Raw genomic sequence first — 56,124 nt, forward strand, 5'->3', positions numbered from 1 at the left:
CACGCTCGCCGACCGCCTCGGCGCCCTCGGCGGCGGCCTCACCGTGGACAGCGAACCGGGAAAGGGGACTCGGATGGACGCATGGGTGCCGGTCGATGGCTGAGCGAGGACGGATCCGCACGGTGGTGGCCGACGACCACTACCTCGTACGTGAGGGCACCAGGCGGCTGCTCGAACTGTCGGGCGACGTGAGCGTCGTCGGCGCCGTCGGCAACGCCGACGAGCTGCTCGACGCCGTACGCAGGCTCGCCCCCGACGTCGTCGTCACCGACATCAGGATGCCGGGAGGGGAGTGGCGGCAGGGCTTCGAGGGCATCGACGCCGCCCACCGCATCCGCACCGCCCATCCCCATGTGGGCGTGGTGGTGCTGTCGCAGTTCTCCGACGCGCTGTTCGCCTTCGAGCTGTTCAAGCACGGCACCGAGGGATACGCGTACCTGCTCAAGGACCGCGTCGGCGACCTGGACGAGCTGCTCGGCGCGATCAAGGCGGTGGCCGCCGGCGGCTCGGTCATCGACCCCAAGGTGGTGGAGGGCCTGCTGGCCAGGCGCGACGTGCGCGGCCAGCAGGAGGCGCTGACCGCCCGGGAACGCGACGTGCTGCGGGAGATGGCGCGCGGCCGGACGAACGCCGCCATCGCCCGCACTCTGCACCTGTCGATCTCCTCGGTCGAGAAGAACGTCAACTCGATCTTCACCAAGCTCGGCCTGGAGAACAGCGGCGACGTCCACAGGAGGGTGGCCGCGGTCCTCGCCTACCTCGGACCGCGGCCGTGACGGGCGCTCAGCGGTAGGCCAGGCGGCGCAGCAGGTTCTCGAACGGGCCGCGGTAGCGGGCCCGCCGCATGAGGTCGGCGAGCACCAGCGACAGCACCCAGATGAGCGCCGCGATCGCCGTGGCGCCCGCCAGGCCGAGGTCGTCCTGCAGGCCGAGCCCGAACGGGGCGAAGATGAGGAGGAACGCGACCGACTGGAAGAGGTAGAAGGTCATCGACCGCTGGCCGAGCGCCTCGACCATCGTGGTGAACGGGCCGCGCCGCTCGGCGGTCGCCGTGGTGGCCACCAGGGCGACGATCGCCGCCATGCCGACACCGCCGGCGTACCCGGTGAGCGGCTGGAGCAGCACCGCGATCCACAGGACCCCCGCGGGCGCGCCGGTCCACACGCCGGCGTGCATGAGCGCGGCGGGCAGCGAGCCGGCGATCGACACGATCGTGGTGAGCACGGCCGCGCGCGCCAGGAGCGGGCGGTGCGCCTGCGGCCGGTCGAGGAAGCGGCGGCGGGCCGCCCACATGCCGAACAGCACGCCCGGGATCACGATCAGTGTCTCGACGACCAGGGAGAACGGCCAGGAGCCGGCCCGTTCGGCGAGCCCGCTCAGGTAGGAGGCGCCCTGCCCGGTGACCACGCTGCCCGCCTCGTACGTGCGCCGCCCCTGCGACATCGGCAGCCACAGGCCGATCGCCGACAGCACCGTGGCGGGCACCATCGCCAGGCCCGCCGTCCATAGCACGGCCTTGTCGGAGCGGCGCAGCAAGGGGACGAAGATGAGGGCGGAGACGCCGTAGCCGGCCAGGATGTCGATGGGGACGAGCAGCACCGTGTGGGCCAGCCCGAACACCACCAGCCACCAGCCGCGGCGGCGCAGCAGCTTGCGCGCGCTCACCCAGCCGGAGCCCCGCGCGAGCCGCCGGTCGAGGAGCTGGACCAGCGAGTAGCCGAACAGGAACGCGAACAGCGGCCTGGCGTGGTTGTTGACGAAGAGGAAGAGGAAGACGTCGGTGAGCGCGCCGGCCCAGGCCGGGCTCTTGGTGACGTCGGCGATGAACAGCGGCGCGTGCGCGAAGGCGATGGCCAGCAGCATCGCGCCCCTGGCCAGGTCGGGGGCCAGAGCCCGCGGGGCGGTGCCCGCAGGCGCGGCTTCTGACAGGTGAGGCGCCGCCTGCTGAGACGTGGTCATGGGGGTCCCCCTGGGATGGTCGTCGTGTCGGTGGTCGCTAGCCCTCGCCCGACGGGCCCGATTTCTTGACCGCGTCGATGGCCTTGCGCAGGGCGGTGACGATCGGCTCGACGGGCTGCCCGAGCTGATCGAGGCGGTCGCGTGCGGCCCGATCGCGGCGACCGGCGACCGCCTTCAGCCTGGCCGCCACCGCCAGCGCGGCCAGCACCCGGATGTCCGGCTCCACGCGCCCGACCGGCCGGCCGCCCCGCACGGCCCGGCCGGCCCGTTCGGCGAGCCGCCGGGAGAGATACGGCTTGCGCGGCACGATCCGCTCCACCGGGAACAGCAGCACCCGGCGCCGCTCGATGCGGATCAGCCGTTCGGCGGCCAGCTCGTCGCGGACCACCTCGACGGCCTTGGCGTGGTCCTTACGGATCCAGCGCCGCCAGGAGCGCGGCGGCGACGCCGAGATCTGCTCCCAGACGAGCGCCGGGAGCGAGCCGGAGGCGGCGCCCTCGGGCGGGCGCACCGCCTTGGCCCTGCCGTCCTCGTCGGTCAGGCAGCCCTCGAGCAGCAGCTCGGCCAGCGCCGCGGCCCGCAGCAGGTGACCCAGCTCCATGCGCTGCACGAGGCGGTCTTTACGCAGGTCGAAGGCCAGCAGGAAGGCCGAGCGGGTGAGCGGTTCACGGTGCTGCACCGGCGTCTGCATCGGGTGGTTCCTCCTCGTCGCGGCTGTCGCCCTGCGGTGTCTTGCGCGGCCGGCCGCGCGGGCGCATCCGCCCCACCCCCTCCGGCAGGCGCCCGGCCTCCGCCAGCGCCCTGCGCAGCAGGAACTCGATCTGGGAGTTCGTGCTGCGCAGCTCGTCGGCGGCCCACTTGGCGAGCGCGTCGTGCACCACCGGGTCGAGCCGGAGCAGGATCTTCTTGCGTTCCACGGGCTACTGGTAGAGCGTGCCGGTGTTCACGACGGGCTGGGTGTCGCGGTCGCCGACCAGCACCACGAGGAGGTTGCTCACCATCGCCGCCTTGCGCTCCTCGTCGAGCTCCACCACCTCGTGCTCGGCCAGCTTGGCCAGCGCCATCTCGACCATGCCGACCGCGCCGTCCACGATGCGCTGCCTGGCCGCCACGATCGCGCCCGCCTGCTGGCGGCGGAGCATCGCGCTGGCGATCTCCGGCGCGTAGGCCAGGTGGATGATGCGCGACTCGATGATCTTCACGCCGGCCGGGGCGACCCGCGTCGCGATCTCGGCCGAGAGCCGCTCGTTGATCTCGGCGGCGTTGTCGCGCAGCGACAGCCGCGGCTCGCCGTGCGAGTCGTACGGGTAGCTGCTCGCGATGTGGCGCACCGCCGTCTCGGCCTGGATCGCCACGAACTCCACGAAGTCGTCCACCTCGAACACCGCCTGCGCGGTGTCCTCCACCTGCCACACCACCACGGTCGCGATCTGGATCGGGTTGCCGTCGGCGTCGTTGACCTTCGTCACGTCCGTCTCGTGGTTGCGGATCCTCGTGGACACCCGGCGGCGGGCGGTGATCGGGTTGACCCACTGGAAGCCGGGGGTGCGCAGCGTGCCGACGTACCGGCCGAGGAGCTGCACCACCCTGGCCTCGCCCGGCGCCACGGGGGTGAGCCCGAAGTACATCACGAACCCGATCAGCGCCACCAGGCCGCCGCCGATCAGCAGCAGCAGCCCGCTCGGCCCGGAGCCCGACGCCAGCAGGCCGAGCCCTGCCACCAGCGCCGCCAGCCCGGCGAGGAACAGCAGGGTCGCCACCGCCAGCATCACGAACCCGTTGGCCGCCTTGACCGGGCGCTCCTTCGTGCGCGGGGCCGGCATCTCCACGACGGTGCCCTCAAGCGTGGCCCCGCCCGACGTCTCCGCCATCCTCTCCCCCTTCCAAGTGACTTCACCTTGCTAGCAATATGATATCACTTTTTTGACGCGGAGGAAACCCTCCGGTTCGGCGGGGAATGGCGGCGGTAGGGGCGATGAGGCAGCTCAGGAGCCGATTGGCGGATGTCGCAGGTGGAAGGCCGGCACGGGGCCGGGCGGTCCGAGGCGAGGGCTGTGCGGGGCCGGGTGGTCCGGAGCGGGGGCTGCGCGGGAGCGGGCGTCCTAGGCCCGGTGGTCCGGGCGGGCCGTCGCGGAGGCGGGGTGGTCGGGGTCCGGTGGCCGGTTCAGGCGGGGTCTGGAGCCGGCCGGTCGTCGTCACGTCCGTGACGACCTCGGTCACGGGCGGCCGTCCGCCGGCACCCGCACCGCCCAGCCGCCTCCCGCTCCAGCAACCGGGCGCCGCGGGCGCTGCGCCGCAGCTCCTCGTCGAGCCCCGAGCCGCGCTCGCGCCCGCCGGCCGCCGCCGCACGGTGTCGTCGCCCGCCGTGAGCAGCACCCCGAAGACGCGGACCGGCCCGCCGCCCATCGCCCGCGTCACGAGGTCGCGCTCCAGCACGCTCACGGTGCTGGTGTAGATGAGCCGCCGGTAGCCGAGCCCGCGGCAGCCGGCCCAGAGCGCGGCCAGGCCGGCCTCCAGTCTCGGCCCGGCCGCCGCACGCGCGAAAGCGGTTTTCGCCGTGAGGCCCCGCGCCCCGTCAGCCGAAGACGGCGGGCGGCGGCACCGGGGCGGCCACGGGGTCGCCGTCCTTGATGACGGCGGCGCCGGCGATGAAGTTCGTCAGCGCCTCGCCGTGCACGCAGCGCGCCTGCGTCAGGCCGCCCGCTGCGCGCCGGGTGAGCAGGTCGGTCGGCAGCTCGGTACGCGAGGCGGCCACGATGAGGTTGCCGAACCGCCGCCCGCGCATCACGCCGGGCTCGGCCAGCAGCGCCACGTGCCGGAACGTGCCCGACACGGTCACGAGCAGCCGCTTGGCGAAGGCGAGCCCCTTGCCGTCGGCCATGTTGATCAGCAGCGTCCCGCCGGGCCGCATGATGCGCGCGATGTCGCCCATGTACTCGGCGGTGGCCAGCTCGACCGGCATCGTCGCGCCGCTGAACGCGTCGAGCACCACCAGGTCGGCCGTGGTGTCCCAGACCTTGCCGGTGCCCTCGCGCCCGCCCGCCACGATGACCTTCAGCTTGGGCACCGAACGCAGGTTGAGCTGCTCGCGTACGAGGTTGACCAGCAGGCCGTCGGGCTCGATCACGATGTGGCGGGAGCCCGGCCGGGTGGCGGAGACGTAGCGGGGGATCGTGCAGGCGCCGCCGCCGATGTGCACGCAGCTCAGCGGCCCGTCCGCCAGCAGGTCGATCACATCCGCCATCAGCCGTACATACTCGAATTCGAGAAATGTCGGGTCTTGTAGATCCACATACGACTGCGGTACGCCATCCTTGGACAGCACCCAGCCGTCCTGCCGGTCCAGATCACGGAGAAGCTCGATCTCCCCGAACGTCACCGGGTACCGGCCGGGCGTCGGTTCCCGCTGTCCACGTGCCACGTCTCATCGCCTCCTGGGAGCACCGTATGCGACGACGAAGGCTGATTGTGCTCGTTATCGCTGTTGTCGCGATAGTCGGGGCCGGTGCCTTCGCCGTCATCGCGTCGAACCGGGTCAAGGGAAGCGCTGCCGAGACGGCCGCGGCGTACTTCGCGGCCTGGCGGGACGGCGACCTCGCGGCCATGGCGCGGCTGGTGCACAAGCCTCCCGAGGACTTCGCCGTACGGCATCGGCAGCTCAGTGAGGACTTGCACGTCGAGTCGCTCAGGCTCACCCCGGGCCCGCTGCGCGACACGGGGGAGGACAGCGCCGAGGTGCCGTTCACGGGCGTGCGGCAGCTCGCGGAGCTGGGCGCGTGGCCGTTCGACGGGGTCTTACACCTGGCCGTGCGCGACCGCGCGTGGAAGGTCTTATGGACCCCCGAGACCCTGCACCCCTTGCTCAAGGACGGCGTCACGCTGGAGCTGGCCGAGATCGACCCCACCCCGGCCGAGCTGGTCACCAGCGAGGGCGCCAAGATCCCCGTCGACAGCTACGCCGAGGCCTACCTCGAACCGCTCAGGCCGGAGTTCGACCAGGTCAACCACGGGTGGGCGCTGGTCGCCAAGACCCCGGGGCGCCCCGACGTACGGCTGCTGACCCGTGCCCCCGAGGCCGAGGTCGAACGCCTCACGCTCTCCCGCCCCGTGCAGGCGGCGGCCGCGCGGGCGCTGGACGGCGTGGACGACTCCACCATGATCGTGATCCGGCCCGGCACCGGCGAGATCCTGGCGCTCGCCGACCGGCTCAAGGACAACTACAGCGCCGTGCGCGACGTCTTCCCGCCCGGCTCGGTGTTCAAGACCATCACCGCGGCGGCCCTGCTCAAGAGCGGGCTCGCCCCGGCCGCCCAGGTGCCCTGCCCCGGCACGTACCAGATCCCCTTCCACAGCTCCTTCCGCAACGACGGCGCGGTGGACCGCGGCGTCGTCAGCTTCACCGACGCGTTCGCCTACTCCTGCAACACCACGTTCGTCGAGCAGGCCACCACCCGGCTGAAGAGCGCCGACCTGCGCGCCACGGCCGAGGAGTGGGGTTTCGGCCGCTCCATCGCCACCGGCATCGGCGGAACCTGCGGCGCGGTGCCCGAGACCGGCGACCCCGACATGCTGGCCGCCGACGCCATCGGCCAGGGCGAGGTCGTCACCACCCCGCTGTGCATGGCCGCGCTCGCCGCCGCCGTCGAGAGCGGCACCTGGCGCTCGCCGCGCCTGCTGTCGAAGGAGCAGGTACGCCGCATCGACGGGATCCCGCACGGCGACGTGGCGATGGACCCCGGCGTGGTGGCGGCGCTGCGCGACATGATGGCCGCCGTCGTGGACCATGGGACGGCGAGCGGCATGGGCCTGCCCGCCGGCGTCTCGGGCAAGACCGGCACCGCCGAGGTCCCCGACGGGCCCCCGCACGCCTGGTTCATCGGGTTCCGCGATGATCTGGCCTTCTGCGTCTTCGTCCGGCACGGCGGCTCGGGCAGGAACGCCGCCGTCCCGATCGCGGCCCGCTTTTTCCGGGGCCTGTAGCCGAGCAACGGCCTGCCGCCTAGCGCCGGCGGCAAGCGCGCACCCGGCTCCTGGCGCGAGACCGCCCGACGGCCCGTGGCGCGGGGATCGGCGGCGCGCCCGATGTCACGCACCGGCACAACGCGTGGACGGGCCGGTGGCGAGACCGACATCACGCCTGATTCGCCGGGTTCTGGGATGTTTCTCGCCAGTAACCTACGCTACCGTAGGTTACATGACGACCATCACCGCCAAGCCCAGGCTGCGAGGCTGGTTGCACACCGGGGCGCTGCCCGTGACGCTGATCGCCGGGTTCGTGCTCGTGGCGCTCGGCCCGACCCTCCAGGCCAGGCTGGCCTCCGCCGTCTACGCGATCACTTCGGCGCTGCTGTTCGGCATCTCCGCCACCTACCACCGCGGCACGCTCGGCCCCCGCCTGGCCGAGTTCCTGCGCCGCGTCGACCACGCGAACATCTACCTGATCATCGCCGGCACCTACACCCCGTTCGCGCTGCTCGCACTCGACGGCGCGCCCCAGGCGGCCGTGCTCTCGGTGGTCTGGGGCGGCGCGCTGGCCGGCGTGCTGTTCCGCATCCTGTGGATGAACGCGCCCCGCTGGCTCTACACGCTCCTCTACCTGGCGCTCGGCTGGACGGCCGTCTTCGTCATGCCCCAGCTGCTCGACGGCGCGGGCGTGGCCGCCGTCGTGCTGGTCGCCGTCGGCGGCCTCTTCTACTCCGCCGGCGCCGTCGTGTACGGCCTGCGCCGCCCCGACCCCTCGCCCCGTTGGTTCGGCTTCCACGAGGTCTTCCACGCGTTCACGATCGCGGCGTACCTGGTGCAGTACATCGCCGTGTCGATCGTGGTCTACGCGCAGGCCTAGCCTCCTCGTTTCCCCGTCCTGACCTGTGCTTTGTCCGTCCTGCCGGGCCCGCGTGGTTTAAGAGAAGCTGGCGCGCCCATAGGCATCCATGACACTTCTCAGGGGGAAGGACCTTGTCATGGGCAAGAGAGCACGGGTCGTCGTCGTGGGCGCGGGTTTCGCCGGGCTGGCCGCGACACGCGAGCTGGCCAAGAGCGGCGCGCTGGTGACGCTCGTCGACCGCAACCCGTACGCGACCTTCCAGCCGCTGCTCTACCAGGTCGCCACCGCCGGGATGAGCACGTCGGACGTGTCCTACCCGACCCGCACGTACGCCGCCCGCTGGCCGAACGTGCGGGCAAGGCGCGCCTCGCTCAGCAAGATCCTGGCCGACGAGCGGCGGGTCGAGTTCGAGGACGGCACCTCGCTCGACTACGACTTCCTGGTGCTGGGCACCGGCGTGACCACCAACTGGCTCGGCGTGCCCGGCGCCAAGGAGAACGCGCTGCCGATCTACTCGCTCGGCGACGCGGCGGTCCTGCGCCGCAAGCTCCAGCACCAGCTTGAGGACACCGCCGCGGGCCGCCGCGAGAGCATGCACGTCGTGGTGGTGGGCGCGGGCGCCACCGGGGTCGAGATGGCCGGCACGCTCGCCGAGCTGCGCCGCCACACGATCCCGCTGACCCATCCCGAGGTGCGGGCCGACCAGACCAGCGTGACGCTGGTCGAGCGGTTCGACTACGTGCTCGCGCCGTACAAGCCGCGCCTTCGCAACGCGGCCGCCGAGGCGCTGCGCAGGCGCGGAGTGCGCCTGCGGCTCGGCGCCACCGTCGCCTCCGTCGAGCCCGACGCGGTCGTCCTGGCAGACGGCACCCGCCTGCCCAGCGACGTCACCGTATGGGCGCTCGGCGTCACCGCGCCGCCCGAGGTCGGCTCGTGGGGGCTGCCGCAGGGCAAGGGCGGCCGGGTCACGGTCACCGAGGCGCTCAACCTGCCGGACCACCCGGAGATTTTCGTGGCCGGCGACCTGGCCGCGCCGCCCGACCTGCTGCCCCAGCTCGCCCAGCCCGCGATCCAGATGGGCAAGCACGTCGGCAAGCAGATCGCGGCGGCCTGGCGGGGGCGGCCCCTGCAGCCGTTCTCCTACCGCGACCCCGGCATCATGGCCACCGTCGGCAAGGCGGAGGCCGTGCTCCAGCTCACCAACGGGTTCACCATGCGCGGCCTGCCCGCCTGGCTGGTGTGGATCTTCGTGCACGTGGCGTACCTGCTGGGCGACCGCAACCGCGCCGCCGTGCTGCTCAACTTCTTCTGGCGGTACGCCGGCCCCCACCGCAGCAGGGCCAGCGTCACGCAGTAGCGGCGGCCTCCACGGCGCTCGGGACGAGCGCGTGGCGGCCGCGTGCGGCTCACCGCGGGGCTTTCAGGGCCTGGGAGAGCGCGGCGAGACCGACGTCCACGTCGGACTCGGGGATGTTGAGCGCCGGGCGCAGACGTACGGACCTGGGCCCGCACGGCAGCACCAGCACGCCGTGCTCCTCCCTGAGCCGCGTCACCAGGTCGTCGCGGGCCGCGCCGTCGGGCATGTCGAAGGCGAGCATGAGACCGCGGCCCCGGACGTTCGAGACGGTCTCGGGGTGCTCGGCCTCCAGCTTCGCCAGGCGTTCGAGGATGGCGGCGCCCAGCGTCCCCGCGCGCTCGATCAGGTTGTCCCGCTCGATGATCTCCAGCAGGCCGCGGCTGCGCACCATGTCGACGAGCCCGCCGCCCCAGGTGGAGTTGATACGGCCGCTCACCTGGAACACGTTGTCGGGCACCTCGTCCACCCTGCGGCCCGCCATGATGCCGCCGACCTGCACCTTCTTGGCGAAGGCCACGATGTCGGGCTCGAGGCCGAGCTGCTGGTAGGCCCACGGCGTGCCGGTGGTGCCGCCGCCGGTCTGCACCTCGTCCAGGACGAACAGCGCGTCGTACTCGTGGCACAGGTCCTGCATCGCGCGCAGGAACTCCGGCCGCATGTGGTTGTCCCCGCCTTCGCCCTGAATGGGCTCGGCGATGAAACACGCGATGTCGTGGGGGTGGCGCTCGAACGCCTCCCGGGCCTGCGCCAGCGCGCGCTGCTCGGCGGCCTCGACGTCGCCGAAGTGGATGGCGGGCACGTCGATGCGCGGCCAGTCGAACTTGGGGAAGCGGTCGGTCTTGCCGGGCTCGGTGTTGGTCAGGCTCAGCGTGTAGCCGCTGCGGCCGTGGAACGCCTTCGTCAGGTGCATGACCTTGGTGCCGAGATCGCGCGAACGCCCCGCGGCCTCGTTGCGGCGGCTCTTCCAGTCGAAGGCGGTCTTGAGCGCGTTCTCCACGGCGAGCGCGCCGCCCTCGACGAAGAACAGGTGCGGCAGGGCGGGGTCGCCCAGCACGCGGGTGAAGGTGTCGACGAAGTCGGCCAGGTGCTCGGTGTAGATGTCGGGGTTCGCCGGCTTGTTGCGCGCGACCTGGCCGAGGAGCTGCGCGAAGTCGGGGTCGAACGGGGGGTTCACGCCCAGGGGGGCCGAGGCGAAGAACGTGTAGAAGTCCAGATACCGGCGCCCGTCGCGGGCGTCTACCAGCCAGGAACCGCGGCTGAGCTCCAGGTCGAGCACGAGACGATAGCCGTCGACGAGCAGGTGGCGGGCAAGGCGGGTGTGTACGTCCATTGGCGCCTCCACAGCGGGTCTGACATTCCTCTTGGGGAACGCCGTCACGTAAACAAAATTTACGGCACTCGGGCGCCAGAAGTGAAGTTCTTCACGCGGAATGAGAGGGCGATCATGGCGATGCCGTACAGGATGGCGAAGAAGCCGATCAGCCACGCCAGGCTCAGCAGGCCCGCGCCCGGCTGCGCGAGCAGCAGCACGCCGAAGATCACCGACAGGGCGCCGCCGACGATGAGCAGCCACTCGTTGTCGATCTGCTTGCGCAGGTGAATGCCCGCCACGATCTCGGAGACCCCGGACACGATCGCCCAGACGCCGATGATGAACAGCAGCGCCAGCGAGGTGATACCGGGCCAGACCAGCGCGATGATGCCCGCCAGGATGCTGAGGATCCCGGAGATGATCAGCCACGCCCGTGACTGCGCGCCGTGGCGGAACCCGGCGAACAGCTCCGAGACGCCGCTCACGAGGGCGTACGCGCCGAAGAAGATGACGAGGACCAGCAGCGTGAGGCCCGGCCAGGCGAGCGCCAGGATCCCGAACACGACGGCCGCGAGCCCTCGCACCAGAATCAGCCACCACGACCGCGCGATATCCACCATGCTGGTCTGCTATCCGCGATATGCCCGCAAACAGACCAGTCCCCGGTCAAAACTCACTGACCCACCCACATCGCCCCCGAGGGCCCTTCCCCCCCGGCCTCCCAGGGTCACGCGCCCGCCGCGGCAGATCACCATAACCGCGTGGCCTCCGCTGCCTCGGCTTTCCCCAGGCCCCCAGGGGCGCCCGCCCGCCAGGGCCCCGCCGAGCGTCCGGCGGCCCGCAGGTTGCGCGGCGGCCCGCAGGTTGCGCGGCGGCCCGCAGGGTGCGCGGTTGCTGACGGTGTGGTGTGCGGGTGCTGGCGGGGCGCGCGGCTCGTCCTGATCCGGCTCGGTGGGCGGTGGGGTCTGGGGGTGCTGGCGGGGCGCGTGGGTGCTGGTGGGGTGTGGGGCTCGTCCTGTTCCGGCTCGGTGGGCGGTGGAGTCTGTGGCTGCCCTGTTCGGGTGGAGAGAGGGCGCATTGCCTGCCCCGGCGAGCGCTGGTGGGCGAGGCGCTCGGCTCGTTCCGTCTCGGCAGAGGCGAGGCACGCGAGTCACTGCCATCCGGCGGGCGCGTGTGTCCGTCCTGCTTCGGCGGCCTCCGGTGAGCGGCAGGCGCACGGGTCATCGCGTGCGTGTGGAGGCGGGGCGCCATGGCTTGTTCCGTTCCGGCCCTGGTGAGTGCCTGGCGGGCCGTAAGGCGCGTGGTTCGCCCGTTCTGCTAGGGGTGGCGCGTGTGTCCGGCGGTCCTCGGGCGCCGGCGGCCTCAGCGTCTTTCCCCGCCGCGGGACTTCGGCACGCTCCGGGCGGGACCACGTCTCCTGTGCGGCAAGCGACGTGTGCGGGCACGCGGCGCCTGAGCGGGGCGTCTGGTCGCTTACGTCCGCGGGCGGGGGTGTGATCGCCGCGCCTCTGGCGGTCCTGCAGCCGGGCGCCGTGCCGCGTTTCCGCGGCGAACCATCGGGCCCGCGCGCGCCCCTCCCGCATGGGGCGTGGTCGTCTGTTCCGGGCGTAAAGGGGCGCACACCCCGGATGCGTCTTTTCGGGGTGGTGGCCCCTGCTTCAGGGCGTGCCGGGGCGGCCGTCCTGGGCGTGGGGTCGTCTGAGCGGGCGGGGCCGGTCACTCTGAGGGCCTGGGGGCGCTTGTGGCGGTGGGTCGGTTGCTCTGGGCGGTGGGGCGCCTAAGTGGGCGGGTGGGTCGTTGGGCGTGGTTGCGGGGGCCGTTCCGGTGCCGTGCGGTCAGGGGGCGCGATAGCGGGGGCCTGGATGCCGGGGAGGGTTTTCGGGCAGGCGGCAACGGCCGTCCTGGGGCCCGGGGGCGTGACGCTCGTGGTCACGCCTGCCCGGGTCAGGGCGGGAAAGAGGTGCGGTCCGGCGTTACTTCTTGCGGGACAGCCACAGCCCGATGGCCGACACCCTCGAGTCGACACCGAGTTTGGCGTAGATGCGGTTGACGTGGTTCTTGACCGTTTTCTCGCTGAGGAACAGCCGCTGGGCGATCTCCCCGTTGGACTGCCCCGTCGCGATCAGGTCCATGACCTCGGCCTCGCGTTTGCTCAGGGACGTGAACACGCTTTCAAACGCTGCGTCGTCGACTCTCATCCGGCCTCCGAGGGCGCGCGCGGACGGTAGATCGCCGATAACCCCCGTGCTCACGGCGTTGGCAGTAGACAGCGAGCATAACCCGCATTGTCATGTTTTGGGGGTGTTGCCGGAAAAATCGGCCAGGCTCTTCATGTCCCGGGGCGAGACAGCGAAGGTGAGACGCGGATCACAGCGACCGGACCACCGTCCCGGGCCCCGAATCACCGGAGCGACATCCGTCCCGGGCCCCGGGACACCAGAGCGACAACCGTCCCGAGCCTCGAATCCGCCGGAACGAGGGGTGCGGAACCCGCGGCGGCGGGCGGCGGCGGGACGCGCGCGCTGGAGCCGAGCGCGCCGATCCCGAAGAGGGTGCCGGCTTCGTCGCCGAAAGGAGAAGGGCGAGGCCCGTACACGGAAAAGAAAAAGGGCGAGGCCCGGGACGCGGACCCGAGGCGCTGCCTCAGGTCGCGTGGCCGGAACCTCGCCCACTTGGGGTGAGTGAAGGGACTTGAACCCTCGACATCCAGGACCACAACCTGGCGCTCTGCCAACTGAGCTACACCCACCGCGGCCGCTCCGGAGAAGCGGCACAGGAAAAGTGTAGCGGTGTTCGGGAGTCTTTACGCCACTCCTTTAGCCCGTGACACGCTCGGCGAGTGCTCTGGCGGTCGCCGAGTCGGGTCCCGGCTGGCCGACGAAGACCGCCGCGCGGTAGTAGCGCAGCTCCCTGATGCTCTCCGTGATGTCCGCGAGAGCACGGTGTCCGCCCTGCTTTTCGGGTGCGGCGAAGTAGACCCGGGGGTACCACCGGCGCACCAGTTCCTTGATGGAGGAGACGTCCACCATCCGGTAGTGCAAATACGCATCCACCCCGGGCATGTCGCGGGCGATGAACGTACGGTCGGTGCCGATCGAGTTGCCGCACAGCGGAGCCTTCTTCGGCTCGGGGACGTGGCGCCGGATGTAGTCGAGCACCAGCGACTCCGCCTCGGACAACGTGACGCCGCCCGCCAGCTCGGGCAGCAGGCCCGAGGCGGTGTGCATCTCGCGCACGACCTCCGACATCTGCTCCAGTGACTCCGGCGGCGGCTTGATGACCACGTCGACGCCCTCGTCCAGTTGGTTCAGCTCGCTGTCGGTGATGACGCACGCCACCTCGACGAGCGCGTCGCGGCTCAGGTCGAGCCCGGTCATCTCGCAGTCGATCCAGACCAGCAAGTCACTCATTCGATCTCCTCGCCCAGCGGCTCGGAGCAATCCGCCCGCTTGTTACAAGCACCAGCCTAGTGCCACTCGTCACGCTGGCTTGAGCGAGTCGAGAACCTCGTCCACCACGTCGGTGCCGAGGTTGTCGGGCACGGAGATGTAGACGAGGGCCGGGCTCTCGTCCGCACCCCGGTCGATCAGCACGATCGCGCCGTTCTCCTTCTTCCACTTGTAGCCGTTGTCCTCGGCGACCTTGGTGAAGTCGAGCTGGAACTTCAGCACCCACGCCTGCTTGTCGCCGACCTTCATGGCCTTGTCGGCGACGACCTTGCTGTCGTGGGCGGGCGAGTAGTACTGGGTCGTGAAGTGGACGAAGACCGCCTTGGCGGTGTCGCTCATGCCGGAGACGCCGCTGTAGGGGTAGAGCTGGTTGAGCACGCCCGTGTAGACGTTGCCCACCCAGTCGTTACCGCCCTGGAAGTTCTCCTGGGAGGTCTTCTGCACCGCCGCGGAGAACTGCTGCTCCGCCGGGCTGCCGTTGTTGACCTGGTTCCACCGCGGCACCGTCCAGCCGTCGGGCACCTTGAACGAGACGCCGGCGCGGGCGTCGGTGATGCGCCCGTCGGACGGCTGCGGGAACTCGGCCGGCTCCGGCGGCTCCTGCGTGGGCGGCTCTTGGGTCGGCGGCTCCTCGGTCGGCCGCGAGTCGGTCGACGGCCGCGGTGTCGGCGCGGCGCTGTCCCTGGAGTCGCCGACATTGATGAGGAGGACGGCGGCGACCACGATCAGTGCGAGCACCACCACGGCGGCCAGCCCGCCGAAGATCCACGGCACCGGGTTGCGCTGCTTGGGCGGCGGCCCGTAGCCGGGGCCGGGCAGCGGCGCGTCGCCCCATGGCGGGGTGCCGGGCGGCTGCTGCTGTCCCGGCGCGCCGTAGGCGGACTGCCCGTACGTGGGCTGGCCGAAGCGCATCGTCGGGTTGGCCGGCGTCACCGCCCACCCGGGGCCCGCCGGGGGCTGTCCCTGTGCCGGAGGCTGCGCGGGCGACTGGGGGCCGGAGGGCTGCTGGGCCGGACCCGGCTCGTGGGCGTGCGTGGCGTCCGTCCATTGGGTGCCGTCCCACCAGCGAAGCTGCGGCTCTCCGTAGGGGTCCGGGTACCAGCCCGCGGGGGTGTGCGTGGTCATGCTCGTCAGATTAGTGAGATCAGCACTTGTACGTGAAGCTGGCCTTATCGCTGCGTACCGGGCCGGGGGTGAGGATGCGCAGCGTGGCCGTGGCCTTGACGTTGCTCTTGCCCTGCAGCGTCCAGCGCAGCGGCAGCTCGTACGAGGTCCTGTCGGACTCGGTGCGCAGCGTTCCCGTGACGACCTCCTCGTCCAGGTTCTTGCGCCACTCGTACGTGATCTCGCCCGGCGCCCCGTTGGTGATGACCGTGCCCGTGATGAGCACGGAGCTGTCGCAGCCCTGCGTCTTCTTCGGCGCCGTCACCTCCACGGACGTGACCGCCAGGTCGGGTACGTCACCCAGCCGAAGCCAGGCCAGCACCGCCCCCGACATGATGATCGCGAAGGTCACGCCGGCCGCCATCGTGCGCCACCGCCTGGCCCGCGCGGCCCGCCCCTGGCGCCGGGTGCGCATGGTGGAGGCATCCTCGCGGCCCGACCGCCAGATCCGCTCCACCGGCGTCTCAGGCTGCTGCGGCCGGGTGCCGACGCCGGACGCCCCACCGGAGCCTGTACCGGAGGCCCCATCGGAGACGGCGCCGGCACCGGGGCCGGAAGCCGCGCCGGCACTGAAGTTCGCGCCCGCACCGGAGTCCGCGCCCGCACCCACACCGGGACCGGCGCCCACGCCCACATCGGGCCCCGCGGCCTGGCCGCCGCTCCCGGGAACCTGCGCGGCCCCGATCCCGGGGCCGAAGCGGACGGGCGGCTGTGGCGACCGCCCGGGCACGTGCAGCAGCGTGACGATGTCGCCCTCGTCACGAGGTGCCGGCAGGGGCGGCCCCGCGTACGGCGCCGGCTGCGCGAACGCCGACCGCCCGCGCGCCGCCCGCGCCAGCCCGTCCCTGCTGATCCGCCCGCCGGGCAGCGTGCGCCGCTCGTTGACCAGCATGTCCCTGGCGGGTCCGATGCCCAGCGTGGTCGCGGTGGCGGCGGCGCGTTCGAACAGCCCGGCGGGTCCCGGCGCGCCGGGACCGAGGGAGGCCGCGAGCCCGCGGGCGAGCGACGCCCATCCGGCCGCGTCCCGCTCGGGCGGGGAGACGCGGGCGTGGATCGCGTCGGACAGCCCGCGCTCCGATAACAGGGACACGCCCTCGGAGGTGATCACCACCGTGCCGGGGTGCACGGATCCGTGCGTGACCCCGGCCGCGTGCAGCGCCTGCAGCGTCTGGGCGGTCTCGATCAGCAGGGACGCGGCCCCGTTCGGGTCGATGGGCCCGGCGGCGAGCAGGTCGGCCAGCGTGGGACTGACCGCCTGCGCGGTGAGCAGCCACACCTGCTCGCCCGCGGCCACCACGTCGGCCACCGGGATGAGCCCGTGCACCCCGGCCATCACGAGCCGCTGGTCGGTCATGACGGCCCGCACCACGCGGTCGCGCACCCCGGGCAGGCCGATGACCTTCGGGTCGAACAGCAGCGCGCCCGCCCTGCGGCCGTCCGGCGAAATGGCGTCGATCCAGTTGCCGAGCTCGGTCACCCACGTGTGCTCGGTGAACCGGAACCCGGCGATACCGTTCCCAGGGTTGTTCATCGCCGTTCGTGCCCCCCGGTGCCGTTCCGCGCATCCGTCCCGTCCTGCGGCCCTTCACCGCAAGTGTGACCGTTGACGCGCGTGCCGTCACGGGGGAAGGCCCGATCGGCGTCAACGCGGGGTGTGGTCCCCGGCCGACGTCTCGGCGGGCAGCGCCTCGGGGGACGTCCCGCCGGTCGGCGTCGGACGCTCGGTGGGCGGGGCGGGCGGCTTGAACGTCGGGACCGGCTGGGTCCGCGTGGGCGTGGGGTCGGGCCGGTCTTCCCTGGGCGGGTCGACGTCGCCGGTGATCTCCGGATCCGGCTCCTCGTCCTCCGTGTGGGTCACGGTGGGGCTGTGGACCGGCTGTCTGGTGTTGATCGGCCGCCGGTGCCGCGTCCTGGTCGGTGTCGCCGTCGGCGTCCTGACCGGCCGAACGGTGGGCCGCACCGGCCGCCTCGTCACCGTCGGGACGAGCGTCGGCGTCTGCGAGACCGTGGGGGACTCCTCTTCCACCACCGGCTCGTCCGTCTCCTCCGGCGGGTACGTCTCCTCCGGCACGGACTCCTCCGGCACGGACTCGACCGGGTCGGGCGTGCCCGGCTCGGCCGACGTCGGCGTGGCCTCGCTGGTCTGCGCCTGCAGCACGGCCTCGGGCTGGCTGCTGATCATGAAGACCACCGCGCTCACCAGCACGGCCAGCAGCGCGGCACCGGCGATCGCGAGCTTGGCGGGCAGCTTGCCGAGTAGGCGTTTTTGCGGCTTCTGCTGCTGGGGCCGCTGCTCGGGGTAGTGCGTGCGGGCGAACGAGACGGTCGACTCGACGTCCGGATCCTCCTGGGGCGCGGCGGCGTGGACCGGCGCATGGGCGTCGGCCAGCGCGGCCAGGCGGTGCCGCCCGCGCTCCTCCCAGTCGGGCCCGTACGAGACCGCCGCGATCTCCTCCAGCGCCGCGAGGTACGCCTGCGCCGACGGCGGCCGGTCGGCCGCGTGCTTGGCCAGGCCGCGCTCGACGAGCCCGCGCAGCGGCTGGGGCACCTGCTCGAGCGGCGGTGCGGTGCTCTGGTGCTGGCGGACCAGGGGAGCGATGTCCTGGGCCATGAAGGGCCGGTGCCCGGTCAGGCACTCGTAGAAGGCGACGGTCGCGGCGTACATGTCGGTCGCGGGCCCGGCCGGCGCGCCCGACCACAGCTCGGGCGCCATGTACGGCGGCGTCCCCGTGGCGTTCGCCTCCTCGCCGACCCTGACCGCGATGCCGAAGTCGACGAGCTTGCTCGTGCCGTCGCGCAGCACCATGACGTTCTCGGGCTTGAAGTCGCGGTGCACGACGCCGATCGAGTGCGCCGCCGCCAGGCCGCGCAGCGAGCTCTTGAGCACGGCCAGCGCCGCCTCGGGCCCGGTCGGGCCCTCGGTCCTGATCAGCTCGCGCAGCGAGACGCCGTCGATCAGCTCCATGACGATCGCCGCGCCCTGGCCGGTCTCGACGTAGTCGTACAGCCTGGCGTGGTACGCGCTCTGCACCGTCGAGAGCAGTCGCGCCTCATGCCGGAACCTGGCGACGAACGAGACGTCCGACCTCAGCTCGTCGCTGAGGTACTTGATCGCCACGTCGGCGCCGTCGTAATCGCGCTTGGCGAGGACCACCCGGCCGCCGGCGCCCGAGCCCAGCTCGCGCACCTCGGTGTATCCAGGGACCCCCCAAGGCCCATCGCCGTACATTCGCGGTCTCCTCTGGCGTCTCTGGGCCCCCACCTGCATCAACAGGTCCGTAGCTTAACCAGATGCGAGCACTGTTCCGCTACCGAAATCACGACATGTGACGAAAATTCATATGGATTGTGCTGCGGTTATCGCCGTGCGTGCCGCCGCGCACGCAGCGGGCGACGGCGCCGCGCGCCGCCGCCCGCATGCCCGTTCACCTGGGACGAGGCGCCTCGGATGCGGTCTGCGCCGCAGGGGTCCGCACCGCCTGAGACGGCTCCTTGGAGGGGGTCCGCGCGATCGGCGGATCTTCAGTCGGAGTCCCAGGTGAAGGGGAGCCCTGCGGATCGGGCTCGCCGTCCCGCGGGCAGGCCGGGGTGGTGCCCGTTCGGGTGGCGGCGCCGCCCGCCGCGGCCGGGTCGGTGAGAGCGGTGATCGACCACCTGGTGCCGCAGCGGATCTTGGCGGGGAACCGGAAGGACCGGCTGTAGGAGGTGCCGCCCGACAGGGTGACCGTCCGCGAGTCGCGGCCGCCCCCGGCGGCGAACCTGACCGTCAGCCGCACCGGCTGCGTGTTCGCCGTGGTTACCCTGACCTGCGCGAAGAGGCCGCCGTGCGCGCCCGCCTCCACGATCGACACCCGGCGCACCTGCGCGGGGCAGGGCACCGAGGTGCGCGCGGTGGCCGTCCTGCCGCCCGCGGTCACCCGTACCGACAGCGTGGAGCCGCACGGGCGCGAGCGCAGCGCGAGGGTGAAGGACCGGCTGTAGGAGGTGCGTCCTGACAACCGGGCGGTACGCGTGCCGGCCGGCTCGCCGTCCACCGCGAACGCGGCCTGCACCGGGATGGCCCCCGTGCCGCTCGCGGTGACCTTGACCCGGGCCGTGGCGGTGCGGGCCGGCGCGGCGGGCAGGCCGAGCGAGACGTCCAGCGCGGTCACCCGGGCCGGGCAGGGCGGCACGGACACCTTGGCCGTCCTCGGGCCGCCGAAGGCGGCGGGCGAGGTGGTGACGGCCAGCGAGACGGTCGTGCCGCACGGCCGCTCACCCATCCGCCAGGTCAGCGTGCGGGCGTAGAACCTGGCGCCGCCGAGGCGCACGCGCTCGGTCCGTCCGTCCTCGCCCGGCGCCGACCAGGCGGCGGTGGCGGTGACCGGGCCTTCGCCGCTCGTACGGAGGGTGAGCGTGCTGCGGGCCACCCCGTCGGAGCCCACCGTGATGCGGCCGAGCGTCAGGCCGAGCACGGAGGTGGCGGGCGTGGTCCTGTCGCCGCCGGGCGCCGGGGTGCCGGTGGGGGGCTCGGCGGGGCGCAGGGTGGCCGGGCCCGAGCCGGTGGCGCTCTCCTCGGGGCGCGGCGGCTGCGGCGCGGGGCTCTGCGGCCCGGCTTCCGGCGTCCTCTCCGGCTCCTCGCCGGACGGCTCGGGGCGGTCGGGCTCGGGCGCGGCGGACCGGGTGCCGGGCTCTGGCCGCCCAGTCTCGGGTGCTGTCTCGGGTGCTGTCTCGGGCCCGGTCTCCGGAGCCGTGGAGCGCGTGCCGGGCTCCGGCACGGTGATGAAGGAGCCGGACGGCCCGGGCTCGGCGGGCTCAGAGCTCGACGCGGCCTCAGGCGTCTCCCCGACCCCCGAGGGTACGGCGGGCGGCGCCGCGATCTCGCTCGGCGGTGCGGCCACCGCCGCCGCCTCCTCGACCGGCGACGGCCGGTTGATCAGCGCGACCACCGCCACGGCCGCCGCGGCGGTGACCGCCCCGCCCATCGCCAGCCTGCGCGCGTTCGCCCGCATGCCGCGGAAGACGGTCCTGGCCAGCGATGTCGTCACCTCGGCGTCGGGCGTCCTCGGCTTGGGCAGCAGCAGCGCGAGCAGGGCGACGAGCGCGGCCAGCCGCCGCCGGCCGCGCTCCTCCCAGTCCTCTCCGTACGCCGCCCGCGCCGTGGCCTCCAGCTCGGCCACGAACGCCAGCGCGCTCGCGGGCCGCCGGGCCGGGTCCTTGGCCAGGCCGCGGCTGATGAGCCCGCGCACCGGCTCGGGGGCGTCCTGGACCGGCACGGGGGCGTGCAGGTGCTGGTAGCCGAGGACGACCGGCTCGGTCGAGCGGTAGGGCCGGTGCCCGGTCAGGCACTCGAAGAAGACGGCGGTGGCGGCGTACACGTCGGTGGCGGGCGAGGAAGGCTCGCCCGCCCACAGCTCCGGCGCCATGTACGGCGGCGTCCCCTCGGGCCGGGACGCGCTGCCCTGCCGGACCGCGATGCCGAAGTCGACGAGCTTGCTGAGCCCGTCGTCGCGGACGATCACGTTCTCCGGCTTGTAGTCGCGGTGCACGAGCCCGACCGCGTGCGCCCTGGCCAGCCCGAGCAGCGAGCCCTTCAGCACGACGAGCGCGGCCTCGGGACCCGTGGCGCCGTTCTCGCGCAGCAGGGCGCGCAGGGAGACGCCGTTGACCAGCTCCATCACGATGGCGGCGCCGCGGGCGTCCTGGATGTACTCCAGCATCGTGGCGATGTGCGGGTCGCGCAGCGTGGTGAGCAGCCGCGCCTCGGCCTGGAACCTGGCCAGCGCGGCCGGATCGCGCAGCAGCTTGCCGGACAGGTATTTGATCGCGACTTCGACCCCGGTGGCGTCGTGCACCGCCAGCGCGACGCGCCCGCTCGCACCCGCCCCGAGCTGCCTGATCTCCGTGTAACCCGGAGCGCTCCACTCCATATGCCTCTCCCATCAGGAGCCGGCCCACCTGATGAGACGCGTGATCAAGGAGTCGGGTTTTCCAGGTGGTTCCGGAAATTCATGGAACTACTCCCGATGGAGGATGTGAACAGGCGTGGCGATACCTTCTGGGAGCATCGGATCCGGCTCGGGCTCGCCCCACGAGGTGACCAGCGGCAGCACCCCGGCCCACACCGGCAGCGCGTAGTCCTCCTCCTCGTCCTTCGGCCCGCCCCTGCGGATCTTCACCGACGCCTCGGCCAGCGGCAGCGCCAGCACGGCCGTCGCGGCCAGCTCCTTGCGCGAGGGGCGGCGGGCGTAGTCCCACTGGCCGGGGGCCAGCCGCTCCGACAGCACGCGCAGGCCCTCCATGCGCTCGTCATGGTCGGTCACCAGCCGCGCCCGCCCGTAGATGATCGCCGAGCGGTAGTTGACGGAGTGGTGGAAGATCGAGCGCGCCAGCACGATGCCGTCGAGGTGGGTGACGGTGACGCACACCTCGTTGCCGTCGGCCGCGCGCAGCGAGGTCGCACCGGTCGAGCCGTGCAGGTACAGGGTCTCACCGGCGCGCCCGTAGCCGGTGGGGATCACCATCGGATGCCCGTTCACGATCACGCCGAGGTGGCAGATCAGGCCGGTGTCGAGTACCTCGTACAGGTCGTTCCTGTCGGTGCTGCCGCGCTCCTTCGAACGTCCGAGCGTGGTGCGCGCTGTGGTGGAGAGCATGATTCGACCGTAACGACGAAGTGGACCTACGCTGTAGGGCCACTACCGACCCCTTTGCGAAGACCACTTTCATGCGCACGCCTGTTGACCTGCCACTCTCCCTCTGCCGCGAGTCGGCCGAGCCGCTCGCCGCCCAGCTCGCCGGGCGGCTGCGCCGCGCCATGCTGGACGGCGCGCTGGCCCCGGGGGAGCGGCTGCCGTCCACCCGGGCGCTGGCCGTGCAGCTCGGGGTGAGCAGGACGGTGGTGACGGAGGCGTACCAGCAGCTCTACGCCGAAGGCTGGCTGGAGGGCAGGCACGGCTCCGGCACCTTCGTGGCCGACCTCACCCTGGGCGGCGCGAGCGCGCGGCAGGAGCCGAAGCCGGAGCGCCCCCGGACCCCCGCCCCGCCGCGGCCGCCGGCCGGCGCGATCGACCTCAGAGCGGGCGAGCCCTGGGTGCGCGACTACGACCGCGCGGCGTGGAAGCGCGCCTGGCGCAGGGCCGCCGACCTGCCGCCCGGCGCGTCACCCGACCCGTACGGCCTGCCGCGCCTGCGCGAGCTGCTCGCCGAGCACCTCAGGCGGGCGAGGGGCGTGGTCGCCGGCCCCGAGAACGTCCTGGTCACCAGGGGCACCGGCAACGGGCTCGACCTGGTCGCCCGCGCCCTGCTCGGCCCCGGCGCCAAGGCGGGCGTGGAGGACCCCGGCTACCCGGCGGCGCGCACGATCTTCGCCTCCCGCGGCGCGGAGGTGGTGCCGTGCCGGGTGGACGAGGACGGCGTGATCGTCGACGGCCTGCCCGGCGACCTGCGTCTGCTCTACACCACACCGGCGCACCAGTACCCGCTCGGCGGCCGGCTGCCGATCCCGCGCCGTGAGCGGCTGCTCGCCTGGGCGCGCGGCACCGGCGCGACGATCGTGGAGGACGACTACGACGCCGAGTTCCGCTACGACGTGGCCCCGCTGCCCGCGCTCTACGGCCTCGACCCGGCCCGCGTGGTGCTGCTCGGCACGCTGTCGAAGACGCTCGCGCCCGACGTCGGCGTCGGCTGGCTGGTCGGCACGCCGGAGCTGCTCGCCGAGGTCGCCGCGCTGCGCGAGGCGGTGGCCGACCGCACCAGCGGCCCCGTGCAGCAGGCCGTGGCGACCCTGATCGAGCGCGGCGACCTCGACCGCCACCTGCGCAGGATGCGCCTGGAGTACGCGCGCCGCCGCGCCGCCGTGGTCGAGCTGCTCGGCCCGGTCTGCCGGCTGCGCGGCGACACGGCCGGCCTGCACGTCGTCGCCGAGCTGCCGCCCGGCCTGGTGCCCGAGGTGATCGCGCGGGCGGGGCGGCGAGGGCTGCTGCTCGACTCCACCGCCCGGCACCACCACGGCGAGCCGCGCGTGCACGGCCTGGTGATCGGGTACGGCTCGGCGTCGCTGGCCGACGTGCGGCGCGGTTGCCGCATCCTGGCCGGCCTGATCCGCGAAGGGCTCGGCGGCTGAGCGGGCCGGCTAGGCGGGCCGGCTGGGCGGGCCGGCTGGGCGGGCCGGTCGTGCGGATCGGTCGTGCGGATCGGTCGTGGGGGTCAGCCGTGCGGGCCGCGCGCGGGCGGCCGCAGCCGGCGCAGGACGGGCAGGGAACGGTGGGCGTACAGCGGGTCGACGGGCAGCACGTGGCGGGCCCACCAGCGCGCCGGTCCCGGGTCGGGCGAGGGATCGACGAAGCCGGGCGCGTAGTCGTCGTACGGCGGGTCGTACAGGTAGCCGGTCGGGACGCCGTGCCGCTCCAGCTCGGCGATCGCCGCGTCGCGCTCCTCCACCAGCAGCGGCACCCGGAACAGCGGCCTGGACAGGTCGTCGAGCACGGCGGGCGCGACCGTCGGCAGCTCGGCCAGGCGCCGCACGCCCGCCACCCGGCGCGCGCGCTCGCGGCGCACCTTCTCCAGCCGCCTGGCCTGGTACCAGCGCACGACGGGGCCGCGGCGCATCCGGTAGGCGTGCAGGTCGGCGCGGACCCACGGGTCGAAGGGCGGCAGCAGCGGCGCCTGCTCCAGCGCCTGCTTCAGCTCGTCCGCGGCCAGCGGGATGCGGTATCCCTCGCGCGGCTCCTCCATGCCGAGGCGGCGGGCGAGCCTGAGCGCGGGGCGGACGAGATCGAGCCTGAGCGCCGCCTGGCGGGCCATGGAGGTGGCCACGCTCATCAGGTCGGCGCGCAGGGAGCCGCGGGTGAGCAGCGCGTCGCGGGCGCGGGTGAGCGCCTGGAGGTCGGACTCGTGCTCGACGGCCAGCACGCCGCCCGAGCCCGCGCCCGGGTGCTTGGACAGGCTGAAGACCGCGGCCTGCCCGAACGTGCCGACCGGGCGGCCCCCGACGTCGGTCTCCATGGCGTGGGCGACGTCCTCGATGAGGACCTTTCCGGCGAAGGCGGGCGCGTCGTCGGGCAGGCCGTACAGGTTGGTCGTCAGTACGGCGTCGACCGAGGCGAGATCGGCGCGGGAGACGTCGATGTTGCCGTCACGGGGCGACAGCGGCGCGATCACCGGGCGCAGGCCTGCCGCGAGCACGAGAAACAGGATCTCGTCCGCCGATATGGGAGACATCAGCAGCCGCTGCCCGGGCGTGCACCAGTGGCGCAACGCGAGGTAGAGCCCCAGCCGGTTGGAGGGAAGCGACAGACAGTAACGGTCTGTGCGCTCTGCGATGCGTTTCACCCTTGTAGGACAGTACGTAGTCTCCCGTAGGTTTTCAACGCTTTGTCGGCGGTTTTGAGCAGGATCGGGTTGGCCAGCACGGTCGCCCGGGTCTTGCGCACCGGCACCCGCATCAGCCAGTGGACGCCCGCCGCCACACCGGCCCTGGCCACCCGGCCCTCGGCCACCTCGAGCTCGCCGTTCTTGAGCTTCTCCTTGTACTCCTTCTGGCCCCGGCCCATGTCGATGATCTGGATGCCGGCGGCGGCGGCGCGCTCGGCCATCGCCAGGTGGTGGATCAGGCCGGGGGAGAACTTCGCGAACGCCGGGTCGTAGGCGGGGAACCAGCCGGCCAGCGTCGTGCGCGTGCGCACCCCGAAGTGGCCGGCCATCGGCCGGTCGTCGACGTAGACCATATCGAGCACCCCGGCGAAGCTCTCGGTCTGCGTGGCCAGCAGCCGCTCGACCAGCTCCACGATCCACTTGTGCGCGAACCTGTCGGTGCGCCCGGTACGCCGGTACTGGTCGGTCTTCCAGCCGAGCAGCGTGCGCAGCGGCGCCAGGTCGGTGGTGGCGTACTCGTGGCGCAGCGGCCCGACCTCGCGCTGCAGCTTGCGCGACTTGGCCAGCGTGGACTTGTACGTCTTGCCGGAGTTCTTCCGCAGCGTCTCGGTGTACGGCTCCCACCCGTCACGCAGATCGATGATCGGCGAGGGATGCCGCTCGGCCCGCGCGTTGACCAGCGGCTGGCTGGAGACCAGGTGGTCGAACTCGTAGACGGAAAGACCGCACTCCCTGATCAGGCGCAGCGGATCGATCTCGGCGCCCTTGGCGTACACGAGACCCTGGGCGTCGGTCAGGCCCGCCGCCACCGGCTTGCCGATGCCGAGCGGATGTCGCTCGAACGGGAAGAAGCCCACGATCTCCTGGCCGTCGTAGATGACGGCGACACGGACGACATCCCGAAGCTCACCCACAGTGAGCGTGAATTCGGGGGAGAGGAACGGGTTGTCGAAGGCGGCGTCCGCTGCCTGCAGCGCACGCCAGCGGTTCACTTCCGGCTGACCCAGTTCACGAGGCAGAGCAAGGGTGACGCGCATGGGCTCCTACTGTCGGACATGCACTCGCTATCCAGCTTGTGGCCAGGGGTGTACACCCAGAGTAAAGGATCTCGCCCCCCGGGCATCATCGCAGGTCCGGAACGTTACAAGATTCCCAGCTAGCGCTCAGGACCGAATGACGTTCTAATGTGGGGTCATGACCGAATCTGGGAGCGTGCCCGGCATCGACCACCCCCGTCTGGTCGCCTGGATGGGCCGACACGTGCCCGACGCCGGCGAGCCCGGCGCCGTCTCGCTGATCTCGGGCGGGAGGTCCAACCTCACCTACCTGGTCGAGACCGAAGGCCGCCGGCTGGTGCTGCGCAGGCCGCCGCTCGGTCACGTGCTTCCGACCGCCCACGACATGCGCCGCGAATGGCGGGTCATCTCGGCGCTCGCGCCGACGCCCGTCCCGGTGCCCGAGCCGGTCGCGTTCTGCGCCGACGAGGACGTCATCGGCGCGCCGTTCTACCTCATGGGGTACGTCGAGGGCGCCGCCGTGCGCACCCGCGAGGAGCTCGGCGACCTGCCGCCCGAGCGCGCGCGGCGGCTGTCGGAGCGGCTGGCCGAGGTGCTCGCCGCCATCCACGCCGTGGACTACCGCGAGGTGGGGCTCGGCGACTTCGGCCGGCCCGATGGCTATCTCGCCAGGCAGCTCGACCGCTGGTGCCAGCAGTGGGAGCGCTCGAAGACCGCCGACCTGCCCGCCTACGACCGCCTGGTCGAGCGGCTGCGCGAACGGCTGCCCGCCGGCGCCCCCGGCACGCTCGTGCACGGCGACTACCGGCTGGACAACACCCTGCTGCGGCTCGACGACCTGCGCATCGCGGCGGTCGTCGACTGGGAGATGTCCACGCTCGGCGACCCGCTGGCCGACCTGGGGCTCACGCTCACGTACTGGTACGACAGGGACGACGAGGAGCGGGCGAGCATCCCGGTGGCCGGCGACGTGACGGCCGCGCCCGGCTTCCTGAGCGCGGCGGAGTTCGCCGCGCACTACGCCAAGGTGTCCGGGCGCGAGATCTCCGACCTCGGCTTCTACGTGGCGTTCGGCAACTTCAAGCTCGCGGTGATCGTGGAGGGTATCCACGCCCGGTTCCGCCAGGGTAAGACCGTGGGTGAGGGATTCGACCGCATCGGTGCGGCCGTGCCCACCCTGATCGCCCGGGCACACCGCATGCTCGACCAGCACTGACCGCCTCGAAGTCCGGCAAGGAGCGTCATGAGCACTGTTGCACTGATCACCGGAGCGGCGAGCGGCATCGGCGCCGCGGTCGCGCGGCGCCTGGCGTCGGGCGGCGTCCGATGCGTCCTCGTCGACGTCGACGCCGAGGGCGTGGAGCGCGTGGCCAAGGAGGTGGACGGCGCCTGGCTGGCCGCCGACGTCAGCCAGGAGGAGGCCTCGCGCGAGGCCGTCGCGCTGGCCGAGCGCCGCTACGGCCGGCTCGACCTCGTGCACCTCAACGCCGGCATCACCGGCCGGGTGGACTTCACGGACTTCGACGCCGCGCGCTACCGCAAGGTGGTCGGGGTCAACGTGGACGGCGTGGCCTTCGGCGTGGCGGCCAGCGTGCCGCTGCTCCAGCGCTCCGGCGGCGGCGCCATCGTGGCCACCGCCTCGCTCGCCGGGCTCGTCGGCTACTCCGCCGACCCCGTCTACACGATGACCAAGCACGCCGTGGTGGGCCTGGTGCGGGCGCTGGCCGAGCCGCTGTCGGCACAGAACATCCGCATCGCCGCCGTCTGCCCCGGCTTCACCGACACACCGCTCGTGGCCGAGGCCCGCAAGGTCTTCGCCGACGCCGGCTTCCCGCTGCTCACGGCCGACGACGTGGCCGCCGCCGTCGAGAGCGCCTTCTACACCGACACCCCGGGCACACTGCTCGTCGTGCAGCCGGGCCGGCAGCCCGTGCCGTACCGGTACGCGGGCGTGCCCGGCCCCGCGAGCGGCCAGCGGCCGCCGAATGTCGGATGATGACCTGATCCAGGCGGTTCGGCGCACTACTTTGAGAGGGCCGGGTATCCCTACCCGGCCCTTCTCAGTGTTCAGACCTTGTAGGTTCAGGATTCTCCCGCTTTACGACCTTGCGAGGATGAGGAGCGTTCAGTGATTCCGACCGACGGCCGGCACGCGCGCAGACGATCGCCGTGGCCGCTCGCGCTCGGGGCGGGCGCGCTCGCGGTGGTGCTGGTGGCAGGCATCATGATCTACGCCTCCATCCGCACCAAGGCCCGCGGCGAGTTCAGCGGCGGCGAGCTCGCCACCGCCATGCCCACCCAGCCGGCTCCCACGCTCGAGCCGCCGCCCGAGCTCGACAACTGGCCGCGCTGGGGCGTCACCCACACCCAGTTCAGCGCGGACAACGAGCCCGAGCACGTCGCCGACGAGGCCAGGGGCATGCTCGGCCGGGTCCCGATGCTGCAGAACCAGCACATCATGGGCTGGGGCGTGGGCAACCCCGAGCCCAGCCCCGGGCAGTTCAACTTCCGCGACCTCGACCGGCGGCTGACGTTCATGGCGTCCTCGCGAGCGATCCCGGTCATCACGCTCTGCTGCGCCCCCGACTGGATGAAGGGCGGGCAGGCCGGGCGTACCGACTGGAGCAAGAACCACACGGTCGCGCCCAAGAAGGAGCACTTCGACGACTTCGCCAAGCTGGCCGCGCGGGTGGCCGAGCAGTACCCGACGGTCAAGCACTACATGGTGTGGAACGAGTTCAAGGGCTTCTGGAACGCCGACACCAACCGCTGGGACGCCGAGGGCTACACCGAGATGTACAACAAGGTCTACGACGCCCTGAAGAAGGTGGACCCGGAGATCAAGGTCGGCGGCCCCTACATGCCGATCGACTCCAGGGCCGCGGGCGGCGCGTCGGAGCTGAGCGGTCCCTGGGGCACCGTCGACCAGCGGGCGCTCGACGCCGTCGAATACTGGATCGAGCACAAGAAGGGCGCCGACTTCATCGTGGTGGACGGCGCCAGCATGACCACCGACCAGGGCAACGTCCCCGACGACTTCACCGCGCTCGGCAAGTTCAGCGCGATCACCGACTGGCTGCGGAAGAAGAGCGGCGACCTGCCCGTGTGGTGGGCCGAGTGGTACGTCGAGCCGGAGAACTCCGGCTGGAGCGAGGACAAGCGCACGGCCGTGCAGGCGGCCGCCCTGATGGAGTTCGTCAAGAGCGGCGTCACCAGCGCCCTGTACTGGAACCCGCAGCAGGAGGGCGAGGGCGAGTGCCCCGGCTGCCTGTGGCAGCCCAAGGCCGGCGGCGAGATGCCGATGGCGGGGCTGCTCAGCGGCTTCACCCGGTGGTTCCCCGCGGGGGTGCAGGCCGAGCAGATCAGCACCTCCGACCCGAAGGTCCGGGCGATCGGCCAGCAGCAGCAGCTCGTCATGGTCAACACCAGCGACCAGGACGTCACGGCCACCGTGGACGGGCGGCAGGTCACGCTCCGGCCGTACGAGATCAAGTGGTCGGGACGCGGCGGCGCCTGATCGCTCACCTTCCGCTCCTGCGGGATCCCCTGACCCCGGCGAGCGCGCAGCACGCCACCAGCGCCGCCCCGAACACCGGCAGCCAGGCCGACCGGGCCGCCACCCACGCCGCCGAGTCAGGGGCGGTGTGCAGGCCCGGCAGGATGCCGCCGGTCAGCAGGCCGAGGGCGGTCACGGCGATCATCGCGGTCTGGTGCCAGAGGAAGATCGTGATCGCGTGGACGTTCACCACCGCCACCGCGGCCCAGGCCAGAGGGCGGCGCAGGGCCCGGCGCAGGGGATCGGCCAGCAGGCGCGCCGCCCCGCACTGCGCCAGGCCGAAGGTGACGGCGGCCAGCGTGGGCGGGTCGAGGTTCGACACCGCCGCGCCCGGCACGCCCACCATCGAGGCCGGGTAACCGGCCCACAGCACCAGCGCGGCCGTGGCGGCGGCGCCGCCCAGCAGCAGCGCCCACCCCGTACGCCGGCTCGGCAGGCCGCCCGCCCACGAGGCTCCGAGGCAGTACGGCACCAGCCACCCCGCCACCACGTTCACCCAGCCGAGCCAGCCGGGACCGCCGAGCCAGAAGCGCGCCAGATCGGTCAGCGCCACCGCGGCCACCGGCCACGCGGGGCCGATCCGCGCCGCCACCGGGGTCAGCGCCGTCAGCGCCCCGAAGACCAGCAGGAACCACAGCGGCGACCACACCAGCGCGGCCAGCGCGCGCACGGTGTCCACGGCCACCCCGCGCGCCAGCATGGTCACCGCGATCACCGACCACACGGCGACCACGGCCGCCACCGGCGCGAACAGCCGGGCCAGCCGCCTGCGCTGCCACGTCCCGAATCCCTGATCGGCGCGCGCCGGCGCACGGGCCGCCACCAGCCCGCCCACCAGGAAGAACACCGCCAGCGTCTGGAACAGCCAGGACGCCGGGGTGAGCACCGGCAGCTCGCGCAGCGGGCTGGCCACGCGCAGGGTGCCGCTGTCGGCGACCAGCGCCGTCACCAGCCAGTGGCCGAGCACCACACCGGCGATGGCAAGCGCCCGCAGCCCGTCGATGGCGCGGTCACGGCCGGCGGGGGTGGCCCGCTCGACCCGCTCGATCAGCGCACGCATCGCCGCAGCCCCGCCTCTCGCCGGTCTCGTCCCGGAAGGCACGGCCGAAGTGCCCTTCGCCGGTCTCGTGCCGGAACGCGTCGCTCCCGGCCCGTGGACGTGCTCACGCATCGCCGGAGACGATCCGGGCGATGGTGCGCAGCGCCGGGGCGCCGGGCCGCAGGTAGTCGCTGTGGCCGCCGTCCCCGGCGGGGAAGACGCGCGTGCCCGCCTCGGGAGCGACCGGGTCCAGGCCCAGGCCCAGCGTGACGAACGGCAGGCCCACCTGCACGTGCGGCACCAGAGAGATCCAGTCGCCCGAGGTCCTCGCCGCCCACACCCTGGCCCGGGTGCGCAGCGGGGCGGCGGTTCCGGTGCCGGGTGCGCCGTACAGGACGATGTCCGTCACGCCCGGCAGAAGGGGCGCGGCCCGGCCGCAGACGACGGCGCCGTACGAGTGGCACAGCAGCGTCACCTCGGCCGGCTGCAGCTCCTCCAGCAGCGCCCGCAGCGCCGGGACGGCGGCGTCGGCCCGGCCGGGGGTCAGCAGCGCGGCGTCGTACGTCGTGGGCGTCGGGTAGCCGAGCCAGGCCACCACCGCCGCCCGCCCGCCCAGCTCCGCCTGCAGGGCCAGCGCGCCGGACAGCAGCTTGTCGTAGCGTTCGATGCTCGTGTCCGAGCCGGGCACCAGCACCGCGACACGCTCGGCCGTGGCGAGGTCGCCGAAGACCTCCGCCGACCTGCCGCCGTCACGGCCGTCGAAGAACAGGAAGCGGCGCGCCGGGTCCGCCATCGCCCGCAGCGCCTCGGCACGGCGCCGGTGGCCGTGCCCGGCCGCCATCCGCTCCGCCGCTGCGATGTCCTGCCGGACGGCGGCGTAGCGGGCCTCTGACAGCCCCGGAGGCGGCTTGTGAGGCACGGGGGCGGGGATCTCCCTGCCCGACAGGGGAGCCGCCACGACAGCCGCCATGGAGGCGGCCACGATCACGTTCAGCAGGCCGCGACGTGAGGGAAGGCGTAAAGGTGGACGACGCATGCCTGCGACGCTACGGAGCGGCCCCCGTCATCGTCGTCACGCCGGGGAGGGGACCGGCCGCGTACCCCTCAGGTACTACGCCGATCACCCTCCCCGGCAGCGCGGGTCAGTTGTTCGCCGCGATGTAGATGAACCGCTCGATGATCACGCCGAACGCGATCAGGAACGACGGCACCGCGAGGATCAGCAGCCGCTTGCGGGCCCGCGGTGCCCGGTTCGGGCCGTTCAGCCGGATGATCTCGTAGCTGAACAGCGCCACCCACGTCACGGCCAGCGCGGCGATGCCCACCGGCGTCCACGGCGAGGTCGGGTCGCCCCGGCCCTGGTACGGCGTCGGTTCGGGGATCTCCGTGCCGCGCACGAACTTCTTCCACGTGTACAGCGCCGCATCCTCGTTGGCGAACACCCGCTTGATGTCCGGCGACTTGTCCAGCGCGGCGCGGAACCGCTCGCCCCAGTCGTCCGGGAAGCCCTCGTTGAGCTGCAGGTAGCTGACCTGGGCGCGGCTCACCATCAAGTACGAGTTGCGCGGCTGGCTCTTCAGCTTTTCGACCGCCTTGTCGATGCGCGTCGGGTCCTTGAACACCAGCGCCTGCTCGGCGAAGCTCACCCGCTCGATGTCCCGCTCGCCCCACGGCATCGACGGCGTGACCTCGGGGCCCTCCTTCGGCACCAGGTAGAGGACGCGGGCGCTCGGCTTGTCGTGCTCGTAGACGTAGTGCAGCGCCGCCACCTCGCCGGTGGTGACCCGCTCGAACTTCTCGTTGCCGTACCTCGCCACCAGGAACGCCATCGCGAACATCACCGCGAAGCAGGCCGCGAGCACCAGCGAGATCTTCCTGGTGAGCTGCGGGTTGAAGCGCACGTTGCGCTTGCGCAGCGGCACCGTCTCGTCGCGTACGTCGGCGCTGTCGGCCGGCAGGTTCGGGAAGAACGCGTACGCGGCCAGCAGGCACGCGCCCGGCAGCGCGAACATGTAGATGCGCAGCCCGATCTCGCCGCCGTAGCTCTGCAGCGCCAGCGCCAGCACCGGCACGCACAGCATGATCAGCGCCGAGCGGTCGAAGACCCCGCGCCGCAGCCGGCGGAACAACCCCGCCGCCGCGCAGCCCAGGATGACCACCAGGATGCCCAGCCGGGCCTGCAGCACGATCGCGTGCGCCGGGTCCGTGCCCTCGATCCTGTCGCCGGTGTTGCTGCGCAGGTTCGCCACGATGTTGCCCAGACCGCCGAAGATCGTGTCGATCTGGCTGGCCCAGAAGCCCACCGTCATGTAGCTGATCCAGGCCAGCACCGCCAGGCCGAGGAAGAACGGCAGCGCCCACGTCAGCGTCGTCCGCTTGAACAGCAGGAGCGCCGTTAGCACGCCCAGCATCATGAACGGCGTGATCTGGTGCGAGGCCACCGACGCCGCGAACAGCGCGATGAGCATCAGCAGCATCAGCAGCTTGTCGGCGCGGAACGTGCCGGTGTTGGCCAGCTCGCCCGGCGTCATCGCGTCGAGCTTGGCGATCCACTTGCGCAGGCCCTTCGGCGGGATCGGCTTCGTGCGCGGCTCCACCCGGCCGAACCAGCGCAGCAGGATCGCCACGAACGCCAGATACAGCGCGAACGTGAAGCCCTGCGGCGAGAAGTAGTCCTGGCCGATCCACTGCACCAGGATGAACAGCAGCGCCGCGAACCACCGGGCCCGCGTCGTCGCCACCACCTGGCGCAGGATGAGCACGAACGGCAGCAGGTAGAGCAGGTTCGACAGCAGCGGCGTCCATTGCAGGATCGGCGTCATGTCGGTGATGCCGGCCGCCTTCGTGACGAACGCGAACAGCGCGAAGAAGCCCGGCCAGCCCATGCGGGCGTCGATGTTGATCGCCGTGTCGCCGGTCCTGCCGATGAACTCCACGAAACCGGCGTGGATGTACGCCGTCGGGAAGCGCGGCTGCTCCGCCACCAGCGCGCCCGCCCCGTGCAGGGCGAACGTGATCGCGGCGATCTGGAACAGCAGCAGGAACTTGCGGTCGGTGCTCTGGGAGACCGTGACGAAGAACGACACGATCATGATCAGGATGGCGAAGAACGCCGTCGCCGGCATGGCCGAGATCAGGCCGAGGCCGTCGATGTCGGCCGGGTCCACGCCGCGCATCGGGCCCGGTGGCGCCTTGATCGCCAGGATGTACATGACCAGGCCCTCAAGGACCAGCACCACGGGCAGCCACTTGGGCGCGCTGGCGAGCAGCGCGCTCAGCTTGGCCTTGATCCCGCCCGGCTGCTTCTGCCGCGCGGGGGCGGCCTGCTGCTGGACGGGCACGCCCTGCTGGGCCCCGGGCGGGCCCATCGGCGGACTCTGCACCGCCACCCCACCCGGCGCCTGCCCGGGCGCGGCCATCGGCTGCACCAGCTCCGCCAGACTCCGCGCCCCACCGGCCCCGGCCCCACCGGCTCCGGCCCCATCGGCTCCTGCCGCACCGGCTCCGGCGCCATCGGCTCCTGCCGCACCGGCCCCGGGCCCGCCGAGCCCCTGCTCGGCGGCGACGGCGGCCGCTCCCGCGGCTCCGGTGGGTCCGGCTTGGGCCGGATGCGCGCCACCAGCGCCAGGGGAGTGGCCCGCGCCACCCGCGGCTCCCGCCGCGGGCGCAGCGCTCGGGTGCTCCCCGCTCGCCTGCCCCGCAGCAGCAGGACCGGGGGTCGCGCCGGAGGCGGGTGTGCTCGGAGCGGCCGCGCTCGTGGCGGTCCCGCCGGTAGCGGGCGCCTGGCCGGTGGGTGCCGTCTGCGCCGTGGCGTTCGTCGTCTTGGGCGGGCCGGCGGGCTTCGATGCGGCGGCGATCTTCATGGGCTGCGTGCCCGCGACATCCTCGCCCGCAACGGAGGCACCGGAGGCGTCGGATGTCGCGTCCTCGGCACCAGGCTTGGCGCCGGACGCGCTCGGCGTCGCGCCGGAGGTGCCCGTGCCGGACGCGCCGGGCTTTCCGCCGGAGGTGCCCGTGCCGGGCGCGCCGGGCTTTCCGCCGGACGTGAGGTTCGACGGGAGCCGGATGGCCGTGGTCTCTTCAGGGTCGGCCGCACCCTCGTCGCCGCTCTTCGGGGGTTCCCCGGCCGCGTCCGAGCCCTCCTCGGCGGAAGGCTCGAACGTCAGCTTCGGGATGACCCCGGTGGCGTCCGGATCGAAGGGCACGTCCGAGTCCTCCTTGTCACCACGTACGTCGGGGGCGTCGCTGGTCCCCGTGGTCTTGCCATCGCCGTCCCGTTGCCTCACGTTGACCATCATGAGGCCCCGGACGACCCCTGGGTGACAGGCGACCGACCCGTTTCATCAACTTTGAGGATTTTGCGAAGATTTCCGAGGATCACAACTGCGACGAGCAGCTCACTGAACAGCAGACCGTACCCGACCGCGTTGACCCCGAAGTACGGGAAGAGCGCCATCGTGGAGACGAGCACCAGCGCGGCGAGCCCGATCTGCACGGCGGCCAGCGCCCGCGCCTTGCTCTGCGCCCGCAGAGCGCTCAGATAGACCTCGATCAGCACCCTCGGCAGCACCGCCACGGCCATCAGCCGCAGCAGCAGCGTGCCCTCCTCGGCGAACTCCGACCCGAAGATGCGCAGGATCAGCGGCGCTCCGAGCACCGCGACCGTGATGATCGGCACCACGATCATGAACGCCCGCCGCAGCGCACGCCGGCAGTTCTCGGCCAGCGCGGCCCGGTCGAAGGAGCCCTCGACGGTCAGCGACACCGCCATGTTCATGGCCAGCAATTCGATCATGCTGGCCAGGGTGTGCGCCATCGAGAAGCGGCCGAACGTGGCCTCGCCGACCTGGGTGGCGATCACCACCGGCACCAGGTAGACGATGGCGAGGATCGACAGCGTGCCGGGGAAGTCGCCGGCCAGGAAGCGGCCGACCTCGCGCAGCCTGGGCGGCTCCTGACCAGGGTCGGACTCGCGCACGTGCCGGCGTACGACGACGCCGAAGATCAGCCACTGCACCGGGATGAGCGCGAGCGCGGTCGGGATGACCCACGAGACGAAGATGCCGCCGCTGGGCAGCGCCCCGGCCAGCGCCACCAGCAAACCCATCTTGACCAGGCCGAAGATCAGGTTGTTCAGCGGCACGAACGGCGCGCGGCGCAGCCCGGTCAGCACGACGTCCTGGAGCGTGAAGACCGCCCACACCACCACGGACGCCAGGAAGAACAGGCCGGGCCCGAAGCCCGCGAGCACGGAGTACGTCCTGCCCCACAGCGGCAGCGTCAGCAGGAAGCCGAGCGCGGCCACCCCGCCGGTGGCGGCGGCCAGGCCGTACCCGCGCAGGATCAGCTCGGCGGTGCGGCGGCCGGCGATCGGCAGGAAGCGCGCGAGCGCGCCCACGAAGCCCAGCGCCGTCAGCGAGGCGAACAGCCGCATCGCGGTGATGACGGCCTGCCCGCGGCCGAACTCCTCCGGCGTGTAGTAGTGGGCCGCGAGCAGCCAGTAGCCCATGCCGAGCACACCCGTGATGACCGTGTTGGCCATCAGCGCGTAGCCCTGGCGGAACAACGGGTTGCGCAGGTCGGTGACGACTCTCGCCCAGACCTTAGACATTTCCGCGCACCCGCTGCAGCCCGTACCGGGTCCTGCGGACGACCGCGTATCCCTTGGTGAGGATGCGTTCGCGCAGGTAGATGAGAGGTACGGCGGTGCCTTCGACGGCGCGCTTGAACATGTTGATGGTCGTGTTCCTGCCGACCGTCAACCGGGGGATGGCGAGCATGTCGTGACGATCTGCGGCGATCGTGTTGCTCACGGCGCAAGCGGCGAAGTATCCGGCTTTACGCACTTCACGGCGCACGCGGGCGCTGGAGTACCCGTACGGGTAGGCCATGGTGGCCACAGGGGCGCCGATCTTCTCCTCCAGCAGGCCCTTGTTCTTGCGCAGCTCCTGCCGCAGGTCCTCCATGCGGAGCTGGTCGAGCTGCGGATGGCTGTGGCTGTGGCCGCCGATCTCGATGCCGGTCTGCGCGGCCTCGCGGGCCTGGCTCCACGACAGCATCCTGTCCAGGGGCCGGCCCGCGGCGTCCTTGCCGGCGTCGGAGACCCAGCCGCTGGTCAGGAAGACCGTGGCCGGGAAGCCGTAGCGTTCGAGCAGCGGCAGCGCGTGGCTGTGGAAGTCGGCGTACCCGTCGTCGAACGTCACCACGATCGGCTTGTCGGGCATCGCGCGGCCGTTGTTCTTGTTCAGCGCGGCCACCAGGTCGCCCAGGGTGAGCGGGGTGAAGCCGCTCTCCTTCAGGTACGCCAGCTGCTCTTCGAGGTCCGACGGCCGCACCGCGTGCGGTCTGGTGTCGGCGTTGGGCGTGTCGGTGACCGAGTGGTACATCAGGATCGGTACGCGGGTCATGACCGTGTTCCCTCCTGTGTCCCTTCCCGTGCCGCCTCCCGTGCCGCGTCCCGTGCCGCCTCCCGGGAGACCTTGAGCCGTACGGAACCGACGACGTAACCCCAGGTCGTCCAGGCCAGCCCGATGACGATGGCGGCGGCCCGCCCGAGCCCGCTCAGATCGCCCCGCAGGGCGTCGCCGACGCCGCGGAGCGCGCCGAGCGGCAGGGTCTTCATGGCGTGAGCCCGCTCGCTCGACAGCCCGTCCTGGGTGCCGACCTCGCGGGTCACCAGCGCCTTGGACAGCCCTTCCGCGTAACACCTGGACCTGAAGTAGGCGAACCGCTCGCGCTGCTTGGACACCTTGTGCCCGATCACCGCGCGCGGCTCGTACAGCATGATCGAGCCCGGCTTGCGCTGCGAGAGCCTGATGCAGAACTCGGTCTCCTCGCAGCCCAGCGGGCGGGACTTGCGTCCCTGCACGCTGCGGCCGATGCCGCTGTGGAAGCCGCCCACCTCGGTGACCGCATCGCGCAGGAAGGCGGCGTTGCCGCCCATGACGTTGCGGATCGGCGCCCTTACCGCGGGCATGCCGCGGTAAGTGCAGCCGACCGTCCAGTCGAACTCGTGCGGGAACCACGAGGGCCGCCGCCCCGACGCCCACAGGGGCTCGGTGCGGCCGCCCACGCCCACGACACCGGGTTCCTGGAAGCCCTCCTCCAAAGCCTCCAGCCACCCGGGGTCGGCGACGGCGTCATCGTCGAGGAACGCGACGATCTCCCCGTTGGCCGTGGCCACTCCGGTGTTCTTGCCGCCGGACAACCCCTTCTCGTGCGTGTTCTCGACCACGATGGCCTGCGGGTACTCGCGCTTGAGCTTGAGATGCAGGTCGGGGTTGTGATCGACCACCAGGATCAGCTCGTGTGCCGGGCGCGTCTGGTTCTCGACCGACTCGACTGCCTGCCTGATGTCCTCCCACCGCTCCTCGGTGTAGACGCAGATGACAACAGACGTGTTCACAGAGATCCTTTACGCGACGCCTCGGTCGGCGGTCGGGGTGGCTGCGGGCTCGGGCTTGGGCGGAGTGGGCTGGCGGCGCCACTCCTTCAGGATGGTCTTGAGCACGCGGAAGCCGTCCCGGACGACGTGCAGGTTGCTCTCGCCGTGAATGCGGTTGTGCTCGTGGCTCGGCACCTCCTGCACCTTGAGCCCCGCCTTGGCGGCACGCACGTTCATCAGGGTCTCCACCTCGAAGCCGTCGCAGTCGAGGTCGAGCACGTCGAGATGACGCGCCCAGAACGCGTTGTAGCCGTAGCAGAGGTCGGTGTACTGGGTCTTGTACATGATGTTGACGATCCCCGTGAGGATCTTGTTGCCCAGGCGCCGGTTCAGCGTCAGGTCGTCACTGCCGCCGCCGGCGGCGTAGCGCGAGCCCTTGACGAAGTCGGCACCGGTCACCAGCGCGCCCACGAAGTTGATGATCTCGCGGCCGTCGGTCGAGCCGTCGGCGTCGATCATCACGATGATGTCGCTGGTGCAGGCGGCGAAGCCGGCGGCGAGGGCGTCGCCCTTGCCCTTCCCCTTCTGCGTCACTACTTTGACGTTCGGCCGCAGCCGCTTGGCCACGGCCACCGTGTCGTCGACGGAGTTGCCGTCCACGAGCACGATCTCGTCCACCCACTGGGGGATGGTGGCGAAGACGTGGGGGAGGTTCTCCGCCTCGTTCATCGCCGGTACGACCACGCTGACGGTCGGGGAGATGGCCAGGTGCGGAGTCACCGGCGTGAAGCTGGAAGGCGGCGGCATCGACCGCAGCGGTGCGGAGTGGACCTTGCCGTTGTGCTTGGTTATCTCGGGACTCATAGCGAGGGATTCCTTCCCGGACCGGCACCGCCCGCCGGTTTGTGAACCGTTCCCGGGTGCTGCGGCAACGGCGAAACCGACGGACGGTGCTTCGACGGTCCAGTGGAGTGAGGGTGTTGGTGCTGTACCGGGGTCTTGCTCGGGAGCGGTCTAACGTGCTCCCGTTGGTTCCTGACTTACCGCATTGGGTGACTCCTGATGTTGCATCGAGGTGCGCACCCGACCGAAGCCCTTGAGGACGCGGTCGGCCGCCTTATAAAGAGACGGCCGATCCATGACGATTGTTCGGGCCTTGTTGAAAGGAGTTCGGCCCATCCAGTGCACCGCGGCCGTCGCCGACGGCCGCGAGACGCGACCTTCGGCGACATAGAGGACACCGCTCTTGAGCCAGTCCTTGTACTCCTTGCCGCCCTTGCCCATGTCCACCATGTGCAGCCCCGCGTTCGCGGCGGCCTCGGCCATCCGCATGTGGTGCACCATTCCGGGCGAGTAGCGGCCGAACTCGGTGTCGTAAGCGGGAAACCACCCTACGAGCGTGGTGGCCGTACGGAGGCCGAAATGCCCGGCCACCGGCACGTCACCCGCATAGAGCATGGTCAGCACGCCCGCGAAGTCCGCTGAGTTCTCGGCATGCATCATGTCCGTCAGCTCGACGATCCACGGCTGGGCGAACCTGTCCACCCGGCCGGTCCGCCGATACTGGTCGGACTTCCACGCCAGCAGGGTGCGCAGCACCTCGGGGTCGGCCGAAGCCCACTCCAGGCGCAGCTCGCCGTGCTCCCTGCCGAGCTTGCGTTCCTTGTACCTGACGGTCTTGAGGTTCTTGGGAGAGTTGGCCTTGACCTGCTCGAGCCAGGCGTCGAAGCCCGAGGTGAAGTCCATCACGGGTGCGGGCCTGACGTCCGACTCGTACGGAGCGAACGTCGGCTGCCCGGCCACGAGGTGGTCGAAGTCGTACACGCTGAGCTTGCAGGCGCGCAGCAGGGCCTTGGCATCGAGCTTGAGCCCGGGCTCGGCGATCAGGCCGTGGCAGGTGGTGAGGAAGCCGCCGAGCGGCTTGCCGATGCCGAAGCTGTGCCGCTCGTACGGAAAGAACCCGACGATGCGCCCCCCGTCGGAGATGACCGCCACCCTCACGTAGTCGCGCAAACGGTCCATCGCCACGGCGAATTCGACCGACAGGAACGGGTTGTCCAGACTTGGATCGGCTTTCTGCAGCGCGCGCCATCGCGCGCGCTCGGAGTCGCCGAGTTCTCTGGGCCGGACTACCTCGATATTCACCTTGCCCTGGCCCCCTGTTCGGTCTGCATGCGGTTCCCCCGGTACAACACCCGAAGCACGTACATGAACCCGCCGAGCACAGCGACCGTCGCGACACCGGCTCGGGGCGACCACGCGTCGAAGAGCAGCATGGCCTCGGCGAGCAACACGTTGAGCACCAGGCTCGCGGCTGCTCCCACGGAGAGTGCGGCAAGGGGGTCACGATCGCGCAACAGTCCCACCACTGCCGCCCCTGGAACGACCAGAAGGAACAAGGAGATCAGAAACGGACGCAGAGGCGTCTCGATATCGAACAGGGCGATGACCGCACCTGCGATGCAGGCGAGCGCGACCAGCCAGGCCAGCGCCCTGCGGTGCTGCTTGAGCATCTCCTGTCAATCTCCTGCCTTGCTGGTGAGAACGCAGATCGATCGCAATTGATGGGATCAATCGGCGCCTCGACACGTCAATGCCGACGCTTGGCGACGCGCGCCGGTTTACTGGCAGGCGCAAGAAGTTCGTGTGACTTTCAGCACACGGTCAAGTGATCGCCGGCCCCGAAGCGGTCCCCAAGCACACCAGAATGCCCTATGTGACCTAGGATCTTCGAGTCAGGGTCCGATATATCCCTGTTTGTCGTTCAGACTAGGCGATCTACTGTCCGTTTGCGTCGGCTTTACGCAGTGCCTCCGCATCCGTCGTTTCCAGTGCCGAGCCGGACCTGTCCGCGGACGGTGCGACCGTCCTCAGCGTGGGCGCCTCGGTCGGCTCGCCGTCCTCCGTCGGCAGCCCGGCCGGCGGCTCCGGGACCTCCTCGCCCTGCCACGACACCGTGCAGGTGGCGGTGCCCGCATTGGAGGTGAAGGCGATCCTGCCGGTGCCCGGCTCGTACGGCTCCGCGACCGTCACCCGGATCTTCACCGCGGCGCCCGCCCTGATCGAGCCGCTCTCCGGAGACACCTCCAGGCCCTGCGCGGCGGTCGCCACCCAGGAGACCGCCGCGTTGCGGGCGCGCAGCCCGATCTCGCCCGTGCCGGTGATCGACCGCGGGCAGGTCGCGATCAGCTTGGCGGCCGGGGCCGGCCTGCGGCGGGTGGCGGTCGGCCGGGCGGCGGGGCGGCTCCGGGGCCGTGCGGCGGCCGGGCGCGAGGCCGGGGGAGCGGCGGACGGGCGCGTACGGGTCGCCGACGGGGACGGGCTCGGCTCCTCCTCCGGCTCCTCCGGCTCGGTCTCCTCGGCGTCTTCCGTGAACTCGGGCTCCTCCAGGGGATCCGCGGGCGGCGGCGTCGTGGCGGGCGCCGGTTCCGGCCGGAGCGCGCCCACCTCGGCGGCGTCCGATCCGTTGATCACCACCACCGCGCCCGTCGCGGCCAGCAGGCAGGCGCCGGCCAGCATGAGCGGGGCAAGCCGGCGCGGCCCGCGGCGGCGGCGCTCGTCCTGCGCCACGGGGAACCCGCTGCGATCGAGGCTGTCGCCGCGATCGGTGATCAGCTCGCGCGTCTCGTCCAGCTCGGGGCTGACGCACGTGTCGATCACCCGGCGGCGCAGCGAGATCTTCGGGTACGCCACCGGCATCATGTCGAGCAGCCGTGCCGCCGAGACCTGCCGGTGCCGCCTCTCCGTGCACACCTCGCAGCCGCCGATGTGCCCCGACAACCGCCGCCGCAGCAGCGGGGTCAGCGGCCCCTCCCACGAGTCCACCATGGCCGACAGGTCGGGGCAGTGCGCCCGTCCCGTCCTGGCCAGCACGACGGCCGCGGCCGCGATCTCCAGGTGGTCGCGGGCCCGGCTCAGCCTGGCCGCCGCCTGCCTGCCGGTCAGCCCGAGCACCGCCCCCACCTCCGCCGGGGTCAGGCCGTGGCGCAGCGACAGATCCAGCACCTCGCGCTCGCCCCTGCGCAGCTCGCCCAGCGTCTCGTGAACCAGTTCGGCCAGCTCGGGATCGTCGTGCTCGGCGGGGTCGGGCAGCGGCAGGCCCGCGGGCGGGGTGCCGGGCCGGTGCGCCAGGCGGGCGCGCACCTGGAACCTGGTCAGCGCGTACAGCCAGGCGCGCAGCTTGGCCGGCTCCTTCAGGCGCTCGACGCAGCCCTGTGCGGTCACCAGCGCGTCGTGCACCGAGTCGGCGGCCATGTCGCGATCGCCCGACAGCGCGAAGGCGTAGTCGTGCAGCCGCTCGCCGTAGAAGTCGTAGAGCCTGGCGGGAGCCTCGGCGTCCGCGCGCCGCAGCGCATCGATCAGTTCCTGCTCGTCGGCGCGGTCGATGGTCGGCCATCCAGGCACGGACATTCCCTCCCCGGCGGGTGAAACGGGCTTCGGAGCCCCACGCGCAAGGAAGACGCGGCCTGGTTCGTACGGGTTCGCCCTCCATGCCGAATGGGCATGGAGGACGTCTTTCACATCAGTTGTCGCAATTCGGGGTGCAGAGGCGGCGTTCCATGCCCCGCAGGAAGAAGTCGCGGACCTGGAGGATGTTCTCCGCGATGTACGCCTCGCCGCCCGTCGCCTTGGCCAGCGCCTCCATCTGCCGCTTGCCCTTCTTGGCGTCGGGGCCGAAGGCGATGAGCAGGATGCTGATCGGCCGCTTCGGGTTGTAGGTCTGCTTGAGGAAGCGCAGCAGCTCGCTGTCCGTGACGCCGCCGTCGGGGTCGTCGTTGCCCGCGCCGTCGGTGAGGATGAGCAGGGTGTTGACCTTGTCCTGCTTGTACGTCTTGGTGAGCTGCGTGTAGGCCGCCTTGACCGTGTCGTTCAGCCCGGTGTCGCCCGTCTCCTTGGCCTTGAGCTGGGCGAACGTCTTGACCAGCATCTCCTTGCGCAGCGTGCCGTTGACCGGCTCGCTGAGCGGGCCGAGCGGGACGACCTCCTTCCAGTCCTTGCCCTTGCCGTCCAGGTGCGTGGAGAACGTCCACAGGCCCATCTCGGAGCCCGGCGGGAACAGCGCGAGACCCTCCGTCGCGATCTTGTTGATGGCCTGCATGCGGGTCATGCCGGTGCCGGGCACGGGCAGGGCCATGGTGCCGGAGACGTCGAGCAGCGTGAGCAGGCGGGTGCCGAGGTTCAGCCGGGTCCAGGTCTGCACCACGCGCGCGACGGTGGGGCCGTCCGGCGGGTCGAGCGGGGCCGGGGTGTCCTCGTCGAAGCCGTCGGCCTCGGCCAGCGCCTTGCCCGCCTTGCCGTCCACTCCGCGAAAGCCCGCCTCGCGCAGCGTCTTCGCCGACGCCTCCGAGGACAGCTCCCGCTTGAAGTCCGTGGCGGCCTTCACCGTCTGCGGGTCCTTGGCGAGGACCGTGACCGGGTAGTCGAGGCTGAGCGTGCCCTCCTTCGGATAGAGGGCGACGACCGGCGAGTCGGGCTTCTTGCTGTTGTGCGCGAAGATGGCCTGCTCGGAGGTGACGCCCACGGGCACCTTGCTGCCCGGCTTGACGGTCAGGCTGGCGAGCAGCGCCGTCGAGTCGGACACGAGCTGGCCCGACAGCTCCTTGAGCGCGCCCACCAGCGCCTTGTCCTGCCCGGCCTCCTTGGCCGTGCCGGCCGCGGCGAGCAGGGCCGCAAGGCCCGCGGAGTTCTTCTGCGGGTCGAGGGCGAGCACCCTGACCTTCTTGCCGGGGCCGTCCACGTTGGCCACGTTCGCCGCCGAGATCACCGAGATCCAGCTCGGCTTGAGCGCGTCGGTCAGCTTGCCGGCCGCCGACTTGGCCACCGCCAGCACCACGGGCGACGTCGCGATCGACCCCTCCACCTGCGGCAGCGCCTCGCCGTCCGGGGTCTGGCGCATGCTCTCCATGAGCAGGCTGGAGTCGGCCACCCAGAAGTCGGCGTCGGCCTTGCCGGCCGCGACCTTGTTCGCGGTCCTCGCGGAGTCCTCCTTGGCGACCGTCACCTCGACGCACTTGCCGTCCACCGTGTGCATCGCCTTGTTGTACCGGCCGGCGATCTTGTTGAGCGCGGGCTGGATGTCGGGGGCCGCGACCACGCGCAGCGGCATCCTGCCGCCGGTGCAGTCATGGTCGCGGGTGAAGATGACGAACGCCGCGACACCTAGCAGGACGGCCATGGCGACGGCGCCGGCCAGCGGTACGAGTACTTTGCCGCGGCTGTTCCTCGGTCGCTTGCGCGGGAGGGGTTCGCCGGCTGGGTAATCGCCGCCGAGATCGTCTGTGCGGTGTCGCCCCACGATGTCCTCTTAGGTGTTTTAGAGACCGTTCGGAGACCCTAGCGGGAGATGCTCCGCAATACTCCGGGAACGATACTCGGTGCGGTCTCTGTGGGAAAACACCACTTTTGGTGCGACGATTACGATCTGTTGCGGTCAATGGCAGCAAGCGTGACCGGCCCACGCGCGGCGTCCCTCGCGTACCGCGACGGCCGCGAGCAGCACCGCCACGGCGGGATCCACCCACCACAGGCCCAGCGTGTTCAGGTACAGACCGGCCAGCACCCCGGCCGCCGTGGCCGCGCACATGAGGTTCTGCGTGCCCTCGCCGGACGTGGCCGCCGACGCCAGCCGCCTGCCCAGCCGCCGCTTGGCCAGCCCCAGCACCGGCATGCCGGCCAGGCTGACCGCCGTCACCGCGATGCCCAGCACGCTCGGCGCGGCACGGTGGCCCGCGTCGAGATCGTGGGCCACGTGCACGATCAGATAGGGGGCGAGCAGCCAGAAGCTCACCGCCACCGCCCGGCGCGCCGTGCTCTCCGCGTGCGGCGACAGGGTGCGCGCGCCGGTGAACCGCCACACCACGATCAGGCTGGCCACCGACTCCACCAGCGCCGACAGCCCCCAGCCGATCAGCGCGACCGAGTGCGCGGCAAGGCCCGCCGCCAGGCCGAGCGCGCTCTCCGCGCCCAGCCAGCCCAGCGTGATCAGCGAGAGCGTGCGGGCGGCGCGCGCCGCCCGCAGCCAGTCGGCTGACGCGGCCGGATGCTCATGAATCCGCTGATCAGGCACCATGAACCCCCGAACTCCCGGCTGATCCGGCCGTCGACAGCGATAAGTAGCGTACCCACTACGGAACGCGACAGGGAATGATCGCGGCAAAAGCCGATCAAGCTTCGCCCGCATAATGAAACCCGATCAAGGGGAGGGTCCGGTGCCGTTCACGCCCAGCCACATCGCAGCCGTGCTGCCACTGATCGGGCCATCGGCCCGGCTCCGCCGCGTGCTCGACCCGTGGGCGCTGGCCATCGGCGCGATGGCGCCCGACCTGCCGCTGTTCCTGCCGTTCCTGCCCGAATACCGGGTCTGGCACTCCTGGCCGGGGATCGTCACCCTCGACCCGCTCGCCGTCCTGGTCCTGCTGCCGCTCTTCCACCTCGTGCTGCGCGACCCGCTGATCGCGCTGCTGCCGCCGGCGCTCGCCGGCCGGGCCGCGCTCCTCGCCCCGGAACGCCTGCGCCCGCTGCCCATGGCCGCGGGCGCCGTGGCGGGAGTCCTCACCCACGTCGTGTGGGACTCCTTCACCCACTCCCGCGGCGTCATCGAATGGGGCGGATGGCTGTCGGTGAGCGTCCTCGGGGTGATCCCCCTCTTCCGCCTCCTCCAGTACGCCTCGTCCGCCATCGGCCTCGCCGTCGTCGCCTGGTGGGCATGGCGGGGGCTGTCCAAAATGCCGGCGGCGCCCGTACCCGAGCGGCTGCGCATGACCGCGCGCGCCCGCGCCGCCGTGCTGACCGCATCCGGGCTCGGCGTCCTGGCCGGCGCCCTGCTCTGGCCGCTCGCCGACGAGCCCGACCCCCGCTTCGGCATCGCGAGCCTCATCACCGAGACCGGCATCGGCACCGTGATCGGCCTGTTCGCGGTGCTCGCGTGCCATGCGCTGGTCTGGCAGGTCAGGCGGCGCATGGCAGTATCGGAAGGTGCTTGAGTACGTCACCGACATCGACGACCCCCGGCTGTCCGACTACACCCGGCTGCGCGACGTCGAGCTGCGCAAGAGCCTGGAGGCCGAGCGCGGCCTGTTCCTCGCCGAGGGGGAGAAGGTCATCAGGCGGGCCATCGGCGCCGGATACCCCATCCGCTCCGTCCTGACCACCCGCCGCTGGCTGGCCCCGCTCGAAGACGTGCTCGGCGACGCCCTCGTCTACGTCGTCAGCGACGAGATCATGTCCGGCATCGCGGGCTTCCAGGTCCACAGAGGCGCGCTCGCCTCCATGGAACGCCTGCCCCTGCCCTCCATGGACACCCTGCTCAAGGGCCCCGCCCGCCGCCTGCTCGTCCTCGAGGACCTGGTCGATCACTCCAACGTCGGCGCCATCTTCCGCTCCGCCGCCGCGCTCGGCGTGGGCGGCGTCCTGCTCTCGCCCCGCTGCGCCGACCCGCTCTACCGGCGCGCGGTCAAGGTCTCGATGGGCGCGGTCTTCTCCATCCCGTACGCCCGCATGGACGACTGGTTCGACGGCCTGGCCCGGCTCCGCGAGGCCGGCTACCGCACCCTCGCCCTGACCCCCGACCAGAGCGCCACCCCCATCGACCGCGTCCACCTCACCGACCGCGTGGCCCTGCTGCTCGGCTCGGAGGGCGACGGCCTGTCCTCACACTGGCTGGAGGAGGCCGACGAGGCGGTCTGCATCCCGATGAGCCCCGACGCCATGGCCGCCGGCGTCGACTCCCTCAACGTCGTGGCCGCCGCCGCCATCGCCTGCCACGGGCTCATGCGGGCTGACCAGCGGGACGTTTAGGAGCGTGGCTGCGGGCACGGGCATTCCCCACGCGAACGTAAGGAGCAGGAATGCAGCCCGTCGAGAAAGCCGCATCGCTGGGGGTGAGCCTGCTGAGCGGCGTGCTGGCCGCCGCGCTCTTCAGGCGGGCCTGGACGCTGGTCTCCGGCCAGGACGAGGCGCCCGACGCCGAGGACCTGGAGCGGGGGCTGGCCGAGGTGCTGGTGGCGGCCGCCGTCCAGGGCGCCGTCTTCAGCGCGGTCAGGGCGGCCGTGCAGCGGGCGGGCGCGAAGGCCGTTCGGCGCCGGCACTGACCGGCACCACGAACGGCGGCTGTCAACGGCACCGAACGGCGGCCGTCAACGGCACCGAACGGCGGCTGTCAACGGCCACCGGACGCACTGTGAACGGCGCTGCGAGCGGCAGGCGCTGAGCGGCGGGGACGCCGGCCCGGATCACCGGTCGTCGCCGGTGAGCCAGTCAGGGTAGCCGTCGAAGTGGTGGGCGATCGGCACGCGGTCGATGGGCCGGTCCCCGCCGGTGCGGCGCACGTGGCGTTCCAGCGCGGGCACCTGCTGCTCGGTCGTGACGAGGGTGAGCTGCCAGGCCGTCGCGCCGGCGGCGGACGGGTGCGGGACCTCGGCGATGTCGATCGACGTGGCGAGCCCGGAGAGCAGGATGCCGTGCGCCAGGTCGGCCGCCGCCTCGTGGCCCTCGATCAGAGTGCGGACCTCGACGAATTCCGCCATCAGGACGTCCTTTGGGAGGGGTGTGGGGCTCACCCTACTCGGGAACGGACGGCGGGCCGAATCCATCGGAAAACGTACAGGTGTGTCGTGCCGGGCCGTCGGGACGCCAGACAGGGCGGACGGCACGGACGATGCGGCACACTGTCATGGTCCGATCACCGAACGTGCGCGCACGCGCCCCCGCCGGAGGGTCCATGAACCGGGCTTGGATCGTCACGCTCACCGCCGCGACGGGGCTGCTGCTCCCGGCCTGCCCCCTCGCCGCAGACGCCGCGCAGGTGGCCGTTTCCGGGCGGCCCGCCGTCGCCGGGGAAGAGGCCGTTTCGGGGCGGCTCGCTGTCGCCGGGGAGGAAGGCGTTTCCGGGCGGCCCGCCGTCGCCGGGGAGAAAGCGGCCTCCGCGCGGCTCGCCGCCGCGCCGAAGAGGGCGGGAAAGGAGGCGCTGACCTGTGCCGTGTCCACACCGTCCGAGCATCCGCTGACGTTCACGCCCACGGTCGGCCTGACGACGCGGCGCATCTCCGCGCGCGGCTACCTGGAGCTCACCGGATGCACCTCACCCGACCACTCGGCCCCGTTCCTGCGGTCGGCCTGGGTGAACGTCAAGGCCACCGCCCAGGCGTCCTGCGCCACCGCGCGCCGGGTTCGCGGCACCGCCGTGATCACCTGGTTCGGCGCCACGGGACGGCCCGCGGGCGCCTCGAAGCTCGCCATCAAGGCCGACCGCCTGGTGGCCAGGCACCCGGCCGACACCCTGCTCACCGGCACCGTGCGCACGGGGTGGCTGGCCGGGAAGCGGGTCGCGGGGGGCATCGCACCGCCCACGGCCATCCTCGGCTGCGCCGCGAGCGGCCTGCACGCCTACCCCGGCCACGGCACCATCACCTTCGGCTGACCGGTTCGCGAGCTTACGGCTGACAGAGTCGGCCGCCTCGGCTGGCTGAGCGCCGTCGCCGCTCGCGCAACCGGATGGATGGCCGGGTGAGCAGCGCCTGCCGCCGGCGTCGCCGGCCCGGTGATCAGCGGAGCACTGCCCGGCCGCCTGCGTGGCCGGCTCGGTGGTCAGCGGAGCACTGCCCGGCCGCCTGCGGGGTCGGCTCGGTGGTCAGCGGAGCACTGCCCGGCCGCCTGCGTAGGCGAGCGATCGGTCGTTCAAAGCCGCCTGCTCGCCCGCATAGTCGAGCAGCTTCTCCGCGGTGGCGAACCGGCGCTCGTTCTGGTCGCCGAGCAGCACGCCCACGATCTGCACGCCGTTGCGCTCGCCCGCGAAGAGCAGGCAGTAGCCGGCCGCGTTCGTGTACCCGGTCTTGACGCCGAGCACGCCGTCGGCCCGCGACAGCAGCTTGTTGGTGTTGCGCCAGGTGTGCGCCCGGTGCACGGCGGTCTTGGACACCTTGTGCACCTTGCTGCCGACCACCTTCGTGAAGACACTGCTCCGCAGCGCGTACTGCGCCAGCTTGGCCTGGTCGGCGGCCGTGGAGTAGCCGCCGTTCGACGGGGTGGGCATGCCGTCGGCGTTGGTGTAGCGGGTGTTCCTGAGGCCGAGCTCGCGGGCGGTGCGGTTCATCTTGGCGACGAAGGCCGCCTTGCCGGGCCCGTAGTGGCGGGCCAGGGCGTTCGCGGCGTCGGCGCCGGAGGGCAGCAGGAGCGCGTACAGCAGGTCCCTGACCGTGAAGCGCTCGCCCTTGCGCAGGCCCGCGGTGGCGGCGCCGCCCTTGGCGGCGTACTTGACGTCGGCGGCGCTGATCGTGACCACGTCGCTGAGGTCGGCCTCCCGCAGCACCACGTACGCCGTCATGACCTTGACGAGGCTGGCCACCGGTACCCGCTTCGTCGCCCGCTTGCCGACGTGGACCGTTCCTGCGGAGTCGATGACGTACGCCTCCTTCGCCTTGACGGCGGGAGCGCTCGCGGCCTGCGCCGGCGCGCTGAATCCGACGATCGGCGTGGCGAACCCGACAACCAGCGCGACCGCCGCAGAGCTAATCAAACCCCCAATACGCATGCCAATCATGGTGACAGGAGATCAAGGGTTCGTTTGCCGAACTGGGCCACGCGTCGCGCTCAGATGGGGGTAAATCCTTCATAGATCCGATATGGCGGGGGGCTGTTGGCCATGACGGGAAAGTTCGTCATCAGCGGTGATGAGCAGGGCGGATACCGGTTCGCGCTGGTCGCCGGCAACGGGCAGACGCTGGCGGTGGGGGAGGGGTTCCCCACCAAAGTGGCATGCGTGAACGGTATCGAAACCGTGCGCAGGACCGCGCCCGGGGCGGTGATCGAGGATCACAGCACGCCCGCCCCGGTCGTCGTCCAGACCGAGCCGGCCGCCCAGAGCTGACCGAGCCGGCCGCCCAGGGTTGGTCGGGCTGGTCGTCCAGGGTTGGTCGGGCTGGTCGTCCAGGGTTGGTCGGGCTGGTCGTCCAGGGTTGGCCGGGCTGGTCGTCCAGGGTTGGCCGGGCTGGTCGCCCAGCGCTGGCCGGGCCGGTTGCCCAGGGTTGGCCGGGCTGGTCGCCCAGCGCTGGTCGGGCAGGTCGCTCACAGCTGAGCGCCCACGCCCGTGGTCGCGCGGGCGCGGCGGTCCGGCCGGGTCCGCGCCTGCCCGGCCGGTGCTGTGTGAGCGGAACCGGGTTTGTGCCTGAATAAGCGGGATCATGCGGACGGATCCAGCTCCATCCCTGTGTGAGCGGGGTTGTGCGGGTGGAGCCGGGGCTGGGGCTGCTCGGTCAGAGCCGGGGTGGTTACGAGTCCTGAGGGATCAGGGGCTGAGCTTCGGCGGCGCGGCGCCTGCGGCGGCGGCGTACCGTGAGCCAGGCCACCGCCGCCACGGCCAGCACGGCTGCGACGGCGGCCGTGATCGGCGAGCGCGCGGCCAGCTCCAGCCAGCCCCACACCAGCGCGGTGAGCCCGAACCACCAGATGGGCGCCCAGGTCGCGCAGCCGAGCGCGCTGGCCACGACGTACCAGGGGTAGGAGACGCGCAGCGCACCGGCGACCCAGGGCAGCGTGTGGCGCAGCATCGGCACCCAGAAGCAGCCGTAGACGGCGAGCGCGCCCCAGCGCTCGACGACGCTCTCGATCTTGGCGATGCGGTCGCGGCCGATCTTGACGCCGACGCGCGACTCGTACAGTTTCTCGCCGAGCTTGCGGCCCACCCAGTAGTAGACCTGGAACGCACCGAACAGGGCCACCATGAGGAGGACCCCGACCAGCCAGTACGGCAGGTTGAGCCAGAACGGTTGGGTGGGGGCGGGGACGGCCATCATCGCGTGCCACATGAACGGCCCACCACCCCTCCCGAAATTCTTAGGACAGCCTTACCTTAATTCAGCCTAGGCCCGGCTGCCATACCCGGGTGCAAGCCGCCCGCAGAGGGTGTAACTCACCGACAACCGGTGCTCAAGCGCCCCGTCTCACTCTAGAGGCGAGCGAGAAGGGGTGGTGACGATGCCGGTGAGAAGCGCGATCGCTCTGATCAACAGGACCTCGAACGCGGCGAAGCTCTTCGCCGCGGCCCTCGCGTTCACCGGCGCGTGCGTCGCCTTCTCCGCCTACGGCACCGCACACACCGCGTCCACCGCCGAGCCGGCCAGGACCGCGACGACCGCGACGGTGCTCCCGGCCGCGAGCACGTCCCCGGCCGGGGAGCAGGGCCAGGGCCAGGCGGGGGGCGGGCGGCTCGCAACCGACGGGCAGGCCGCGGCGATCCCCGGCGTGGTCACCGTGAGCCCCGTGCGGGCCCGCGGCACGGGCTGCGCCCGCTCGTACGTGGCCCGCACGTACCTGGCCAACCCCGACCCCGAGGGCACCGTCTTCTACCGCTGGAAGCTGACCCGCTGGAGCCCGGCCACCAAGACCTGGCGCACGTACCTGTCGGATCACGACGGGTTCGCCGCCGCCGGCCGGGCCGTCGAGTGGCGCGCGGAGCTGTCCGGCAGCCCGGGGTGGTACCGGGTGGAGCTCACGACCGGCGGCGGCGAGACCGTCAAGAGCCGCCGTTTCCGAGTGAGCTGCTGACCGACTGCCTGGCCGCCTCGACCCAGCGCGGCACGCCGATCCGCTCGGCGACCTCCAGCGCCTTCTCGTAGTGCTGCCTGGCCGCGTCGGGCTGGCCCAGGCGGATGGCCAGGTCGCCGAGGGTCAGCGCCACCGGCCACAGCGCCACCACGCCGGTGCCGGCGCCGGCCACCCGGTCGGCGAACGGCTTGAGCTTGTCGTAGCAGTCGACCATGCGCTCGCGGTCGTCGAGCAGCATGCCGGCCAGCGCCCGCCAGGTCATGGCCAGCTCGTAGAGGAAGTCGGGCCGCACCGGCGGACGCGTGGCGGCCACCGCCCTGGCGTCGTCGAGGCGACCGGCGGAGGCCAGCGCCAGCGCGTACGCGTCGAGCGTCCACTTGGCGCCGCGCTGGTGCGCCTCGGCCAGCGGCGCGACCATCTCGGCCGCCCGCCCGGCGACGAGGTGCAGGCAGAACGTGGTGATCAGCGGCAGGTCCTGGCGGCCCTCCAGCATGCCGGCCCGCGCGGTCATCCTGGCCGCCTCGCGGTAGGCGCGCTCGGCGCCCTCGTAGTCGCCGGAGATCATCAGCCGCTGCCCGGAGTACCAGACCACGACCGCGGCGGGCGCGGACAGGTCGTACTGCTTGGCGAGCTGGTCGGCCGCCGCGGCGTGCTCGTCGGCCACCGCGAACTCGCCCCTGGCCGCCGCGCACTCCAGCAGCACCAGGTGGGCCAGCGCCTGCGTGGCCATCTGGCCCGAGCGCTGCGCCACCTCGAGCAGCTCGCGCCCGATGCTCTCGCGCGAGTCGACGGCCGGGATGTCGTACGACTGCCGCAGCCGCCCGCTCAGCGCCGCCGCGATCAGCGCCGGGTCGCCGCTCTGCCGGGCCAGCTCCAGCGCCTCCAGCGAGGCCTGCCTGCCCCGCTCGGGCGAAGAGGAGCCCTCCAGCTCCAAGGCCAGCGTGGTCAGCAGGCTCGCGCGCAGCCGCTGCTCGCCCTCCGGCAGCTCCATGAGCGCCTTCTCGGTGACGTCGACGATCTCCCACGCCGTACGGGTGAAGTCGCGCGCCATGCCCTTGTGCGGCACGGCCAGCGAGGCCGCCACCTTCGCGGTGATCTCGAGGTCGCCGAGCGGCAGCGCGGCGTCCATGGCCTGGCGGCGCAGCAGCCGCGCGGCGTGCATGTCGCCGCAGAGCGCGAGCGCCCTGATCTGCCGCAGCATCAGGTTCAGCCGCTCCTTGGCGCGCTCGCGCGCCTGGTCGCCCTGCTCGTCGGCGCGGGAACGGTCGAACGCGGCGATCGCCTGCTCCCACAGCGTGGCCGCCTCGCGGTGGGCGAAGCGCCGCTCGGCCTGCTCGGCGGCGAGGCCCGAGTAGTGGACCGCCTTGTCGGCCGCGTCGGCGAGGAAGTAGTGGTGGGCGAGCGCCGCCACGTCGGACGGCGTGTGCCGCTCGATCGCCGCCGCGACCGCCGCGTGCAGGCGGGTGCGGCGCAGCCGGGAGGCGTCGGAGTAGATCGTGTCGCGTACGAGGTCGTGGTCGAAGCGCAGCAGCCCGGGGCCGGGCTCGGTCACCAGGCCGGCCAGCAGTGCCGCCTCGACGGCCTCGATGACCGCGTCCTCGTCGCCGGCCACCGCGATGAGCACGTCGAGGTCGACGTCACGGCCGATCACCGCGGCCTGCAGCAGGATCTGCTGCGCGCCCGCGGGCAGCCGCGAGATGCGCCGCCGCAGCACGTCGCGCACGCCGGACGGCACCTGCGAGAGCACCTCGGTGGCGCTGGCGCGGTCGGCCGCGCCCTCGGCGTCGAGCAGGCGCACGGTCTCGCGGACGAAGAACGGGTTGCCGCCGGTGCGCTCGACGATCGACTCGACGGCGTCCTCGTCGATCTCGCGTACGCAGGTGGCCTTGACCAGCTCGGCGACCGCCGCCGGGTCGAGCCCCGACAGCCCCACGCGCACCGGGCCGAGCCTGGCCAGGGCGGCGAGCACGTCGGACTGGCGGTCGTCCAGCTCGCCCTCCCTGCACGTCACGACCAGCAGCACCCTGCTGGTGGCGAGCAGGCTGGGCAGCGCGCGCAGCAGCGCGAGCGTCTGGTCGTCGGCCCAGTGGAGGTCTTCGACGGTCAGCAGCACGGGGCCGCGCCGCGCCACGCCCGCGAGGTAGCCGCCCACCGCGCGGTGCAGCCGGAACCCGCCCGACGCCTCGTCCTCGTCGGGGTCGGGCGCGGTGTCGTCGAGCAGCGGCGCGAGCAGCTGCGCGTATTCGCCCGCGCCGAACCGCTCGATGAGCGCGCGCAGGATCTCCACCCACGCCCAGCCGGGCGGGGTGGCGCTGGAGTCGGGGCAGGCGCCGGAGGCGGTGGTCCAGCCGTCGGTGGCGAGCCTGCTTTCGAGCTGGCGCAGCAGCGTCGTCTTGCCCGCCCCGGCCACGCCGGTCACGATCGCGACCTGGAACCTGCCGGTGCGCTGGGCCGCCGTGGTGAGCCTGGACAGCTCGGCGTCGCGGCCGACGAACGGCTCGGGCTCCAGCGGCGGCGGCTCGACGTGTGCGGCCGGCCGGGGCGGCCAGGTGTCGGTGACCGGCGGCGCGGGCCGTGCGGCGCGCGCGGGCAGCGCGAGATCCAGCTCGGGCGACTGGGCCAGGATGTCGGACTCCAGCTTGCGCAGCGCGGGGCCGGGGTCGATGCCCAGCTCGTCGGCCAGGATGTTGCGGGCGCGCCGCAGCGCGGCCAGCGCGTCGCCCTGCCGGCCGCAGCGGTAGAGGCCGAGCGCCAGCAGCCGCCAGCCCTCCTCGCGCAGCGGGTGCTCGGTGGTCAGCGCCTCCAGGTCTGGAACGGTCTCGGCGTGCAGGCCGAGCCGCAGCCCCGTGTCGGCGTGCCGCTCGCGCGAGACCAGGCGCAGCTCGGTCAGGCGGTTGACCTCGGCCTCGGCCCATGCCTGGTCGGCGAAGTCGGAGTAGGGGGTGCCGCGCCACATGCCGAGCGCCTTCTCCAGGCGGCTGCGCGCGGCCTGCGGGTCGCCCTCTTCGAGGTGCTCGCCCGCGGCGCGGACGAGCTGCTCGAACCTGAGCGCGTCGACCTGGTCGGGGGCGACGCGCAGCGCGTAGCCGGACGCGACCGTCACCAGCAGCCGGTTGGGGCCCCCGCGGGGACGGCCCGGCTCCAGCACTCTGCGCAGGCGTGAGATGTAGACCTGCAGGCCCGACTGCGCGCCCTTGGCCGCGTCGTCGTCCCACAAGTCGTAAAGAAGGGTGTCGACGGGCACGACCTGACCGCGGGCCACGAGCAGGCGGGCCAGGACGGCCCGCTGTCGCAACCCGCCGAGGTCGAGTTCGTCGTCTTGTTCGTACGCCTCGACTGGCCCCAGAACTCGGAACGCCACCATGTCAGCCGCCACGCTATGCGGGCCTGCGAATCACGCACAAGGGCCGTGGTCGAATAGCACTCGTTGGGATTGGGATTGTCACTAGGTGGCCTTCGAGATCGCGGACGGGGGCTCTGCGTCGGCGTTCCGGCCGCCCCGCCTGCGCAGCAGTGCCCAGGCGCCGAGTGCCAGACCGCCGAACGGGATCTCGATAGTGTAAGTCCAGAAGCCGAAAAGCAGTGCGGTGGCGACGGCCGAACTGCTCGCCACACCGAAGGCGATGAGCAGCGCGGCCACCCCGCCCTCCATGATCCCCGCGCCGCTCGGCGTGATGAGGGCGCTGGTCAGCACCCGCGACAGCGCGAAGACGGCGATCGACTCGGCAGGGCCGGGCCAGGCGCCGGTGGCCGACATGCAGGCCGCCATGATGGCCCACTGGAAGCCGAGGAAGAAGATCATGCCGAGCGAGAGCCCCGGCCACCGGGTGCGTACGACGTCCGCGGTGTCGGCGCGGAGCCGGTGGAACGCCTCGGAGGCGTGCACCTTCTTCAGCCGCAGCAGCCGGGTGATGCCGTCGAGCGCCCTGCCGAGCGCCTGCGCGGCGCGGTCCCAGTAGAGCGCGGCGGCCACGACGAGGCAGAGCGCGATGATGGAGATCGCGCCCGTCCAGCCCGCGTTGGCGACGGTGGCGTTGGGCGCCTTGCCCGCGGCCAGCAGCGCGATGATGCCGACGGCGGGCAGGATGAACCTGAACAGCGTGTTCCAAATGCCGCTGACCAGCGTCATCACCACGAACGCGCGGCTGCCGAAGCCCCAGCCCTTGGTCATGGCGAACGACACCGCCACGCCCACGGCCCCGCCGAACGGCAGCAGGTTGCTCACCGCGCTGCCCGCCGCGTTGAGCGTCAGGCCCTGGAGGTTGTTGAGGCCGGGCAGTGAGCTTGTCAGCACGAACGTGTAGGCGAGCAGGCTCAGCAGCCACAGCGCCGTCATCAGCGCGATCTCGCCGCCGGTGAGCGCGGCGAACTGCGCGCCGATCTCGCTCCACGAGACCGGCTTGCCGGTCAGCGTCCGCACGATCTGCGGCAGGTAGACCACGAGCAGCACGGCCAGGCCGAGCGAGAGCACGGAAAGGCTGATCTGGAGCCACTTGTTCTTCATCGGGGTCCAGTCTGCCGGTCGGCCGGGACCCGTGCGTCCCCCATGAGTATCAGGCCGGCCACCCATCGAAAGGATGACGCAGCCGAGTGCCGGGCGGCACGTCGCGGCGGACGTACCACTCGGTGCCGAAGACGTAGCGGTAGAGCAGGCGGGGGACCTTCAGCATGACGGCGAGTGTGCGGTCGGTGTCGCCGCCGGTGGCCTGCGAGGCGTGCGCGGCCATGGAGGCGCGTTTCTGCCTGGCGTACTTGCGGACGTTGACCCGGTGGGTGATGACCTCGCCCGGCGAGTACGCGCTCTCGAACGTGCGTATGTCGAACTCGGGAGGGAACCGGTAACACCTGCTCGCCAGCCGCAGCAGCCGCAGCAGCGGGTCGCGGTTGACCGTCGCCTCCAAGACGATCTTCGTGCCCGCGATCTTCGCCGCCCGCCTGCCCACCCGGTGGACCTGGACGTGGTCGGGGTGGCCGTAGCCGCCCGCCGGGTCGTAGATGGTGAGCAGGTCGGCGCGCTCCTCCTGGAGGATGGCGGCCAGCGCCTTGGCCGCCTCTTCCGTGTCGGCGTCGATGAACGCGTTGTCGGGCCGCTCGTCGGCGACGCCGCCCTGCGGGCTGAGGCCGGAGTCGCCGTAGCCGAGGCACTCGACGCGGGCGCAGCCCAGCAACGC

The 56,124-nt window shown here is 72.1% G+C and carries 50 protein-coding genes and 1 tRNA gene (2 of these 51 cut by a window edge); 16 read left to right on the forward strand and 35 right to left on the reverse strand.

Annotated features, from left to right (window positions below; all coding sequences use genetic code 11):
* Window positions 1-103, forward strand: partial view of a sensor histidine kinase gene (locus ACGFIM_RS33475; RefSeq protein ID WP_393208758.1) — the final stretch only. Its footprint begins 1,649 nt before the window's first position; 103 of the gene's 1,752 nt are visible here — the last part of the coding sequence; its start codon lies beyond the left edge, outside the window; its stop codon occupies window positions 101-103.
* A complete protein-coding gene (locus ACGFIM_RS33480) occupies window positions 96-776 on the forward strand; it encodes a response regulator (RefSeq protein ID WP_393208761.1) in 681 nt (226 codons plus the stop codon). Before ACGFIM_RS33475 ends, ACGFIM_RS33480 begins: the two co-directional genes overlap by 8 nt.
* Before the next feature lie 7 nt (window positions 777-783).
* On the opposite strand, the gene ACGFIM_RS33485 is transcribed toward ACGFIM_RS33480, so the two are convergent.
* The 4 genes from ACGFIM_RS33485 to ACGFIM_RS33500 are packed head-to-tail and all read right to left on the reverse strand — an operon-like array spanning window position 784 to window position 3,830.
* The gene (locus ACGFIM_RS33485) at window positions 784-1,959 is read right to left on the reverse strand and encodes a DUF418 domain-containing protein (protein WP_393208763.1); all 1,176 of its coding nucleotides are present in this window, start codon (window positions 1,957-1,959) and stop codon (window positions 784-786) included.
* Window positions 1,960-1,996: 37 nt separating this feature from the next.
* Window positions 1,997-2,650, reverse strand: coding sequence for a GPP34 family phosphoprotein (locus ACGFIM_RS33490; RefSeq protein ID WP_393208766.1), 654 nt, complete (start codon window positions 2,648-2,650; stop codon window positions 1,997-1,999).
* A complete protein-coding gene (locus tag ACGFIM_RS33495; RefSeq protein ID WP_393208769.1) occupies window positions 2,625-2,876 on the reverse strand; it encodes a hypothetical protein in 252 nt (83 codons plus the stop codon). Before ACGFIM_RS33495 ends, ACGFIM_RS33490 begins: the two co-directional genes overlap by 26 nt.
* Window positions 2,877-2,879: 3 nt before the next feature.
* Window positions 2,880-3,830 (reverse strand): SPFH domain-containing protein, encoded by a 951-nt coding sequence (locus tag ACGFIM_RS33500; RefSeq protein ID WP_393208772.1) that lies wholly within the window; start codon window positions 3,828-3,830, stop codon window positions 2,880-2,882.
* 332 nt (window positions 3,831-4,162) lie between these two features.
* Between ACGFIM_RS33500 and ACGFIM_RS33505 the strand changes: the two genes are divergently transcribed.
* Window positions 4,163-4,414: a hypothetical protein gene (locus ACGFIM_RS33505; protein ID WP_393208775.1), complete on the forward strand. Its 252-nt coding sequence runs from the start codon at window positions 4,163-4,165 to the stop codon at window positions 4,412-4,414.
* Between the two features lie 120 nt (window positions 4,415-4,534).
* Here the strand turns inward: ACGFIM_RS33505 and ACGFIM_RS33510 are convergent, their stop codons facing one another.
* Window positions 4,535-5,380, reverse strand: coding sequence for a spermidine synthase (locus ACGFIM_RS33510; RefSeq protein WP_393208778.1), 846 nt, complete (start codon window positions 5,378-5,380; stop codon window positions 4,535-4,537).
* 26 nt (window positions 5,381-5,406) lie between these two features.
* Between ACGFIM_RS33510 and ACGFIM_RS33515 the strand changes: the two genes are divergently transcribed.
* The 3 genes from ACGFIM_RS33515 (at window position 5,407) to ACGFIM_RS33525 (ending at window position 9,140) form a co-directional block, all read left to right on the forward strand.
* Entirely contained in the window at window positions 5,407-6,939 is a 1,533-nt protein-coding gene (locus ACGFIM_RS33515; protein ID WP_393208781.1) for a penicillin-binding transpeptidase domain-containing protein, read from the forward strand.
* 214 nt (window positions 6,940-7,153) lie between these two features.
* On the forward strand, window positions 7,154-7,801 hold the full coding sequence (locus ACGFIM_RS33520; protein ID WP_393208784.1) for a hemolysin III family protein: 648 nt from the start codon (window positions 7,154-7,156) through the stop codon (window positions 7,799-7,801).
* A gap of 118 nt (window positions 7,802-7,919) precedes the next feature.
* A complete protein-coding gene (locus ACGFIM_RS33525) occupies window positions 7,920-9,140 on the forward strand; it encodes an NAD(P)/FAD-dependent oxidoreductase (protein ID WP_393208787.1) in 1,221 nt (406 codons plus the stop codon).
* A gap of 49 nt (window positions 9,141-9,189) precedes the next feature.
* Here the strand turns inward: ACGFIM_RS33525 and lat are convergent, their stop codons facing one another.
* The 10 genes from lat to ACGFIM_RS33575 form a co-directional block, all read right to left on the reverse strand.
* A complete protein-coding gene (gene lat, locus ACGFIM_RS33530; RefSeq protein ID WP_393208790.1) occupies window positions 9,190-10,470 on the reverse strand; it encodes an L-lysine 6-transaminase in 1,281 nt (426 codons plus the stop codon).
* Window positions 10,471-10,529: 59 nt separating this feature from the next.
* The gene (locus ACGFIM_RS33535) at window positions 10,530-11,072 is read right to left on the reverse strand and encodes an HdeD family acid-resistance protein (RefSeq protein WP_393208793.1); all 543 of its coding nucleotides are present in this window, start codon (window positions 11,070-11,072) and stop codon (window positions 10,530-10,532) included.
* Window positions 11,073-12,425: 1,353 nt separating this feature from the next.
* Entirely contained in the window at window positions 12,426-12,620 is a 195-nt protein-coding gene (locus tag ACGFIM_RS33540) for a LuxR C-terminal-related transcriptional regulator (RefSeq protein WP_378784907.1), read from the reverse strand.
* 505 nt (window positions 12,621-13,125) lie between these two features.
* Window positions 13,126-13,201 (reverse strand) — tRNA-His (locus ACGFIM_RS33545).
* A 67-nt stretch (window positions 13,202-13,268) separates the two neighbouring features.
* Complete coding sequence (gene orn, locus ACGFIM_RS33550; RefSeq protein WP_393208796.1) at window positions 13,269-13,862, reverse strand: oligoribonuclease; 594 nt, start codon at window positions 13,860-13,862, stop codon at window positions 13,269-13,271.
* A 69-nt stretch (window positions 13,863-13,931) separates the two neighbouring features.
* Entirely contained in the window at window positions 13,932-15,026 is a 1,095-nt protein-coding gene (locus ACGFIM_RS33555) for a DUF2510 domain-containing protein (protein WP_393208799.1), read from the reverse strand.
* A gap of 19 nt (window positions 15,027-15,045) precedes the next feature.
* The gene (locus tag ACGFIM_RS33560; protein ID WP_393208802.1) at window positions 15,046-16,596 is read right to left on the reverse strand and encodes a hypothetical protein; all 1,551 of its coding nucleotides are present in this window, start codon (window positions 16,594-16,596) and stop codon (window positions 15,046-15,048) included.
* 111 nt (window positions 16,597-16,707) lie between these two features.
* Window positions 16,708-18,294, reverse strand: a complete 1,587-nt coding sequence (locus ACGFIM_RS33565; RefSeq protein ID WP_393208805.1) for a protein kinase — start codon at window positions 18,292-18,294, stop codon at window positions 16,708-16,710.
* A gap of 196 nt (window positions 18,295-18,490) precedes the next feature.
* Entirely contained in the window at window positions 18,491-20,974 is a 2,484-nt protein-coding gene (locus ACGFIM_RS33570) for a protein kinase (protein WP_393208808.1), read from the reverse strand.
* 87 nt (window positions 20,975-21,061) lie between these two features.
* Entirely contained in the window at window positions 21,062-21,700 is a 639-nt protein-coding gene (locus ACGFIM_RS33575) for a pyridoxamine 5'-phosphate oxidase family protein (RefSeq protein ID WP_393208810.1), read from the reverse strand.
* A 71-nt stretch (window positions 21,701-21,771) separates the two neighbouring features.
* On the opposite strand from ACGFIM_RS33575, the gene ACGFIM_RS33580 reads away from it, so the two are divergent.
* Entirely contained in the window at window positions 21,772-23,169 is a 1,398-nt protein-coding gene (locus tag ACGFIM_RS33580; RefSeq protein WP_393208813.1) for a PLP-dependent aminotransferase family protein, read from the forward strand.
* Window positions 23,170-23,252: 83 nt separating this feature from the next.
* On the opposite strand, the gene ACGFIM_RS33585 is transcribed toward ACGFIM_RS33580, so the two are convergent.
* Both ACGFIM_RS33585 and ACGFIM_RS33590 read right to left on the reverse strand, forming a co-directional pair.
* On the reverse strand, window positions 23,253-24,377 hold the full coding sequence (locus tag ACGFIM_RS33585; protein WP_393208816.1) for a DegT/DnrJ/EryC1/StrS family aminotransferase: 1,125 nt from the start codon (window positions 24,375-24,377) through the stop codon (window positions 23,253-23,255).
* Complete coding sequence (locus ACGFIM_RS33590) at window positions 24,374-25,411, reverse strand: GNAT family N-acetyltransferase (RefSeq protein WP_393208819.1); 1,038 nt, start codon at window positions 25,409-25,411, stop codon at window positions 24,374-24,376. The genes ACGFIM_RS33585 and ACGFIM_RS33590 overlap by 4 nt, the downstream gene beginning before the upstream one ends.
* 202 nt (window positions 25,412-25,613) lie before the next feature.
* Between ACGFIM_RS33590 and ACGFIM_RS33595 the strand changes: the two genes are divergently transcribed.
* The 3 genes from ACGFIM_RS33595 (at window position 25,614) to ACGFIM_RS33605 (ending at window position 28,952) form a co-directional block, all read left to right on the forward strand.
* Complete coding sequence (locus ACGFIM_RS33595) at window positions 25,614-26,651, forward strand: phosphotransferase family protein (RefSeq protein WP_393208822.1); 1,038 nt, start codon at window positions 25,614-25,616, stop codon at window positions 26,649-26,651.
* Between the two features lie 27 nt (window positions 26,652-26,678).
* Window positions 26,679-27,431, forward strand: a complete 753-nt coding sequence (locus ACGFIM_RS33600; RefSeq protein WP_393208825.1) for an SDR family oxidoreductase — start codon at window positions 26,679-26,681, stop codon at window positions 27,429-27,431.
* A 132-nt stretch (window positions 27,432-27,563) separates the two neighbouring features.
* On the forward strand, window positions 27,564-28,952 hold the full coding sequence (locus ACGFIM_RS33605; protein ID WP_393208828.1) for a xylan 1,4-beta-xylosidase: 1,389 nt from the start codon (window positions 27,564-27,566) through the stop codon (window positions 28,950-28,952).
* A gap of 4 nt (window positions 28,953-28,956) precedes the next feature.
* Here the strand turns inward: ACGFIM_RS33605 and ACGFIM_RS33610 are convergent, their stop codons facing one another.
* The 12 genes from ACGFIM_RS33610 to ACGFIM_RS33665 all read right to left on the reverse strand — a co-directional run bounded on the left by ACGFIM_RS33610 (window position 28,957) and on the right by ACGFIM_RS33665 (window position 44,483).
* Window positions 28,957-30,051 carry an acyltransferase gene (locus ACGFIM_RS33610; protein ID WP_393208831.1) on the reverse strand — a complete coding sequence of 365 codons (1,095 nt, stop codon included), beginning with the start codon at window positions 30,049-30,051 and terminating at the stop codon, window positions 28,957-28,959.
* Between the two features lie 103 nt (window positions 30,052-30,154).
* Window positions 30,155-31,066 carry an alpha/beta hydrolase gene (locus ACGFIM_RS33615; RefSeq protein WP_393208833.1) on the reverse strand — a complete coding sequence of 304 codons (912 nt, stop codon included), beginning with the start codon at window positions 31,064-31,066 and terminating at the stop codon, window positions 30,155-30,157.
* A 106-nt stretch (window positions 31,067-31,172) separates the two neighbouring features.
* Window positions 31,173-34,316, reverse strand: a complete 3,144-nt coding sequence (locus tag ACGFIM_RS33620) for a hypothetical protein (protein ID WP_393208835.1) — start codon at window positions 34,314-34,316, stop codon at window positions 31,173-31,175.
* 8 nt (window positions 34,317-34,324) lie between these two features.
* Window positions 34,325-35,641: a lipopolysaccharide biosynthesis protein gene (locus ACGFIM_RS33625; RefSeq protein ID WP_393208838.1), complete on the reverse strand. Its 1,317-nt coding sequence runs from the start codon at window positions 35,639-35,641 to the stop codon at window positions 34,325-34,327.
* Entirely contained in the window at window positions 35,634-36,437 is an 804-nt protein-coding gene (locus ACGFIM_RS33630) for a polysaccharide deacetylase family protein (RefSeq protein ID WP_393208841.1), read from the reverse strand. Before ACGFIM_RS33630 ends, ACGFIM_RS33625 begins: the two co-directional genes overlap by 8 nt.
* Window positions 36,434-37,435, reverse strand: coding sequence for a glycosyltransferase family 2 protein (locus tag ACGFIM_RS33635; protein ID WP_393208844.1), 1,002 nt, complete (start codon window positions 37,433-37,435; stop codon window positions 36,434-36,436). Before ACGFIM_RS33635 ends, ACGFIM_RS33630 begins: the two co-directional genes overlap by 4 nt.
* 9 nt (window positions 37,436-37,444) lie before the next feature.
* Complete coding sequence (locus ACGFIM_RS33640) at window positions 37,445-38,278, reverse strand: glycosyltransferase family 2 protein (protein ID WP_393208847.1); 834 nt, start codon at window positions 38,276-38,278, stop codon at window positions 37,445-37,447.
* 150 nt (window positions 38,279-38,428) lie between these two features.
* A complete protein-coding gene (locus ACGFIM_RS33645; protein ID WP_393208850.1) occupies window positions 38,429-39,559 on the reverse strand; it encodes a GNAT family N-acetyltransferase in 1,131 nt (376 codons plus the stop codon).
* The gene (locus tag ACGFIM_RS33650; protein ID WP_364058407.1) at window positions 39,556-39,927 is read right to left on the reverse strand and encodes a hypothetical protein; all 372 of its coding nucleotides are present in this window, start codon (window positions 39,925-39,927) and stop codon (window positions 39,556-39,558) included. The genes ACGFIM_RS33645 and ACGFIM_RS33650 overlap by 4 nt, the downstream gene beginning before the upstream one ends.
* A gap of 265 nt (window positions 39,928-40,192) precedes the next feature.
* On the reverse strand, window positions 40,193-41,818 hold the full coding sequence (locus ACGFIM_RS33655) for a sigma factor (RefSeq protein WP_393208853.1): 1,626 nt from the start codon (window positions 41,816-41,818) through the stop codon (window positions 40,193-40,195).
* A gap of 118 nt (window positions 41,819-41,936) precedes the next feature.
* On the reverse strand, window positions 41,937-43,589 hold the full coding sequence (locus tag ACGFIM_RS33660) for a substrate-binding domain-containing protein (protein WP_393208856.1): 1,653 nt from the start codon (window positions 43,587-43,589) through the stop codon (window positions 41,937-41,939).
* Window positions 43,590-43,844: 255 nt separating this feature from the next.
* The gene (locus ACGFIM_RS33665) at window positions 43,845-44,483 is read right to left on the reverse strand and encodes a hypothetical protein (protein WP_393208859.1); all 639 of its coding nucleotides are present in this window, start codon (window positions 44,481-44,483) and stop codon (window positions 43,845-43,847) included.
* Between the two features lie 139 nt (window positions 44,484-44,622).
* Between ACGFIM_RS33665 and ACGFIM_RS33670 the strand changes: the two genes are divergently transcribed.
* The 3 genes from ACGFIM_RS33670 to ACGFIM_RS33680 are packed head-to-tail and all read left to right on the forward strand — an operon-like array spanning window position 44,623 to window position 46,503.
* Complete coding sequence (locus ACGFIM_RS33670) at window positions 44,623-45,396, forward strand: DUF4184 family protein (RefSeq protein ID WP_393208862.1); 774 nt, start codon at window positions 44,623-44,625, stop codon at window positions 45,394-45,396.
* Window positions 45,389-46,210, forward strand: a complete 822-nt coding sequence (locus tag ACGFIM_RS33675) for a TrmH family RNA methyltransferase (RefSeq protein ID WP_393208865.1) — start codon at window positions 45,389-45,391, stop codon at window positions 46,208-46,210. The genes ACGFIM_RS33670 and ACGFIM_RS33675 overlap by 8 nt, the downstream gene beginning before the upstream one ends.
* A 50-nt stretch (window positions 46,211-46,260) precedes the next feature.
* Window positions 46,261-46,503: a DUF4235 domain-containing protein gene (locus ACGFIM_RS33680; RefSeq protein WP_393208868.1), complete on the forward strand. Its 243-nt coding sequence runs from the start codon at window positions 46,261-46,263 to the stop codon at window positions 46,501-46,503.
* Between the two features lie 141 nt (window positions 46,504-46,644).
* On the opposite strand, the gene ACGFIM_RS33685 is transcribed toward ACGFIM_RS33680, so the two are convergent.
* Window positions 46,645-46,938 carry a hypothetical protein gene (locus tag ACGFIM_RS33685; protein WP_393208871.1) on the reverse strand — a complete coding sequence of 98 codons (294 nt, stop codon included), beginning with the start codon at window positions 46,936-46,938 and terminating at the stop codon, window positions 46,645-46,647.
* 194 nt (window positions 46,939-47,132) lie between these two features.
* Here ACGFIM_RS33685 and ACGFIM_RS33690 point away from each other — a divergent pair, with 194 nt between their 5' ends.
* Complete coding sequence (locus tag ACGFIM_RS33690; protein ID WP_393208874.1) at window positions 47,133-47,831, forward strand: hypothetical protein; 699 nt, start codon at window positions 47,133-47,135, stop codon at window positions 47,829-47,831.
* Between the two features lie 210 nt (window positions 47,832-48,041).
* On the opposite strand, the gene ACGFIM_RS33695 is transcribed toward ACGFIM_RS33690, so the two are convergent.
* Window positions 48,042-48,926: a D-alanyl-D-alanine carboxypeptidase family protein gene (locus ACGFIM_RS33695; protein ID WP_393208877.1), complete on the reverse strand. Its 885-nt coding sequence runs from the start codon at window positions 48,924-48,926 to the stop codon at window positions 48,042-48,044.
* A gap of 126 nt (window positions 48,927-49,052) precedes the next feature.
* Between ACGFIM_RS33695 and ACGFIM_RS33700 the strand changes: the two genes are divergently transcribed.
* Entirely contained in the window at window positions 49,053-49,277 is a 225-nt protein-coding gene (locus ACGFIM_RS33700) for a YegP family protein (protein ID WP_393208880.1), read from the forward strand.
* Between the two features lie 400 nt (window positions 49,278-49,677).
* On the opposite strand, the gene ACGFIM_RS33705 is transcribed toward ACGFIM_RS33700, so the two are convergent.
* The gene (locus ACGFIM_RS33705; RefSeq protein WP_393208883.1) at window positions 49,678-50,214 is read right to left on the reverse strand and encodes a DedA family protein; all 537 of its coding nucleotides are present in this window, start codon (window positions 50,212-50,214) and stop codon (window positions 49,678-49,680) included.
* 169 nt (window positions 50,215-50,383) lie between these two features.
* Between ACGFIM_RS33705 and ACGFIM_RS33710 the strand changes: the two genes are divergently transcribed.
* The gene (locus ACGFIM_RS33710) at window positions 50,384-50,953 is read left to right on the forward strand and encodes a hypothetical protein (protein WP_393208886.1); all 570 of its coding nucleotides are present in this window, start codon (window positions 50,384-50,386) and stop codon (window positions 50,951-50,953) included.
* Here ACGFIM_RS33710 and ACGFIM_RS33715 read toward each other — a convergent pair.
* The 3 genes from ACGFIM_RS33715 to ACGFIM_RS33725 form a co-directional block, all read right to left on the reverse strand.
* Window positions 50,922-54,317 carry a BTAD domain-containing putative transcriptional regulator gene (locus ACGFIM_RS33715; RefSeq protein WP_393208889.1) on the reverse strand — a complete coding sequence of 1,132 codons (3,396 nt, stop codon included), beginning with the start codon at window positions 54,315-54,317 and terminating at the stop codon, window positions 50,922-50,924. The two genes, ACGFIM_RS33710 and ACGFIM_RS33715, sit on opposite strands and share 32 nt — an antisense overlap.
* A gap of 81 nt (window positions 54,318-54,398) precedes the next feature.
* A complete protein-coding gene (locus tag ACGFIM_RS33720; protein ID WP_393208892.1) occupies window positions 54,399-55,457 on the reverse strand; it encodes a lysylphosphatidylglycerol synthase domain-containing protein in 1,059 nt (352 codons plus the stop codon).
* A gap of 49 nt (window positions 55,458-55,506) precedes the next feature.
* Window positions 55,507-56,124, reverse strand: partial view of a PIG-L deacetylase family protein gene (locus ACGFIM_RS33725; RefSeq protein ID WP_393208895.1) — the 3' portion only. It continues 201 nt past the right edge of the window; 618 of the gene's 819 nt are visible here — the last part of the coding sequence; its start codon lies off the right edge, out of view; it ends in the stop codon at window positions 55,507-55,509.

The sequence above is a fragment of the Nonomuraea sp. NPDC049309 genome (assembly GCF_043196965.1).
In the GTDB taxonomy this organism is placed as follows: Bacteria; Actinomycetota; Actinomycetes; order Streptosporangiales; family Streptosporangiaceae; genus Nonomuraea; species Nonomuraea fastidiosa.

Excerpts from the sequence above, each read along its gene's own strand:
- ACGFIM_RS33480 (WP_393208761.1), top strand. The coding sequence starts at position 96 with ATGGCTGAGCGAGGACGGATCCGCACGGTGGTGGCCGACGACCACTAC.
- ACGFIM_RS33485 (WP_393208763.1), bottom strand. The coding sequence starts at position 1,959 with ATGACCACGTCTCAGCAGGCGGCGCCTCACCTGTCAGAAGCCGCGCCT.
- ACGFIM_RS33490 (WP_393208766.1), bottom strand. The coding sequence starts at position 2,650 with ATGCAGACGCCGGTGCAGCACCGTGAACCGCTCACCCGCTCGGCCTTC.
- ACGFIM_RS33500 (WP_393208772.1), bottom strand. The coding sequence starts at position 3,830 with ATGGCGGAGACGTCGGGCGGGGCCACGCTTGAGGGCACCGTCGTGGAG.
- ACGFIM_RS33515 (WP_393208781.1), top strand. The coding sequence starts at position 5,407 with ATGCGACGACGAAGGCTGATTGTGCTCGTTATCGCTGTTGTCGCGATA.
- ACGFIM_RS33520 (WP_393208784.1), top strand. The coding sequence starts at position 7,154 with ATGACGACCATCACCGCCAAGCCCAGGCTGCGAGGCTGGTTGCACACC.
- ACGFIM_RS33525 (WP_393208787.1), top strand. The coding sequence starts at position 7,920 with ATGGGCAAGAGAGCACGGGTCGTCGTCGTGGGCGCGGGTTTCGCCGGG.
- lat (WP_393208790.1), bottom strand. The coding sequence starts at position 10,470 with ATGGACGTACACACCCGCCTTGCCCGCCACCTGCTCGTCGACGGCTAT.
- ACGFIM_RS33535 (WP_393208793.1), bottom strand. The coding sequence starts at position 11,072 with ATGGTGGATATCGCGCGGTCGTGGTGGCTGATTCTGGTGCGAGGGCTC.
- orn (WP_393208796.1), bottom strand. The coding sequence starts at position 13,862 with ATGAGTGACTTGCTGGTCTGGATCGACTGCGAGATGACCGGGCTCGAC.
- ACGFIM_RS33555 (WP_393208799.1), bottom strand. The coding sequence starts at position 15,026 with ATGACCACGCACACCCCCGCGGGCTGGTACCCGGACCCCTACGGAGAG.
- ACGFIM_RS33560 (WP_393208802.1), bottom strand. The coding sequence starts at position 16,596 with ATGAACAACCCTGGGAACGGTATCGCCGGGTTCCGGTTCACCGAGCAC.
- ACGFIM_RS33565 (WP_393208805.1), bottom strand. The coding sequence starts at position 18,294 with ATGTACGGCGATGGGCCTTGGGGGGTCCCTGGATACACCGAGGTGCGC.
- ACGFIM_RS33570 (WP_393208808.1), bottom strand. The coding sequence starts at position 20,974 with ATGGAGTGGAGCGCTCCGGGTTACACGGAGATCAGGCAGCTCGGGGCG.
- ACGFIM_RS33575 (WP_393208810.1), bottom strand. The coding sequence starts at position 21,700 with ATGCTCTCCACCACAGCGCGCACCACGCTCGGACGTTCGAAGGAGCGC.
- ACGFIM_RS33580 (WP_393208813.1), top strand. The coding sequence starts at position 21,772 with ATGCGCACGCCTGTTGACCTGCCACTCTCCCTCTGCCGCGAGTCGGCC.
- ACGFIM_RS33595 (WP_393208822.1), top strand. The coding sequence starts at position 25,614 with ATGACCGAATCTGGGAGCGTGCCCGGCATCGACCACCCCCGTCTGGTC.
- ACGFIM_RS33600 (WP_393208825.1), top strand. The coding sequence starts at position 26,679 with ATGAGCACTGTTGCACTGATCACCGGAGCGGCGAGCGGCATCGGCGCC.
- ACGFIM_RS33610 (WP_393208831.1), bottom strand. The coding sequence starts at position 30,051 with ATGCGTGCGCTGATCGAGCGGGTCGAGCGGGCCACCCCCGCCGGCCGT.
- ACGFIM_RS33615 (WP_393208833.1), bottom strand. The coding sequence starts at position 31,066 with ATGCGTCGTCCACCTTTACGCCTTCCCTCACGTCGCGGCCTGCTGAAC.
- ACGFIM_RS33625 (WP_393208838.1), bottom strand. The coding sequence starts at position 35,641 with ATGTCTAAGGTCTGGGCGAGAGTCGTCACCGACCTGCGCAACCCGTTG.
- ACGFIM_RS33630 (WP_393208841.1), bottom strand. The coding sequence starts at position 36,437 with ATGACCCGCGTACCGATCCTGATGTACCACTCGGTCACCGACACGCCC.
- ACGFIM_RS33640 (WP_393208847.1), bottom strand. The coding sequence starts at position 38,278 with ATGAGTCCCGAGATAACCAAGCACAACGGCAAGGTCCACTCCGCACCG.
- ACGFIM_RS33650 (WP_364058407.1), bottom strand. The coding sequence starts at position 39,927 with ATGCTCAAGCAGCACCGCAGGGCGCTGGCCTGGCTGGTCGCGCTCGCC.
- ACGFIM_RS33660 (WP_393208856.1), bottom strand. The coding sequence starts at position 43,589 with ATGGCCGTCCTGCTAGGTGTCGCGGCGTTCGTCATCTTCACCCGCGAC.
- ACGFIM_RS33665 (WP_393208859.1), bottom strand. The coding sequence starts at position 44,483 with ATGGTGCCTGATCAGCGGATTCATGAGCATCCGGCCGCGTCAGCCGAC.
- ACGFIM_RS33680 (WP_393208868.1), top strand. The coding sequence starts at position 46,261 with ATGCAGCCCGTCGAGAAAGCCGCATCGCTGGGGGTGAGCCTGCTGAGC.
- ACGFIM_RS33685 (WP_393208871.1), bottom strand. The coding sequence starts at position 46,938 with ATGGCGGAATTCGTCGAGGTCCGCACTCTGATCGAGGGCCACGAGGCG.
- ACGFIM_RS33690 (WP_393208874.1), top strand. The coding sequence starts at position 47,133 with ATGAACCGGGCTTGGATCGTCACGCTCACCGCCGCGACGGGGCTGCTG.
- ACGFIM_RS33700 (WP_393208880.1), top strand. The coding sequence starts at position 49,053 with ATGACGGGAAAGTTCGTCATCAGCGGTGATGAGCAGGGCGGATACCGG.
- ACGFIM_RS33705 (WP_393208883.1), bottom strand. The coding sequence starts at position 50,214 with ATGTGGCACGCGATGATGGCCGTCCCCGCCCCCACCCAACCGTTCTGG.
- ACGFIM_RS33710 (WP_393208886.1), top strand. The coding sequence starts at position 50,384 with ATGCCGGTGAGAAGCGCGATCGCTCTGATCAACAGGACCTCGAACGCG.
- ACGFIM_RS33715 (WP_393208889.1), bottom strand. The coding sequence starts at position 54,317 with ATGGTGGCGTTCCGAGTTCTGGGGCCAGTCGAGGCGTACGAACAAGAC.
- ACGFIM_RS33720 (WP_393208892.1), bottom strand. The coding sequence starts at position 55,457 with ATGAAGAACAAGTGGCTCCAGATCAGCCTTTCCGTGCTCTCGCTCGGC.